At 64.9% G+C, this 57,671-nt stretch carries 51 protein-coding genes, 1 tRNA gene and 1 riboswitch (2 of these 53 cut by a window edge); of the genes, 27 read left to right on the top strand and 25 right to left on the bottom strand.

Annotation, left to right across the window (positions count from 1 at the left end; translation table 11 throughout):
* From cyoC to murJ, 9 genes are all read right to left on the bottom strand, one after another.
* A protein-coding gene (cyoC, locus tag J7360_RS15675) for a cytochrome o ubiquinol oxidase subunit III (protein ID WP_172955790.1) crosses the window boundary here: on the bottom strand, positions 1-95 show its beginning. Its footprint begins 538 nt before the window's first position; only the first 95 of its 633 coding nucleotides appear in the window; it begins with the start codon at positions 93-95; the stop codon falls past the left edge of the window.
* Complete coding sequence (gene cyoB, locus J7360_RS15680; RefSeq protein ID WP_003484298.1) at positions 92-2,092, bottom strand: cytochrome o ubiquinol oxidase subunit I; 2,001 nt, start codon at positions 2,090-2,092, stop codon at positions 92-94. The genes cyoC and cyoB overlap by 4 nt, the downstream gene beginning before the upstream one ends.
* Positions 2,092-3,027, bottom strand: coding sequence for a ubiquinol oxidase subunit II (gene cyoA / locus J7360_RS15685; RefSeq protein WP_209034218.1), 936 nt, complete (start codon positions 3,025-3,027; stop codon positions 2,092-2,094). The genes cyoB and cyoA overlap by 1 nt, the downstream gene beginning before the upstream one ends.
* Before the next feature lie 361 nt (positions 3,028-3,388).
* Positions 3,389-3,464 (bottom strand) — tRNA-Thr (locus J7360_RS15690).
* Between the two features lie 75 nt (positions 3,465-3,539).
* Entirely contained in the window at positions 3,540-4,490 is a 951-nt protein-coding gene (gene ispH, locus J7360_RS15695) for a 4-hydroxy-3-methylbut-2-enyl diphosphate reductase (protein ID WP_007967513.1), read from the bottom strand.
* 66 nt (positions 4,491-4,556) lie between these two features.
* Entirely contained in the window at positions 4,557-5,075 is a 519-nt protein-coding gene (gene lspA, locus J7360_RS15700) for a signal peptidase II (RefSeq protein ID WP_089094972.1), read from the bottom strand.
* 313 nt (positions 5,076-5,388) lie between these two features.
* The gene (gene ileS, locus J7360_RS15705; RefSeq protein ID WP_057658376.1) at positions 5,389-8,220 is read right to left on the bottom strand and encodes an isoleucine--tRNA ligase; all 2,832 of its coding nucleotides are present in this window, start codon (positions 8,218-8,220) and stop codon (positions 5,389-5,391) included.
* Positions 8,221-8,226: 6 nt separating this feature from the next.
* Positions 8,227-9,249 carry a bifunctional riboflavin kinase/FAD synthetase gene (locus J7360_RS15710; RefSeq protein ID WP_057658378.1) on the bottom strand — a complete coding sequence of 341 codons (1,023 nt, stop codon included), beginning with the start codon at positions 9,247-9,249 and terminating at the stop codon, positions 8,227-8,229.
* A 189-nt stretch (positions 9,250-9,438) separates the two neighbouring features.
* Positions 9,439-11,031: a murein biosynthesis integral membrane protein MurJ gene (gene murJ, locus J7360_RS15715; protein ID WP_057658379.1), complete on the bottom strand. Its 1,593-nt coding sequence runs from the start codon at positions 11,029-11,031 to the stop codon at positions 9,439-9,441.
* Between the two features lie 116 nt (positions 11,032-11,147).
* Here murJ and rpsT point away from each other — a divergent pair, with 116 nt between their 5' ends.
* Complete coding sequence (rpsT, locus tag J7360_RS15720) at positions 11,148-11,417, top strand: 30S ribosomal protein S20 (protein WP_003484323.1); 270 nt, start codon at positions 11,148-11,150, stop codon at positions 11,415-11,417.
* Positions 11,418-11,508: 91 nt separating this feature from the next.
* Here rpsT and obgE read toward each other — a convergent pair whose 3' ends face one another.
* The 3 genes from obgE to rplU all read right to left on the bottom strand — a co-directional run bounded on the left by obgE (position 11,509) and on the right by rplU (position 13,403).
* Positions 11,509-12,576, bottom strand: coding sequence for a GTPase ObgE (obgE, locus tag J7360_RS15725; protein ID WP_003484324.1), 1,068 nt, complete (start codon positions 12,574-12,576; stop codon positions 11,509-11,511).
* 233 nt (positions 12,577-12,809) lie between these two features.
* Positions 12,810-13,070, bottom strand: coding sequence for a 50S ribosomal protein L27 (rpmA, locus tag J7360_RS15730; protein WP_003484326.1), 261 nt, complete (start codon positions 13,068-13,070; stop codon positions 12,810-12,812).
* 12 nt (positions 13,071-13,082) lie between these two features.
* On the bottom strand, positions 13,083-13,403 hold the full coding sequence (rplU, locus tag J7360_RS15735) for a 50S ribosomal protein L21 (RefSeq protein WP_003484328.1): 321 nt from the start codon (positions 13,401-13,403) through the stop codon (positions 13,083-13,085).
* 292 nt (positions 13,404-13,695) lie between these two features.
* Here rplU and uvrA point away from each other — a divergent pair, with 292 nt between their 5' ends.
* Both uvrA and J7360_RS15745 read left to right on the top strand, forming a co-directional pair.
* The gene (uvrA, locus tag J7360_RS15740; RefSeq protein ID WP_007967520.1) at positions 13,696-16,662 is read left to right on the top strand and encodes an excinuclease ABC subunit UvrA; all 2,967 of its coding nucleotides are present in this window, start codon (positions 13,696-13,698) and stop codon (positions 16,660-16,662) included.
* Positions 16,662-17,066: a thioesterase family protein gene (locus J7360_RS15745; RefSeq protein ID WP_007967522.1), complete on the top strand. Its 405-nt coding sequence runs from the start codon at positions 16,662-16,664 to the stop codon at positions 17,064-17,066. The genes uvrA and J7360_RS15745 overlap by 1 nt, the downstream gene beginning before the upstream one ends.
* Before the next feature lie 116 nt (positions 17,067-17,182).
* On the opposite strand, the gene J7360_RS15750 is transcribed toward J7360_RS15745, so the two are convergent.
* Positions 17,183-17,653 carry a copper chaperone PCu(A)C gene (locus tag J7360_RS15750; protein ID WP_057658381.1) on the bottom strand — a complete coding sequence of 157 codons (471 nt, stop codon included), beginning with the start codon at positions 17,651-17,653 and terminating at the stop codon, positions 17,183-17,185.
* 23 nt (positions 17,654-17,676) lie between these two features.
* On the opposite strand from J7360_RS15750, the gene J7360_RS15755 reads away from it, so the two are divergent.
* From J7360_RS15755 to J7360_RS15770, 4 genes are all read left to right on the top strand, one after another.
* Positions 17,677-18,447: an enoyl-CoA hydratase/isomerase family protein gene (locus tag J7360_RS15755; RefSeq protein ID WP_057658383.1), complete on the top strand. Its 771-nt coding sequence runs from the start codon at positions 17,677-17,679 to the stop codon at positions 18,445-18,447.
* Positions 18,448-18,517: 70 nt separating this feature from the next.
* Positions 18,518-19,423 (top strand): acyl-CoA thioesterase II, encoded by a 906-nt coding sequence (gene tesB / locus J7360_RS15760; protein WP_057658385.1) that lies wholly within the window; start codon positions 18,518-18,520, stop codon positions 19,421-19,423.
* Between the two features lie 232 nt (positions 19,424-19,655).
* Positions 19,656-20,168: a DUF2007 domain-containing protein gene (locus J7360_RS15765; RefSeq protein ID WP_057658387.1), complete on the top strand. Its 513-nt coding sequence runs from the start codon at positions 19,656-19,658 to the stop codon at positions 20,166-20,168.
* 220 nt (positions 20,169-20,388) lie between these two features.
* Positions 20,389-20,874 carry a hypothetical protein gene (locus tag J7360_RS15770; protein WP_022559859.1) on the top strand — a complete coding sequence of 162 codons (486 nt, stop codon included), beginning with the start codon at positions 20,389-20,391 and terminating at the stop codon, positions 20,872-20,874.
* A 167-nt stretch (positions 20,875-21,041) separates the two neighbouring features.
* Here the strand turns inward: J7360_RS15770 and J7360_RS15775 are convergent, their stop codons facing one another.
* Positions 21,042-21,641 (bottom strand): EF-hand domain-containing protein, encoded by a 600-nt coding sequence (locus tag J7360_RS15775; protein ID WP_007967529.1) that lies wholly within the window; start codon positions 21,639-21,641, stop codon positions 21,042-21,044.
* Between the two features lie 40 nt (positions 21,642-21,681).
* On the opposite strand from J7360_RS15775, the gene J7360_RS15780 reads away from it, so the two are divergent.
* Both J7360_RS15780 and J7360_RS15785 read left to right on the top strand, forming a co-directional pair.
* A complete protein-coding gene (locus tag J7360_RS15780) occupies positions 21,682-22,596 on the top strand; it encodes an arginyltransferase (RefSeq protein WP_007967532.1) in 915 nt (304 codons plus the stop codon).
* Complete coding sequence (locus tag J7360_RS15785) at positions 22,550-23,878, top strand: endonuclease/exonuclease/phosphatase family protein (RefSeq protein ID WP_057658389.1); 1,329 nt, start codon at positions 22,550-22,552, stop codon at positions 23,876-23,878. Before J7360_RS15780 ends, J7360_RS15785 begins: the two co-directional genes overlap by 47 nt.
* A 275-nt stretch (positions 23,879-24,153) precedes the next feature.
* Here the strand turns inward: J7360_RS15785 and purT are convergent, their stop codons facing one another.
* The gene (gene purT, locus J7360_RS15790; RefSeq protein ID WP_057658392.1) at positions 24,154-25,356 is read right to left on the bottom strand and encodes a formate-dependent phosphoribosylglycinamide formyltransferase; all 1,203 of its coding nucleotides are present in this window, start codon (positions 25,354-25,356) and stop codon (positions 24,154-24,156) included.
* A gap of 124 nt (positions 25,357-25,480) precedes the next feature.
* Between purT and J7360_RS15795 the strand changes: the two genes are divergently transcribed.
* The 4 genes from J7360_RS15795 to J7360_RS15810 all read left to right on the top strand — a co-directional run bounded on the left by J7360_RS15795 (position 25,481) and on the right by J7360_RS15810 (position 27,891).
* Complete coding sequence (locus tag J7360_RS15795; protein ID WP_209034199.1) at positions 25,481-26,350, top strand: SPFH domain-containing protein; 870 nt, start codon at positions 25,481-25,483, stop codon at positions 26,348-26,350.
* A 152-nt stretch (positions 26,351-26,502) separates the two neighbouring features.
* The gene (locus J7360_RS15800) at positions 26,503-26,787 is read left to right on the top strand and encodes a hypothetical protein (RefSeq protein WP_057658397.1); all 285 of its coding nucleotides are present in this window, start codon (positions 26,503-26,505) and stop codon (positions 26,785-26,787) included.
* On the top strand, positions 26,784-26,966 hold the full coding sequence (locus J7360_RS15805) for a hypothetical protein (protein WP_003484354.1): 183 nt from the start codon (positions 26,784-26,786) through the stop codon (positions 26,964-26,966). Before J7360_RS15800 ends, J7360_RS15805 begins: the two co-directional genes overlap by 4 nt.
* 127 nt (positions 26,967-27,093) lie before the next feature.
* A complete protein-coding gene (locus tag J7360_RS15810; protein WP_057658399.1) occupies positions 27,094-27,891 on the top strand; it encodes a M15 family metallopeptidase in 798 nt (265 codons plus the stop codon).
* Between the two features lie 75 nt (positions 27,892-27,966).
* Here J7360_RS15810 and J7360_RS15815 read toward each other — a convergent pair whose 3' ends face one another.
* The 5 genes from J7360_RS15815 to J7360_RS15835 all read right to left on the bottom strand — a co-directional run bounded on the left by J7360_RS15815 (position 27,967) and on the right by J7360_RS15835 (position 32,445).
* The gene (locus J7360_RS15815) at positions 27,967-28,641 is read right to left on the bottom strand and encodes a DNA-3-methyladenine glycosylase (protein WP_057658401.1); all 675 of its coding nucleotides are present in this window, start codon (positions 28,639-28,641) and stop codon (positions 27,967-27,969) included.
* A gap of 2 nt (positions 28,642-28,643) precedes the next feature.
* A complete protein-coding gene (locus tag J7360_RS15820) occupies positions 28,644-29,015 on the bottom strand; it encodes a DUF423 domain-containing protein (protein ID WP_003484359.1) in 372 nt (123 codons plus the stop codon).
* Positions 29,016-29,111: 96 nt separating this feature from the next.
* Entirely contained in the window at positions 29,112-30,278 is a 1,167-nt protein-coding gene (locus J7360_RS15825) for an SRPBCC family protein (RefSeq protein WP_007967544.1), read from the bottom strand.
* 329 nt (positions 30,279-30,607) lie between these two features.
* A complete protein-coding gene (locus J7360_RS15830; protein ID WP_005915638.1) occupies positions 30,608-31,249 on the bottom strand; it encodes a response regulator transcription factor in 642 nt (213 codons plus the stop codon).
* Entirely contained in the window at positions 31,249-32,445 is a 1,197-nt protein-coding gene (locus J7360_RS15835) for a sensor histidine kinase (RefSeq protein WP_007967548.1), read from the bottom strand. The genes J7360_RS15830 and J7360_RS15835 overlap by 1 nt, the downstream gene beginning before the upstream one ends.
* 235 nt (positions 32,446-32,680) lie before the next feature.
* Here J7360_RS15835 and J7360_RS15840 point away from each other — a divergent pair, with 235 nt between their 5' ends.
* The 5 genes from J7360_RS15840 (at position 32,681) to J7360_RS15860 (ending at position 35,692) form a co-directional block, all read left to right on the top strand.
* The gene (locus J7360_RS15840; protein WP_022559866.1) at positions 32,681-33,280 is read left to right on the top strand and encodes a GNAT family N-acetyltransferase; all 600 of its coding nucleotides are present in this window, start codon (positions 32,681-32,683) and stop codon (positions 33,278-33,280) included.
* A 3-nt stretch (positions 33,281-33,283) separates the two neighbouring features.
* Positions 33,284-34,027, top strand: coding sequence for a septum site-determining protein MinC (gene minC / locus J7360_RS15845; protein ID WP_057658403.1), 744 nt, complete (start codon positions 33,284-33,286; stop codon positions 34,025-34,027).
* Positions 34,028-34,062: 35 nt separating this feature from the next.
* Positions 34,063-34,872, top strand: a complete 810-nt coding sequence (gene minD / locus J7360_RS15850; RefSeq protein WP_005930297.1) for a septum site-determining protein MinD — start codon at positions 34,063-34,065, stop codon at positions 34,870-34,872.
* Between the two features lie 2 nt (positions 34,873-34,874).
* The gene (gene minE, locus J7360_RS15855; RefSeq protein WP_003484370.1) at positions 34,875-35,132 is read left to right on the top strand and encodes a cell division topological specificity factor MinE; all 258 of its coding nucleotides are present in this window, start codon (positions 34,875-34,877) and stop codon (positions 35,130-35,132) included.
* Positions 35,133-35,200: 68 nt separating this feature from the next.
* Entirely contained in the window at positions 35,201-35,692 is a 492-nt protein-coding gene (locus J7360_RS15860; protein WP_007967551.1) for a hypothetical protein, read from the top strand.
* A 172-nt stretch (positions 35,693-35,864) separates the two neighbouring features.
* On the opposite strand, the gene J7360_RS15865 is transcribed toward J7360_RS15860, so the two are convergent.
* Together J7360_RS15865 and J7360_RS15870 are read right to left on the bottom strand one after the other, a co-directional pair.
* Positions 35,865-37,181 (bottom strand): HAMP domain-containing sensor histidine kinase, encoded by a 1,317-nt coding sequence (locus tag J7360_RS15865; RefSeq protein ID WP_209034201.1) that lies wholly within the window; start codon positions 37,179-37,181, stop codon positions 35,865-35,867.
* Entirely contained in the window at positions 37,147-37,863 is a 717-nt protein-coding gene (locus J7360_RS15870; RefSeq protein WP_209034203.1) for a response regulator transcription factor, read from the bottom strand. Before J7360_RS15870 ends, J7360_RS15865 begins: the two co-directional genes overlap by 35 nt.
* A 216-nt stretch (positions 37,864-38,079) precedes the next feature.
* On the opposite strand from J7360_RS15870, the gene J7360_RS15875 reads away from it, so the two are divergent.
* From J7360_RS15875 to J7360_RS15890, 4 genes are all read left to right on the top strand, one after another.
* Positions 38,080-39,813, top strand: a complete 1,734-nt coding sequence (locus tag J7360_RS15875) for a glycosyltransferase family 39 protein (RefSeq protein ID WP_209034205.1) — start codon at positions 38,080-38,082, stop codon at positions 39,811-39,813.
* A 99-nt stretch (positions 39,814-39,912) separates the two neighbouring features.
* Complete coding sequence (locus J7360_RS15880; protein WP_209034207.1) at positions 39,913-40,677, top strand: phosphatase PAP2 family protein; 765 nt, start codon at positions 39,913-39,915, stop codon at positions 40,675-40,677.
* Positions 40,674-42,341: a phosphoethanolamine--lipid A transferase gene (locus J7360_RS15885; protein WP_057658406.1), complete on the top strand. Its 1,668-nt coding sequence runs from the start codon at positions 40,674-40,676 to the stop codon at positions 42,339-42,341. The genes J7360_RS15880 and J7360_RS15885 overlap by 4 nt, the downstream gene beginning before the upstream one ends.
* Positions 42,342-42,451: 110 nt before the next feature.
* A complete protein-coding gene (locus J7360_RS15890; RefSeq protein ID WP_209034209.1) occupies positions 42,452-44,470 on the top strand; it encodes a M2 family metallopeptidase in 2,019 nt (672 codons plus the stop codon).
* A gap of 77 nt (positions 44,471-44,547) precedes the next feature.
* On the opposite strand, the gene J7360_RS15895 is transcribed toward J7360_RS15890, so the two are convergent.
* Both J7360_RS15895 and J7360_RS15900 read right to left on the bottom strand, forming a co-directional pair.
* The gene (locus tag J7360_RS15895) at positions 44,548-44,952 is read right to left on the bottom strand and encodes a hypothetical protein (RefSeq protein ID WP_003484384.1); all 405 of its coding nucleotides are present in this window, start codon (positions 44,950-44,952) and stop codon (positions 44,548-44,550) included.
* Between the two features lie 16 nt (positions 44,953-44,968).
* The gene (locus J7360_RS15900) at positions 44,969-46,222 is read right to left on the bottom strand and encodes a multidrug effflux MFS transporter (protein ID WP_099206606.1); all 1,254 of its coding nucleotides are present in this window, start codon (positions 46,220-46,222) and stop codon (positions 44,969-44,971) included.
* A gap of 265 nt (positions 46,223-46,487) precedes the next feature.
* A riboswitch (glycine riboswitch) is annotated at positions 46,488-46,602 on the top strand.
* Between the two features lie 91 nt (positions 46,603-46,693).
* On the opposite strand from J7360_RS15900, the gene gcvP reads away from it, so the two are divergent.
* From gcvP to J7360_RS15925, 5 genes are all read left to right on the top strand, one after another.
* A complete protein-coding gene (gene gcvP, locus J7360_RS15905; protein ID WP_176214954.1) occupies positions 46,694-49,567 on the top strand; it encodes an aminomethyl-transferring glycine dehydrogenase in 2,874 nt (957 codons plus the stop codon).
* 179 nt (positions 49,568-49,746) lie between these two features.
* Positions 49,747-51,381, top strand: coding sequence for a carboxylesterase family protein (locus J7360_RS15910; protein ID WP_057658413.1), 1,635 nt, complete (start codon positions 49,747-49,749; stop codon positions 51,379-51,381).
* A gap of 55 nt (positions 51,382-51,436) precedes the next feature.
* Positions 51,437-52,291: an aldo/keto reductase gene (locus J7360_RS15915; RefSeq protein ID WP_057658484.1), complete on the top strand. Its 855-nt coding sequence runs from the start codon at positions 51,437-51,439 to the stop codon at positions 52,289-52,291.
* 203 nt (positions 52,292-52,494) lie between these two features.
* Positions 52,495-54,603, top strand: coding sequence for a catalase (locus J7360_RS15920; RefSeq protein WP_057658415.1), 2,109 nt, complete (start codon positions 52,495-52,497; stop codon positions 54,601-54,603).
* An 807-nt stretch (positions 54,604-55,410) separates the two neighbouring features.
* Positions 55,411-56,649, top strand: coding sequence for a hypothetical protein (locus J7360_RS15925; RefSeq protein WP_057658486.1), 1,239 nt, complete (start codon positions 55,411-55,413; stop codon positions 56,647-56,649).
* A 334-nt stretch (positions 56,650-56,983) separates the two neighbouring features.
* Here J7360_RS15925 and xopP read toward each other — a convergent pair whose 3' ends face one another.
* A protein-coding gene (gene xopP / locus J7360_RS15930) for a type III secretion system effector XopP (RefSeq protein WP_057658417.1) crosses the window boundary here: on the bottom strand, positions 56,984-57,671 show its end. It continues 1,457 nt past the right edge of the window; the window shows 688 of its 2,145 coding nt (coding positions 1,458-2,145); its start codon lies off the right edge, out of view — the gene reads right to left on this strand; its stop codon occupies positions 56,984-56,986.

Below are 57,671 nucleotides of genomic sequence, written 5' to 3' on the forward strand. Positions count from 1 at the left end.
ACGGTGTTGCCGCCGCCGTCGTGATGCTCGTGGTCGTGATCGTGGCCGCCCGCGTGGGCGGCGTGGTCAAGCGAGGTCGAAGAAGCCATGGTCATACCACCTTCGCGGCCTGCGCCGCCTGTTGCTGTTCGAGCAGGGCGAAACGTGCGTTTTCGATGCGCTCCACTTCGTCGGCTGGCACCCAGTAATCGATGTCGTCATCGAAGGTGCGTGCGATGAAGCTGCCGATCATGCCCACCAGGCCAATGATGGCCAGCCACCAGATGTGCCAGATCAGACCGAAGCCCAGCAGCACGCTGAAGGCACCGATGTAGACGCCGGCGCCGGTGTTACGCGGCATGTGGATCGCTTCGTACTTGGACGGACGCACCCAGCCCTTGCCGTTCTGCTTGTCGGCCCAGAACTGATCGCGGTCGTCGATGTGCGGCAGCACGGCAAAGTTGTAGAACGGCGGCGGCGAGGAGGTTGCCCATTCCAGCGTACGGCCATCCCACGGGTCGCCCGTGTAGTCCATGTGCTCCTTGCGCTTCCAAACGCTGTAACCGATCTGCACCAGGTTCAGGAAGATGCCCATGCCGATGATCGCAGCACCCACGGCGGCAACGTACAGCCACGGCGCCCACTCAGGGTGGTTGTAGGTGTTCATGCGACGGGTCATGCCCATGAAGCCGAGCACGTACAGCGGCATGAAGGCCACGAAGAAGCCGATGATCCAGCACCAGAACGAGGCCTTGCCGATCTTTTCGTTGAGCTTGAAGCCGAATGCCTTCGGGAACCAGTAGGTCAGGCCCGCCAGGTAACCGAACACCACGCCGCCGATGATCACGTTATGGAAGTGCGCGATCAGGAACAGGCTGTTGTGCAGTACGAAGTCCACCGCCGGAATCGCCAGCATCACGCCGGTCATGCCACCGATGGTGAAGGTGATGATGAAGCCGATCGTCCACAGCACCGGCGAGGTCATGTGCACGCGACCGCGGAACATGGTGAACAGCCAGTTGAAGATCTTCACGCCGGTCGGGATCGAGATGATCATCGTCGTGATGCCGAAGAAGGCATTGACGTTGGCACCCGAGCCCATGGTGAAGAAGTGGTGCAACCACACCACGAACGACAGCACGCCGATGCACGAGGTGGCGTACACCATCGAGGTGTAGCCGAACAGGCGCTTGCGGCTATAGGTCGCGATCAACTCGGAGAAGATGCCGAACGCCGGCAGGATCAGGATGTAGACCTCCGGGTGACCCCAGATCCAGATCAGGTTGACGTACATCATGGCGTTGCCGCCACCGTCGTTGGTGAAGAAGTGCGTGCCCAGGTAACGGTCGGCACCCAGCAGCGCCAGCGCCACGGTCAGGATCGGGAACGCGGCAATGATCAGGATGTTGGTGATCAGCGCGGTCCAGGTGAAGATCGGCATGCGCATCAGGGTCATGCCCGGCGCGCGCATGCGCATGATCGTCACGAAGAAGTTGATGCCGGTCAGCAATGTGCCTAAACCGGACACCTGCAACGCCCAGATGTAGTAATCGACACCGACCCCCGGGCTGTATTCCAGACCCGACAACGGCGGGTACGCCAGCCAACCGGTCTGCGCGAATTCACCCACGCCCAGCGAGATGTTGATCAACGCCGCACCGGCCACGAACAGCCAGAAGCTCAGCGAGTTCAGGAACGGAAACGCCACGTCGCGCGCGCCGATCTGCAGCGGCACGATCAGGTTCAACAGGCCGGTCATGAACGGCATGGCCATGAAGAAGATCATGATCACGCCGTGCGCGGTAAAGATCTGGTCGTAGTGGTGCGGAGGCAGCACGCCTTCGCCACCGCCACCGGCCAGCGCCTGCTGGGTGCGCATCATCGCCGCGTCGGCAAAGCCGCGCAGCAGCATGACCAGCGCCACGATGATGTACATCACGCCGATGCGCTTGTGATCCACCGAGGTGAACCACTCTTTCCAGAGATAGCCCCACAGCTTGTACTTGGTGATGGCGCCCGCGATGAGCAGGCCGAGCAGACCGGCACCACCCAGCGCGACCATGATGATCGGCTCGTGGTACGGAACTGCCTCGATGGTGAGTTTGCCTAGCATCACTTGTCTCCAGAAGTGCACATGGCGACCGGCTCCGTAGCCGATGCCTGATGGTCGCCGTGGCCTTTGCTGTGGCCCGGACCATTCATGTGTTTGTCGACCAGCGAGCGGAACATGCCGTCCTGCACCGACGAGTAGTAGGTGACCGGATACTGTTCCTTGTCGTTGCGATTGGCTGCCAGCACCTGGTACTCGGCAGCGTTCAACGCGGTCGGTGATGCCTTGACCTTGGCCACCCAGGCGTCAAAGCCGGCCTGATCGACGGCATGCGCCTTGAAGCTCATCTTCGAAAAGCCATGACCGCTGTAGTTGGTCGACAGGCCGAAGTATTCGCCCGGCTCGTTGGCCACCAGGTGCAGCTTGGTTTCCATGCCCGCCATGGCGTAGATCATGGTGCCCAGGTGCGGGATGAAGAACGAGTTCATCACCGTGTCGGAGGTGATCTTGAAGTTCAGCGGCGTGTGCACCGGGAACGCGATCTCGTTGACGGTGGCAATGTTCTGGTCGGGATAGATGAACATCCACTTCCAGTCCAGCGATACCGCTTCGATGGTGATCGGCTTGACTTCCGAATCCAGTGGCCGGTACGGGTCCAGCGCGTGCGAGGAGCGCCAGGTCAGCACCGCCAGCACCAGGATAATCACGCACGGGATCGACCACACCACCACTTCGATGGCGGTGGAGTGCGACCAGTCCGGCTCGTAGCGCGCCTTGGTGTTGGAGGCGCGATATTTCCACGCGAACGCAATCGTCATCACGATCACCGGGATGACCACGATCAGCATCAGCACCACCGAGGTGATCAGCAGCTGCTTTTCGTCGTGGCCGATCTGGCCTTTCGGATTGAGGATGGCCGAGTTGCAGCCTGCCAGCAGCAGGAAGGGCAACATCAGACCTGGACGAAGTAAACGCCCGAGCTGTTTCAGCGGAATCATCGGTCGATCCAAGTGCGAAGGAACGCCAGCCTCGTTCGTCGTATCCGTCCTGGGATGTTCCCGACGCAGCCGTCTCCCTAGAGGAGAGGAACTGCGCAGACCGAAGACACGGGTTAGCGCAGTAATTTTAGTCTTTGCTGCACCTGCACGAAACCCATTGGCAATGATCTGACGCAATAAAAGCGCGCCAATTTGTGCGACATGTTGTCGCAGCGCAGCGCGAGGCCAGAATTGCGCCGTTGCGTTCGCAAATGGGGCAGGTTTGCACGCGTGCAATGCATGCGAGAACCACGTGAAACGCGGAGTTTTCGACGCTTCAAAACGCAACTGGGCCGGCATGAGCCGACCCAGTCTTGGAGCGTGGTGCCGGAAATAGGAATCGAACCTACGACCTACGCATTACGAATGCGCCGCTCTACCAACTGAGCTATTCCGGCGAGCCGTGAATTGTAGGAGCGCAGCGCCCCCCGGGTCAATCGCTGCAAGCGCCGCAGCCGGAATGACACGCCGCCCTAGCTGACCAGACGCAAGCGCAGCTCCTTGGGCAGCGCAAACACCATCGATTCCGGCTCGCCTTCAAGTTCGGAGACGCCGGCCGCGCCCAGTTCGCGCAAGCGCTCCAGCACGCCATCGACCAGCACCTGCGGCGCAGAGGCGCCGGCGGTCAGGCCGATATGCTGCTTGCCGACAATCCAGGCCGGGTCGATCTCGCTGGCGTTATCGATCAGGTAGGACTCCACCCCGTCGCGCCGGGCCAGCTCGCTCAACCGGTTGGAATTGGAGCTGTTGGGCGAACCGACCACCAGCACCAGATCGCACTGGCGCGCCAGATCGCGCACCGCGTCCTGGCGGTTCTGGGTGGCGTAGCAGATGTCGTCGTGGCGCGGGCCCTGCATCGCCGGGTAGCGCGCACGCAAGGCCTCGATGATGCCCATGGTGTCGTCCACCGACAGGGTGGTCTGGGTGGTATAGGCAAGGTTATCGGGTTGGCGGACATCGAGCGTGGCGACCTGCTCGATGTCTTCGACCAGATAGATCGTGCCCACCCCGCGCTCGCGGCTCCACTGCCCCATCGTGCCTTCCACTTCCGGGTGCCCGGCATGGCCGATCAGCACAACGTCGCGCCCTGCCCGGCAATGCCGCGCCACCTCGAAATGCACCTTGGTCACCAGTGGGCAGGTGGCGTCGAACACCTTCAGTCCACGCCGCTCGGCTTCCTGACGCACCGCCTGCGAGACGCCGTGCGCGCTGAAGATCACCGTGGCGTCGTCGGGCACCTCGTCGAGTTCTTCGACGAAGATCGCGCCGCGCTGCTTGAGGTCGTCGACCACGAAGCGGTTGTGCACGACCTCGTGCCGCACATAGATCGGCGCGCCCAGCGTCTCGATCGCACGCTTGACGATCTCGATCGCACGGTCGACGCCGGCACAAAAACCACGGGGATTGGCGAGCAGGACATCCATGGCGGGCATTCTACGGGAATGGGGAACGAGGGGTCGGACCGGGCAGCAGTCGCGAGCAGGCAGGCTTCAGCGCAGATTCCCGGTTCCCGCCTGCTGCTTGCCGGATTTGTCGAACAAGCCGAACACGGCAATTCCGATCGCACCGCCCACGATCGCCGAGTCGGCGATATTGAAGGACGGCCAGGTGTGGCTGCCGATGTACCACTGGATGAAATCCACCACGTGACCGTGCATCAGCCGGTCGATCACGTTGCCGATCGCCCCGCCGATCACCAGCGCATATGGCAGCGCGCTGCGCCACTGCCCGCGCGCGGTGCGCGAGAGCCAGAACGCCAGCAGGCCGCTGATGCCCACCGCCAACGCAGTGAAGAACCACAGCTGCCAGCCACCGGCATCGCTCAGAAAGCTGAAGGCCGCGCCGGTGTTATAGGTGCGGTACCAGTTCCAGAAGCCGTCGATCACCGGCACCGGGGTGTACTCGGGCAGGCTGGACAGCACCCAGGCCTTGCTCCACTGATCCAGGCAGACCACCAGCGCAGAGAGCAGCAGCCAGATCAGGGCCGAGGGGTTGGGGCGTTGACTCATGTCGAAAGATCGCAGTTGGTGGCCGCTGCTCCGATGCCGGAGAAGACGCCTGGGTGGGAGGTAGTGACTGGAGTGGCAGAAAACGACAGATGCTGGATTGCAGGCGGACAAGGATGGCACGGGCGGCTCGACCAGCCGCGCCGCCCTGCCCCAATGCGTGCCCCAAGCTTCAGCAAGCCAGGCGCATGGCGGCAGCGGACGCGTCGCTGCAGAGCAACCAGGGGCTACCCCGGCAGCTGACGCGGGCTGCGCCAGCGCCAGACGCCGGCAGTCCGTGGCCAGATCCCTGCCACGTCCCGCCGGCGAGGCGGCGTCAGAACCAGCGACGCTGCTCGCCCGGACCTTCGATATTGCTGACGCAACGGCTGCACAGGTCCGGGTGACGCGGGTCGCTGCCCACGCTGGCCTGATGGTGCCAGCAGCGCACGCACTTGGCCTTGGTCGTGGGCTGCGCACTGACGAAGATGTCGTCGGTGCTGGCCGCGGTCACGGTGACATCGCCACTGATGAACAGGAAGCGCAGTTCCTCGGCCAGCGGTTGCCAGCGCGCGGCGGTCTGCGCATCGGCGGCCACGGTGATTTCCGCTTCCAGCGCCGCACCGATCGCGCCATTGGCACGCATCGGCTCCAGCACCTTGGCCACCTGCTCGCGCAGGACCAGCAACTTGTCGAAATCCGCACCGGTCAACGCAGCGTCGGCCGGCAACGGCGCAAGGCCGTCGTACCAGGTGGCGAACAGCACGTTGTCGACATGCTTGCCCGGCAGGTAGCCCCACAGTTCCTCGGCAGTGAAGCTCAACACCGGCGCGATCCAGCGCACGAACGCCTCGGCCACGTGGTACATCGCGCTCTGCGCCGAACGGCGGCCGCGTGCGTCTTCGGCCATCGTGTACAGGCGGTCCTTGGTGACATCCAGGTACAGCGACCCCAGGTCCACGCTGCAGAAGTTCAGCAGTGCCTGCACGATCTCGGCGAAGTCGTAGCGCGCGTAGGCGGCCACGATCTTTTCCTGCAGCTCGTGCGCGCGATGCACGATCCAGCGGTCCAGCAGCACCATCTCGTCCAGCGCCACCAGATGCTGCAGCGGATCGAAGCCATGCAGGTTACCGAGCAGGAAGCGCGCGGTATTGCGCAGGCGGCGGTAGGCATCGGCGTTGCGCTTGAGGATCTCCTGCGACAGCGACATCTCGTTGCTGTAGTCGGCCGAGGCGATCCACAGGCGCAGGATGTCCGCGCCCAGTGTCTTCATGATGTCCTGCGGCTCGATGCCGTTGCCCAGCGACTTGGACATCTTGCGGCCGTGCTCGTCCACGGTAAAACCGTGGGTCAGGCACTGCTTGTACGGCGCCACCTTGTCCATCGCCACGCCGCTCAGCAGCGACGACTGGAACCAGCCGCGGTGCTGGTCGGAACCTTCCAGATACAGGTCGGCCGGCTTGGGCAGCCCACGATCCGGAAGCACCGCCTCGTGCGTCACGCCGGAGTCGAACCACACATCCAGGATGTCGGTGATCTTCTCGTAAGCTGCCGCCTCTTCGCCCAGCAATTCGGCCGCATCCAGCGTGTACCAGACATCCACGCCGCCCTGCTCCACGCGGTCGGCGACCTGGCGCAGCAACTCGGTGCTGCGCGGATGCGGCTCGCCGGTTTCGCGATGCACGAACAAGGCGATCGGCACGCCCCAGGTACGCTGCCGCGAGATGGTCCAGTCCGGGCGCCCGTCGACCATGCCGGCGATACGCGCCTGGCCCCAGGACGGATACCAATGCACGTCTTCGATGGCGTTGAGCGCATCGGCGCGCAGGTTGGCCTGCTCCATCGAGATGAACCACTGCGGCGTGGCGCGGAACGCAATTGGCGTCTTGTGCCGCCAGCAATGCGGATAGCTGTGCTCCATCTTGCTGGCCGCCAGCAGCACGCCGGTCTCGCGAAGCGCGTCGATGATGACGTCGTTGGCCTTCCAGATATGCAGCCCGGCCAGCACGGTGTCGCCCAGCGGCGGGGTCGACGGCAGATATACGCCGCGCCCGTCCACCGGATTGATCTGCGCGGCGCCGTAGCGCTCCAGCAGCCCGTATTGCCTGGAGACCTGATAGTCCTCCTGGCCGTGGCCGGGTGCCGTATGCACCGCGCCGGTACCATCCTCGGCCGACACGTGGTCGCCCAGCAGCAGCGGGATCTCGCGTTCGGCATAGAACGGGTGATTCAGCAGCATGTGCTCCAGCGCCGCGCCCTTGGCGTGCCCGTGCACCACGACCTCGCCCACGCCGTACCGCGCCAGCGCCTTGGCAGCCAACGCTTCGGCGATCACCAGCCAGCGCGGCTGGCCGCGATCGGCCGAACCTTCGACCAGCACATAGTCCAGCTCCGCGCCCAGGCTCACCGCCAGCGACGCCGGCAGCGTCCACGGCGTGGTGGTCCAGATCGGCACCGCCACGCCCACGCCGGCGGGCAGCGAGGCGCCGAACGCGGCAGCCACCGCAGCCGGGTCGCGCGCCGGATAGGCGATATCCACGGTCGGCGACACCTTGTCGGCGTATTCGATCTCGGCCTCGGCCAGCGCCGAACCGCAATCGAAGCACCAGTGCACCGGCTTGACGCCGCGGGTCAGGTGGCCGTTATCGACCACCTTGGCCAACGCGCGGATTTCGTTGGCTTCGAAGCGGAAATCCAGCGTCTTGTACGGGTTGTCCCAATCGCCGATCACGCCCAGGCGCTTGAAATCGCGCCGCTGCAGATCGATCTGCTCGGTGGCGTATTCGCGGCACTTCTGCCGAAATTCGGCCGCATCGAGCTTGACGCCGACCTTGCCGTATTTTTTTTCGATCGCGATCTCGATCGGCAGGCCATGGCAATCCCAGCCCGGGATATACGGTGCATCGAAGCCGGCCAGATATTTCGACTTGACGATGATGTCCTTGAGGATCTTGTTGACCGCATGGCCGAGGTGGATCTGGCCGTTCGCATACGGCGGGCCGTCATGCAGCACGAACAGCGGCCGCCCCGCGGCATTGGCGCGCAGTTGCGCGTAGAAGCCCTCGCGCTCCCAGCGCTCCAGCATCGCCGGCTCGCGCTTGGGCAGGTCGCCACGCATCGGAAATTCCGTCGCAGGCAGATGAAGAGTGGCTTTGTAATCTTGGGTCACAGGAACCTACCGTTGCGCTGGATTGCTTGAGAAGTCCGCACATGGATGTGCGGGCTCTTGCGAGGGACTCGCCGTCGTCGAGGGTTGTTGCTCAGAACGCATATGCGCCGCCAGTACCTCACGTGCCTGCTCGGCATCGCGGTGCATCTGCACGGTCAGCGCCTCCAGGCCATCGAACTTTTCTTCGTCGCGCAGCTTGGCGACGAATTCGACGGCAATGTGCCGGCCATACAGATCGCACTGGAAATCGAACAAGTGCGCTTCCAGCAGCGGCTCCACGCCCGCTACCGTGGGACGCGTGCCGAAGCTGGAGACCGACGGCCACGGCCGCTCGGCCACGCCATGTACCCAGGTCGCATAGATCCCCGACAACGCCGGCGTGCGCGGAAAGCGCAGGTTGGCGGTGGGATAGCCCAAGGTACGACCAAGCTGCTTGCCGCGCACGACCCGGCCACCGATGGCGTACGGGCGACCGAGCAAGTCGCCGGCGTGGGCGAATTCGCCGGCGCCGAGCAGTTCGCGAATTCGCGTTGCCGAAATCCGCTCCCCATGCAAATGCACCGGCGCAATCTCGCCCGCCACAAAGCCGTGCTGCTCGCCAAGCGTACGCAGCAGGCCGATGTCGCCGGCGCGTCGATGGCCGAAACGGAATTCCGGGCCAATCCAGACTTCGCGCGCGCAAAGCCGGCCAACCAGCGCCAGCCGCACGAAATCTTCCGCACACATCTTGGACAAGCGACCGTCGAAACGGATCATGCCCACGCTGTCGGCACCGAAGCCGTACAAGCCTTCGATCTTGGCGCGTGCCAGGGTCAGACGCGGCGGCAGCGCGGCGGGTGCGAAGAACTCGCGCGGCAGCGGCTCGAAGCTCACCGCCACTGCCGGCACACCGAGTGCGCGAGCACGCGCCACGGCGTGTTGCACCAGCGTTCGATGCCCCAGATGCAGGCCATCGAAGGCGCCGATGCAGACCACGCTTCCGCGCGGGAACAGCGTCCCGCCCTCGACGTCTCTAAACAGCCTGCTCATTCCTCGATCCAAACAGATGCCGGCCCGCCGGCCGGCCCTCGTTGATACATAACCTGCAAGTATAGCCGTGCCTGTCAAGCCGCATGGGCGTACCTGGGGCGGGCAGCGCGTCACCGCCTGCGGTTGCGCAGGGATGGGCGTTCCCTGGACAGTGCAGGCGACCTGCAGCGCGCTGATTCGGTCGTCGCCTCAGCCTTCGCGCAGATGCCGCGGCCGCAGCCCCAGCGCCAACTGCGCGACCAGATATGTCGCCCCGCCACTGCCCACCAGTACCGCCAGCCAGCCGATGCGGTTCCATTTGTCCATCTGCGTAAACGACGGCAGCCACCACAGCAAGCTCAACAGCACTGCCACCATCGCCGCACATGCCAGCAGCAGACGCAGCGCATAGCCGCCCCAGCCCGGCCGGCGCTGGTACACACCGGACTTGCCCAGCCAGTACCACAGCAATCCCAGATTGAGATAACTCGACAGTGCACTGGCGATACCCAATGCCAGATGCAGGCCCGGCTGCTTGCCCAGCGCCTGCATCACACCCTGCGCCTTGAGTTCCGGCGGCACCATGATCTGGTACACGACCGCCAGCAGCGCGAAGTTGAACACCATGTTGGCGATCAGCGCCGCCACGCCTGCACGCACGGGTGTGCGGGTGTCCTGGCGCGCGTAGAAGGCCGGCAACAGCACCTTCAGCATGGCGTAGGCCGGCAAACCGAAGCTCAGGCCGTAGACCGACATTGCGGTCATGCGGGTATCGAACGCAGTGAACTGGCGGTACTGGAACAACGTCGCCACCAGCGGTTCGGCCAGCAGCAGCAAGCCCAGCATGGCCGGCATCGCGATCAGCAGGGTGGTGCGGAAGCCCCAGTCCAGCGCGCCGGAGAAAGCTGTGCGATCGGTTTTGACATGATGGCGGGCCAGCGCCGGCAGGATCACCGTGCCCAGCGCCACGCCGAACACACCCAGCGGCAGCTCCAGAAAGCGATCGGCCAGCGACAGCCACGATTGCGACCCATCGGCCAGGCGCGCGGCGATCACCGTATCCAGCATCAGGTTGATCTGAGCAATCGACGAGCCGAACAAGGTCGGGATCATCAAGGTCAGCACTTTGCGCACATCCGGGTGATTCCAGCCCCAACGCGGCAGCGTCAGCAGGCCGATGCCCTTCAGCGCCGGCAGCTGGAACAGCAACTGCAGCGCACCGGCCACCAGCACCGCCCAGCCCAGCGCCAGGATCGGGACGTCCAACCGCGGCGCCAACCACAGCGCGCCGGCAATCATGCACAGATTGAGGATCACCGGCGTCAGCGCCGGGATGGCAAAGCGCTGGAAGCTGTTGAGCGCGCCACCGGCCAGCGCCGTCAACGAGACGAACAGCAGGAATGGAAAGGTCAGCCGCAACAGATCGACCAACAACCCGTATTTTTCCGGATCGGTGGCCGCGCCATCGGAAAATACCGAGGCCAGTTGCGGGGTGAAGATCAACCCCAGTGCGGTGATCAGCAGCAACATCCCGCCCAAGGTGCCGGACACGCGCGCCATCAGCTCGCGCAGATCGGCATGCGGGCGGGTCTCCTTGACCTCGGTGAACACTGGCACGAAGGCGGTGGCGAACGAGCCCTCGGCGAACAGCCGGCGCAGGAAATTGGGAATGCGGAAGGCCACCCAGAACGCGTCGGTCACCGCATTGGCGCCGAAGGTGGTGGAAATCGCCTGGTCGCGGATCAGGCCCAGCACCCGCGAGATCATGGTCATACTGCTGAATGAGAGCAGGCCTCTCAACATGCCGGGCTTGCTCACGCTGCATCCCTCTTGACAACTGACTTGACGTACATATCCGGGTCCATCATACTTTCGCGCTTGCTTTTTCCACCATACCGATTTTTCAGGAACCCACCACCGTGGCCAATATCAAGTCCGCCAAGAAGCGCGCCAAGCAGACCATTGTGCGCAACGAGCGCAACACCGGTCAGCGCTCGATGCTGCGCACCGCCGTCAAGAAGGTGATCAAGGCCCTTGACGCCAACGATGCTGCAGGCGCCGAAGCTGCTTTTGCCGTTGCTCAGCCCATCCTCGACCGTTTCAGCGCCCGCGGCCTGATCCACAAGAACAAGGCTGCACGCCACAAGAGCCGCCTGACCGCGCGCATCAAGGCCATCAAGGCCGCGTAAGCGACCAGTTGGCGCATTGCCGGAAGCCTGGCTTCCGGCAGTACAGAAAAACCCGGCCAAGGCCGGGTTTTTTGTGTGTCTGCGCCTGCACTCAGCCCGCATTGCGCGCTTCGAGTTCGTCTTCGCGCTGACGATCGAAGAACGCCATCACGTCTTTCATGATCGGGAAGGTGCCATCGCGCCCGAGAGCGGAAACCAGGTACCACGGCGCCGTCCAGCCCAACTCGGCCACGATGGTTTCTGCAGCGGCACGCGCCTCGTCTTCGAACATCAGGTCGGCCTTGTTGAGCACCAGCCAGCGCGGCTTCTTCAGCAACTCGGGATCGTGGCGTTCCAGCTCGCGCTCGATGGTGCGCACCTGATCGGCCGGCGATACGCCGTCCACGCCGCCCTCGCCATATACGCCCAGAGCAGGCGAAATATCCACCAGATGCAGCAGCAGGCGGGTGCGTTGCAAATGGCGCAGGAACTGCGTGCCCAGACCGGCGCCGTCGGCCGCGCCTTCGATCAGGCCCGGCACGTCGGCGATGACGAAACTGCGGTACGCCTCGACACTGACCACGCCCAGATTCGGGTACAGGGTCGTGAACGGGTAGTCGGCCACCTTCGGGGTTGCCGCGGACACTGCGCGGATCAGGGTGCTCTTGCCGGCATTGGGGAAACCCAGCAGGCCGACATCGGCCAGCAGCTTCAGTTCCAGCTTGAGCAGACGCTCTTCGCCCTCCTCACCGGTGGTGGCCTGGCGCGGCGCGCGGTTGACCGAGCTCTTGAAATGCATGTTGCCCAGGCCGCCCTTGCCGCCCTTGGCCACCAGCAAGCGGTCGCCGTGCTGGGTCAGGTCGCCGATCACTTCATCGGTCTGCACATTGATCACCACGGTACCGACCGGCACCACGATGATGCGGTCTTCGCCGCCCTTGCCGTAGGCCTGACGGCCCATGCCGTTCTCGCCGCGCTGCGCCTTGAAGGTGCGCTCATGGCGGAAATCGACCAGTGTGTTGACGTTCTCGTCGGCCACGATCCAGACGCTACCGCCCGCACCGCCATCGCCGCCATCGGGCCCGCCCAGCGGAATGAACTTCTCGCGGCGAAAGCCGACACAGCCGTTGCCGCCATTACCGGCGGTGACCAGGATTTCTGCTTCGTCGACTAATTTCATGGGATTCGGGGTTCGTGATTTGGGATTGGTGACAACGCGGCAACGCAACCTTGGCGAGCCCGTCAGCAGGGAAGGATGAGAACGCCAGGACGCCAAGGGATCCGCTCTTGCGAATCCCCAATCCCGAATCCCGACTCCCGGCCCTCAAACGAAAAACCCCGCCGAAGCGGGGCTTTCCGTCTCGTTCGCAGCGCCTTGCGGCACATGCGAACTGGCCTGCATGGAGCGGGCGATTACGCCTCGGCAACCACGCTGACGGTGCGACGCTTCTTCGGCCCCTTGGTGGAGAACTCCACCTTGCCGTCCACCAGGGCGAACAGGGTGTGGTCACGGCCGAGGCCGACGCCAGCACCCGGATGGAACTGGGTGCCGCGCTGCCGCACGATGATGTTGCCGGCGTCGATGGCCTGGCCACCGAAGATCTTCACGCCGAGGTACTTCGGGTTGGAATCGCGACCGTTGCGCGAGGAACCTACGCCCTTTTTATGTGCCATGACTGGTTCTCCTTACTTCTTGTCGCCACCGGCAATGCCGGTGATCTCGATTTCGGTGTAGTGCTGACGGTGTCCCTGACGCTTCATGTGGTGCTTGCGGCGACGGAACTTGATGATGCGCACCTTGTCGGCGCGGCCGTGGGCCACGACCTTGGCGGTGACCGAGGCGCCTTTCAGCGCATCGCCCAGCTTGATGCCATCGCTATCGCCCAGCATCAGGATGGTGTCGAACTTGATCTCGTTGCCAGCTTCGACTTCGAGCTTTTCCACGCGGAGCGTTTCGCCCTGCGCGACGCGGTATTGCTTACCGCCGGTTACCAGAACTGCGTACATGACCAGGTGTTCCTCTGTAGTTATTATGGTCGCCTGACTTGCCCATGGGGCAGACAGGAGCGGAATTGTACTGGCCTAGCCGGTTTCGGGTCAAGTCGCAAGCCGTCTGGCCGCGAATGGCCCGCGATGGGCTGGTAGAACGCATCATCCGGCCGCCACAACGGCCCCGGCAGACTGGCATTTGGGGCAATTGCCCTCACCTAGGTCGGCGGGTAGGCTGATCGACTGCCACTCATTCCTGCTGAGCACGCTCGCACCACTGCCGGTTCGCCGGCCCGACATCGGATCCCCCATGGCGATGGATTTCATCCGCATCCGCGGCGCGCGGACGCACAACCTTAAGAACATCGACCTCGACCTGCCCCGCGACAAACTGATCGTGATCACCGGCCTGTCCGGCTCGGGCAAGTCGTCGTTGGCGTTCGACACCATCTATGCAGAAGGCCAGCGCCGCTACGTCGAGTCGCTGTCGGCGTATGCGCGCCAGTTCCTCAGCGTGATGGAAAAGCCGGACCTGGACCACATCGAAGGCTTGTCGCCGGCGATTTCCATCGAACAGAAATCCACCTCGCACAACCCGCGCTCCACCGTCGGCACGATCACCGAGATCTACGACTACCTGCGCCTGCTCTATGCACGCGTAGGCCAGCCGCGCTGCCCGGACCATGGCTTCCCGCTGGAAGCGCAGACCGTCAGCCAGATGGTCGACCACATGCTCACCCAGGACCAGGAGCAGCGCTACATGCTGCTGGCCCCGGTGATCCGCGAGCGCAAGGGCGAGCATGCACAGGTGTTCGAGCAACTGCGCGCGCAGGGCTTCGTGCGCGTGCGCGTGGACGGCGAGCTGTATGAAATCGATGCGGTGCCGGCATTGGCACTGCGCCAGAAACACACCATCGAAGCGGTGATCGACCGCTTCCGTCCACGCGAAGACATCAAGCAGCGTCTTGCGGAGAGTTTCGAAACCGCGCTCAAGCTCGGCGAAGGCATGGTGGCGGTGCAATCGCTGGACGACCCGGCCGCAGCGCCGCACCTGTTCTCGTCCAAGTACAGCTGCCCGGTGTGCGACTACTCGCTGCCGGAGCTGGAACCGCGCCTGTTTTCGTTCAACGCACCGGTGGGTGCCTGCCCGAGCTGCGATGGCCTGGGCGTGGCCGAATTCTTCGACCCCGATCGCGTGGTCGTGCATCCCGAACTATCGCTGTCGGCCGGCGCGGTGCGCGGCTGGGACCGACGCAATGCCTATTATTTCCAGCTGATTGCTTCGCTGGCCAAGCACTACAAGTTCGACGTGGATGCGGTGTGGAATACGCTGCCGGCCAAGGTGCGCCAGGCGGTGCTGTTCGGCAGTGGCGATGAGGTGATCAGCTTCACCTACTTCACCGATGCGGGCGGGCGCACCACGCGCAAGCACCGCTTCGAAGGCATCCTGCCGAACCTGGAACGTCGCTACCGCGAGACCGAATCGCCGGCGGTGCGCGAAGAACTGACCAAGTACGTCAGCCAGCAGCCCTGCCCCGCCTGCAACGGCACGCGCTTGAATCGCGCTGCGCGCAACGTGTTCGTGGCCGATCGCCCACTACCGGAATTGGTGGTGCTGCCGGTCAACGAGGCGTTGAGCTTTTTCCGTGGCCTGTCGCTGCCGGGTTGGCGCGGCGAGATCGCGGCCAAGATCGTCAAGGAAATCGGCGAGCGACTGGGCTTCCTGGTCGATGTGGGTCTGGATTACCTCACCCTGGAGCGCAAGGCCGACACCTTGTCCGGCGGCGAGGCGCAGCGCATTCGCCTGGCCAGCCAGATCGGCGCCGGCCTGGTCGGGGTGATGTACGTGCTGGACGAGCCCTCGATCGGCCTGCACCAACGCGATAACGAACGCCTGCTCGGCACGCTGACGCGGTTGCGCGATCTGGGCAACACCGTGATCGTGGTCGAGCATGACGAAGATGCGATCCGCCTGGCCGACCATGTGCTGGACATCGGCCCCGGTGCGGGCGTGCATGGCGGCGAAATCTGCGCGCAGGGCACGCTGGACGACATCCTGAAATCGCCACGCTCGTTGACCGGCCAATACCTGTCCGGCAAGCGCCGCATCGAGATTCCAAGGCAGCGCCACAAGCCCAACCCGAAGATGATGCTGCATCTGCGCGGGGCGACCGGCAACAACCTGAAGAATGTCGACCTGGATATTCCCGCCGGTCTGCTGACCTGCATCACCGGTGTGTCCGGCTCGGGCAAGTCGACGTTGATCAACGATACGTTGTTCACCCTGGCGGCCAACGAGATCAACGGCGCCTCGCACACGGTGGCGCCGCATCGCGAGGTCGAGAACCTGGACCTGTTCGACAAGGTGGTGGATATCGACCAGTCGCCGATCGGGCGCACGCCGCGCTCCAATCCGGCGACCTACACCGGCATGTTCACGCCCTTGCGCGAGCTGTTCGCGCAGGTGCCCGAGGCGCGTGCACGCGGCTATTCGCCGGGCCGCTTCAGCTTCAACGTGCGTGGCGGCCGCTGCGAGGCCTGCCAGGGCGACGGCATGATCAAGGTGGAGATGCACTTCCTGCCCGACGTGTACGTGCCCTGCGACGTCTGCCACGGCAAGCGCTACAACCGCGAAACGCTGGAGATCCGCTACAAGGGTTTCAACATCAGCGACGTGCTGCAGATGACCGTGGAAGATGCGCTGCGCCTGTTCGAGCCGGTGCCGTCGATCGCGCGCAAGCTGGAAACGCTGGTCGATGTGGGATTGAGCTACATCAAGCTGGGCCAGAGCGCGACCACGCTCTCCGGCGGCGAAGCGCAGCGCGTCAAGCTGTCCAAGGAGCTGTCGCGGCGCGATACCGGGCGCACCCTGTACATCCTGGACGAGCCGACCACCGGGCTGCACTTCCACGATATCGAAGCGTTGCTCGGCGTGCTGCACAAGCTGCGCGACGAAGGCAACACGGTGGTGGTGATCGAACACAATCTTGACGTGATCAAGACCGCCGACTGGATCGTGGATCTGGGCCCGGAAGGTGGGCATCGTGGCGGCACCATCCTGGTCTCTGGTACGCCGGAGGAAGTGGCCGCGCACAAGCCGTCCTACACCGGGCAGTTCCTGGCCAAGATGCTGCCGTCGGTGAAGGCGCGCGAGACGCGTCCGGCGGCAATGGCCAACAAGCCCGATGCGCGTCCGCCGCGCAAGGTCAAACCGGAGAAGGTGGCCAAGGCCGCCAAATCCGCCACCAAGAAGACTGCGAAGAAGAAGGCAAGCTGATGAGCGAACACAAGGTTCTAGCACGCATCCCGATCAGCGTGCGCTGGCGCGATATGGACAGCATGGGCCATGTCAACAACGCCAAGTACATTTCCTATCTGGAAGAAGCGCGCGTGCGCTGGATGCTGGGCGTGCAAGGCGTGGCGATGACCGACCGCATCGCGCCGGTGGTTGCCGCCACCAATGTCAACTACAAGCAGCCGTTGATCTGGCCCAACGACATCACCGTCGAGTTGTTCGTCGAACGCCTGGGCACCAGCAGCGTGACCATCGGCCACCGCATCTTCGACCAGAAGGACGACAGCAAGCTGTACTCCGATGGCAACGTGGTGGTGGTGTGGATCGATACGCAGACCGGCAAGAGCGCTGCGCTACCGGATGCGGTGCGCGCGGCCAGTAGCTGAATTCCCATCGGCTCAGTGGCTGATGTTGCAGCAACGCGAAAGATCGGCGGCGGCTCCATGTGGAGCCGCCGCTTTCATTGCAATGCTGGCGCAAGTGCGCAACAGCCATCAAACACTCAAGAGCCGGGCGCGCGCTTGCGTGCTTCCAAGGTGGCCTTGATTTGGCGACCGTCCTGCAGGGTAAAGCTCACCGGCACCTGCGCGCCTTCCTGCAACGGCGCACTGGCGTCCATCAGCATCAGGTGCAGGCCGCCCGGCGCCAGCGGCACAGATTTGCCGGCCGGCAATGCCAGTTCGGGCACCGCACGCATGCGGCTGACGCCATTGACCTGTGTGGTTTCGTGCAAGGAGACATCGGCAAATACGCTGCTGTTGGCAGCAGTGATGGTCAGCGGCTGCGCACAGCCGTTATGAAATTGCCCGAACCCGGCGGCCATGCCCATGCCACCGGGCGGCGGGATGCGGATCCAGCCATTCTTGAATTCGGGCAGGCATTGCGCCGACACGCCCGCACTTGCCGCCAGCCCAAACGCCGCGAGCAACGCGCCGGCACACCTAACCCGCCTGCTTCGACTGCCGTCTATCATGACCTGACCTCCAGGAGCCCCGAATGAGCATCCAGATCTTAGACCATGGCCGTCTTCGCGAAATCCGTCTGGCGCGTCCGCCGGTCAACGCGCTGGACAGCGCGTTGTGCCAGGCGTTGAGCGTTGCGGTGCAGCAGGCGGGCGAGGAGGTCGACGGCATCGTGCTGTCGGGCAGCGAGCGGATTTTTTCCGGCGGCATGGATGTGCCGCATCTGCTGGCCCATGGCACCGACCGCGCTGCGCTGCTGGCCAGTTGGACCGCGTTCTTCGATGCGGCGCAGGCGCTGGCCAACAGCCGCGTGCCGGTGGTAGCGGCCATCGGCGGGCATGCGCCGGCCGGCGGCTGCGTGCTGGCGCTGTGCTGCGACTACCGGGTGATGGCGCGCAGTGCCGATACCGCAAGACCCTATACGATTGGCCTCAACGAAGTGCAGGTTGGCCTTGCTGCGCCGGAGGGTATCCAACGCCTGTTGCGCCGCGTGGTGGGTGCGCACCGCGCCGAACGCCTGCTGATCTCCGGGCAACTGCTGCCGGCCGAACAGGCGGTCGCGGTCGGGCTGGTGGACGAACTGGTCGATGGCGAGCTGGTCACCGCGCGTGCGGTGGCGTGGCTGCAGGAGCTGCAGCAGCTTCCCCGCCAACCGATGTTGACCACGCGCGCGATTGCGCGTGCCGACCTGCGCGCGGCATTGGCGCCGGAGTTGATCCAGCTGGAGCGCTTCATCGATGGCTGGTACGCGCCGGACGCGCAGACCGCGCTGCATGGCCTGGTGGCGCGCCTGCAGAAAGCCTGAGCCCTGCCGTCGCGGCGCCCCTTGGGCGGGCCGGTATACTCGCTGTCCGTCGCATGCCCAGGCCAGCCTCTTGTCCGCCACCGCCGAACCCGTCGTCTCCGAACTGATCAGCCTGCTGTCGCTGGAGCGCCTGGAAGACAACCTGTTCCGTGGCCAGAGCCGCGACATCGGCACCAAATACGTGTTCGGTGGGCAGGTGCTGGGCCAGGCGTTGGCGGCAGCGCAGGCGACGGTGGAAAACGGCCGCCAGGCGCATTCGCTGCATGCGTATTTCCTGCGTGCCGGCAATATCGACCACCCCATCGTCTACGACGTCGATCGCACCCGCGATGGCGGCAGTTTCTCGGTACGCCGGGTCACGGCGATCCAGCACGGCAAGGTGATCTTTTTTTGCGCGGCCTCGTTTCAGGAGCGCGAAGAAGGCGCCGAGCATCAGTCGGCGATGCCGGTGGTGCCACCACCGGAAGACATCGAACCGGCCGCCCCGCTGGCACCGGAAGTGTTGGCCAAGCTGCCGGCCAAGGTGCAGCGTTGGCTGTCGCGCGGTGGCCCGTTCGAGTTTCGCCATGTTTTTCCGCGCGACGAACTCAAGCCGCCCAAGCGCCCGCCGTTCCAGCAGATGTGGCTGCGCTTGAACGATCCCATCGGCGACGATGTAGGCCTGCATCAAGCGCTGCTCGCGTACGCGTCGGATTTTCAGTTGCTGGGCACCTCGACATTTCCGCACGGCATCAGCTATTACACGCCGAACGTGCAGATGGCCTCGCTCGATCATGCCCTGTGGTTCCATCGTCCATTCCGTACCGACGACTGGCTGCTGTACTCGCTCGACAGCCCCACCGCGCAGGGCGCGCGCGGTCTGGCTCGCGGGCAGTTTTTCACCCGCGACGGCATGCTGGTGGCCAGCACCACGCAGGAAGGCCTGATCCGGGTGGTGCCCGACGGCAGCGCGATTGCCGTGCCGGCCAAGGAGTAGACCTCACATCGCAACGGCACTGCACCCTGCTTGATGGCCAGTGCGCACCCTGGCTGGGTGAAGGCAGCCGAACACCGCTTCGCGCGCACTGCAGACACCGCAAGCTGGCATGCTTGCCTGCCACGGTCATGCGCATGCGATCCCCTGACCGCATCACCCGCACCTTGATGTTTCATCTTGAACTGGCGCCTCAAGGGTGCCATCTGTTCCGGACCCAACGGCGTTTTCCACCATGCGCAAGATCTTCAGCAGTCAACGTATCGAAACCGCCGAAGGCGTGGCCAATCTCTTGCGCGATGCGGGAATCGAGATCCGCATCAGCAACGGTCGCTCTTATCAAAGCAAGCGCGGCGGCCAGTTCAGCTACCTGGAGCAGAGCAATGCCCAGGCGCAGCCCACCGTCTGGATCGTGCATGCCAACGACCAGCCGCGCGCACGCGAGCTGCTGCGCGACGCCCGTCTGCTGGATACCACCCGCCGCGACCTGCCGAACGTGGAATACACCTTCCGCGAAGGCGAAAACGGCTCCAGCTCCAGTGCGCGCAGCTGGGCCTGGCGTATCCGCCTGGTGTTGCTGCTGGTGATCGGCGCCGTGGCGATGGTGGTGGTGATGCGCCATCGCAACGCGCCGACGCAACTGGCACCAGCGGCCCAGCCGGCATCGCAACAGGCGCCGGCGCCAGATGCCGCACGACCGGCAGCAGAAGACGACGAATTGCGCGTGCGGATCCAGCCGACCCGCTGACCGCAGCGACCCGGCGCGGCCACCCGCTGGTACGACAGTCCTGCTCGTCGGCGCGGTCACATCCGTGCCGGCCTGCGTCGCATGGCATGCGAAGGCAGGCGCCTAGCGAGCAACGTCGCACGATCCGAAGCGATGGGTTCGTATCCGACTGTCGCAGTCATCGGGCAACGCCTGCGCTGCTATAAGCGGCCAGGATCCAACCAGACCCCGGAGTCATGACGTGAAGGCAAGTCTGTTCACCAGTCTGCTGATGATGGTCAGCATGAGCGCGCATGCGGACGGACTCACCAAGTCCGCCGATGGCAAGACGCTATCGGTGAGCTTCGGAGCACCGACCTTCAAGCAGGTGCTCCACTACCGCAAGCTCTACGACAAGAAGCCGTTCCCCGATGCGGAAATCTATTATTTCAGCAACGGCATGTACAAAATCATTTCCCAGGGCGAAAACCATTACGGCGTCTATGTGCTGCAGGGAACATTCGACGACCAGAGCTACACCATCCGGTTCATCTCCCTGCCCTCGGAAGACTGGGGCAACAAGACCGCGTTCCACCAGCTGACCTTCGTGCGCGGCGACCAGCAGAATGTCTTTATCCAGAACGCCATCGTCGACACCGGCGAAGCGATCGCGCAGCAGAACGGCACCTACACGCTGGAGAAGAACACCGTCTCCAATCCGGTTCCCACGTCCTGGAAGCACGACTGAGCGTTGTCGCCGCGCTCAGCGTCTGCCCCAAACGCAAGCGCCCTCCCGCCAGGCGGAAGGGCGCGGTCGATCGGCGCCTTGTTACGTACTGCAAACAGCTGGGTGAACTCACCGCTCACCCGAGCGGCACTCGCCAATGCGCAACGAGCGCCGCAGTCGGCGATGCCTCAGCGGTTGGTCGCAGGTGCGGTTGCCGGTGCCGGCTTGCCATCGTCGCCGTGCCTGCCCATCCCACCCGGCCCGTGCCCGCCACGCCACTTGGACGCAGCATCGAACTCGGCCTTGCTCAGCTTGCCGTCCTTGTCGGTGTCGGCCTTAGCGAACCACGCATCGCGATGCTGCTGCATGCGCAACTCTCGGTCGGCACGGTCGACGAAGCCGTCCTTATTGAGATCCATCTGGTCGAAGCGTGCAGCGAACTTGGGGTCGGCCTTGGCTTCTTCGCGGCTGATACGGCCATCCTTGTTGGTATCGAGCTTGGCCATCCACTCGCCACGTCCGCCGCGCCCATCGCGACCCGGGCCACGATGATGCGGGCGCTCGTCGCGCGACAGCTTGCCGTCCTTGTTGGTGTCCAGCGTATCGAACTGCGCGGCCAGCGTCGGATCGGCAGCCGCTTCGCTGCGGTCGATCACGCCATCGCCGTTCTTGTCGAGTTTGGCAGGCCGCGGCGCATCGCCGGGAGCCGGCACGGTGGCGGCGAACGCGGTGCCGGTGGACAGCGCGGCCAGCACGGCCAGGGCGAGAAAGGGTTTGCGTGACGTCATGAGACACTCCTGGAAGATAGGAACCACACGCGGCACCTGCATGGGCCGCATCGCGTGGGTGGTGCGTGCGGATCGTCCGTGCGCTGCCACCAACACCCCCATCAACGACCCATCGATGCGCGCGTTGACGTCCAGGGCGGACGTATTCATCCGGCGGACAGTCGCCGCTGATGCGACGCGCAGGCGCTATCCTTCGGCCATGGCCATCCATGCCGACACCCACGACGACCTGCGCCTGTTCCAGACCGGCGAGCATGCCTGTGGCTATTGGTCCGACCGGCAGGCGCGCGATCTGGTGCTGGATCCGCACGATCCGCGCCTGGGGGCGATCTATCCGCAAGCGCTGGCATGGGGCTTTCGTCGCTCCGGCGATCTGGTCTACCGGCCGCACTGCGAACGGTGCCGTGCCTGTGTGCCGGTACGCATCGCGGTGGATGCGTTTCACCCGGACCGCAGCCAACGCCGTTGCCTGGCGCGTAACCGGGATCTGGTGGTGCGCGTGGTGGCCGCCGAGCGCACCGACGAACAACTCGCGCTCTATCGCCAATACCTCAAGCACCGGCATCCCGGCGGCGGCATGGACGAACATGGCGCCACCGAATTCGACCAGTTCCTGATCGGCGGCTGGTCCCACGGGCGCTTTCTGGAGATCCGTGAACCGGCGATTGCGCATTTGCCTGGCCGGCTGCTGGCTGTCGCAGTGACCGATGTCACCGAGCATGCGCTGTCGGCGGTGTACACGTTCTACGCGCCGGAGGCGGCAGCGCGCAGCCTGGGCACGTTTGCGATCCTGCAGCAGATCCAGTGGGCGCAACGCGAGCGACGCGCGCATCTGTATCTGGGGTACTGGATCGATGGCCACGCGAAGATGAACTACAAGCGCCGCTTCAGCGCACTGGAAGCCTACGATGGTCGCCACTGGCGCGGCTTGCCCGCCCACGCATCGGTCGACTGACCCGCCGGATTGCGACATCGGCGTGTCGCATCCCGCATGCGAGAATCTTGCAATGATCAAACCTCTCCTGCTGCTCGCGCTGACCGCCTTGTGCGCGGCCTGCGCCCACCCCGCGCCCTCGCCCAAGATGCAGACCGACACCCTCGCCGCCCGGCCGGCCGCGGCACAGCTGCGCATCGCCACCTACAACACCTCGCTGTATTCGGACGAGGCCGGCGGCCTGATTCGCGAGCTGCAGGGCGATAGCGCGCATGCGCGCAAGATCGCTGCGGTACTGCAGCGCGTGCGCCCGGATCTGGTGCTGCTCAACGAATTCGACTTCAACCCGGAACATCGCGCTGCCGACCTGTTCCAGCAACGTTATCTGCAGGTGGCCCAGCCGGGCGGCGGCGAGGCGTTGCGGTATCCGTACCGCTATCTGGCACCGGTCAATACCGGCGTGCCGAGCGGCCTGGATCTGGACAACAACGGCAGCGCCGGCGGCGAAGGACGCGCGCGTGGCAACGACGCGTGGGGCTATGGGCTGCATCCCGGCCAGTACGGCATGCTGGTGTTGTCGCGTTATCCGATCGATGCGCAGGCAGTGCGGAGCTTCCAGCTGCTGAAGTGGAGCGCGCTACCTGGCGCACTGCGGCCGATCGATCCGGCCAGCAAGACGTCCTACTACAGCGATGCCATCTGGGCGCAACTGCGGCTGTCGTCCAAATCGCATTGGGATGTGCCGGTGCGCACGCCGGTGGGTGTCGTGCATGCGCTGGTGTCGCACCCCACCCCGCCGGTGTTCGACGGTGCCGAGAAACGCAACGCCGCGCGCAACCACGACGAACTGCAGCTGTGGCGCGCGTACCTGGACAACGCACCCGACAGCCAACGCTGGCTGTGCGACGACAAGGGCGGTTGCGGCGGCCTGGCTGCCGATGCGCGCTTCGTCATCCTGGGCGATCTGAACAACGACCCGGTCGATGGTGCCGGCCGCCATGAGGCGATCCGCGCGTTGATCCATCACCCGCGCGTGCTGCAGTACCCCACACCGCACAGCGATGGCGGCCCGGAAAAAACCGCCGAATACGCCGCGCTGGGCATCGCCCACAGCGGCGACCCGCATCAGGTCACCGGTGACTTCGGCCCGCAGGCCGGCACCATGCGCCTGGACTACGTGCTGCCGTCGCGCCAGTTCACCCTGATCGGCAGCGGCATTTTCTGGCCAGCCAGCAACGCGCCGGAAGCGGCGATCGCCGATGGCAGCGACCATCATGCGGTGTGGATCGACCTGGCTGAGTAGCTGAGATTGGGGAGTCGGGATTAGGGATTCGGAATGGCGAATTCCTGATAACGCCTGCGTTCTCGGCGCTTGGTGACTAGCGAGACGCAGAAGTGAGCGGCTGGCTGTGCCGAGATGCGCAGCCCGGCTTGTAGTGAATCGATCGCGTTGCATTGCCTCGCGTGGCCGATCGGCTGGCGGCATGGCTCATCAGTGAGAATGCGCACCAAAGCCTGCCGCGCTTGGCGCGTTGAAGCAATGCAGCGTTGCGCTGCACTGCTTCGGGCTTGACGCGCTCAGGCCTGCAGCTGGATCGTCAACGCGGCAGCGGCTACGCGCGCCTTCTCACGCGCAGCATCGACGCTGTCCGCACGCGCCAGGGTGACGCCGACGCGGCGATGGCCGTACACGCGGGGCTTGCCGAACAAGCGCAGTGCGGTGTCCGGGTCGCGCAGTGCCTCGGCCACGTTGTCGAACGCCGGCACGCCATTGCCGTGCGCCAGCAACGCGCACGATGCCGAGGGGCCGGCCTGACGGATCACGCCGCCGTCCTGCGCGCCCACCGGCAGGCCGAGAATGGCGCGGGCATGCAGCGCGAATTCGCTCAGTTCCTGCGAGACCAGTGTGACCAGGCCGGTGTCGTGCGGGCGCGGCGAGACTTCGCTGAACCACACCTCGTCGCCCTTGACGAACAACTCCACGCCGAACAGGCCCCAGCCGCCGAGCTCGTCGGTGATGGCCTTGGCGATCTGCTGGGAGCGGCGCAACGCAGCGGCCGACATCGGCTGCGGCTGCCAGCTTTCGCGGTAGTCGCCGTCCTGCTGCCAATGCCCGATGGGATCGCAGAACGAAGTGCCGCCGGCATGCCGCACGGTGAGCAAGGTAATTTCGTAATCGAAATCGATGAAGCCTTCGACGATGCAGCGACCGGCACCGGCACGTCCGCCGGTCTGCGCGTACTCCCATGCCGCATCGATATCGGCGTCGCTGCGCAGGGTGCTCTGGCCCTTGCCCGAGGACGACATCACCGGCTTGACCACGCACGGCAAGCCCACCGCGGCAATTGCATCGCGATACTCCTCGACGGTATCGACAAAGCGATACGGCGAAGTAGGCAGGCCCAGCGTTTCGGCTGCCAGGCGGCGAATGCCTTCGCGGTCCATGGTCAGGCGCGCGGCACGCGCCGTCGGGATGACCTTCTGGCCTTGCTCGCGTTCCAGCGCCACCAGGGTTTCGGTATGGATCGCTTCGATCTCCGGCACGATCAGATGCGGCCGCTCGCTGGCGATCAGCGCACGCAGCGCGGCGGGGTCGAGCATGTCCAGCACATGCGAGCGGTGCGCCACCTGCATCGCCGGTGCATTGGCATAGCGGTCGGCCGCGATCACCTCCACACCGAAACGCTGCAGCTCGATCGCCACTTCCTTGCCCAGTTCGCCCGAGCCCAACAACAACACGCGGGTGGCGGAAGGCGATAACGGCGTGCCGAGAGTGGTCATGAGCGCGGTCCAGAGCGAGAGGGGCCGCCATTCTAACGGTTGCCCACTGCCACGCCGACGAACGGCTATTGTTTAACTGATATCACATTGATATCTTTTCACCATTCCACAAGGACTCGCGCTCATGAAAGAGAAGCCGATCGGTTCGTTGCCCGGCATTCCCGTCGTCCTCGTCGCAGGCGCCGGCCTCCTCGCTGCCGCCTGGTACGTTCTGACGATGATGGCCAGCACCAGCGTCACGCCAGGGGCGTTCATCGCCGCGGTGCCGATCGCGGCGGCGTGCATTTTCATGTTGGCCGGCCTGTATACGTTGGAGCCCAACCAGGCAGCGGTGCTGAGCCTGTTCGGCAAGTACGTCGGTACCGTCAAGGACGCTGGCCTGCGCTGGAATGTGCCGTTCTATGCCAAGCGTCGCGTCAGCCAGCGCGTGCGCAATTTCGAAAGCGGACGACTCAAGGTCAACGAGCTGGATGGCAGCCCGATCGAAATCGCTGCGGTGATCGTATGGCAGGTGCTGGATGCCTCCGAAGCGGTCTACAACGTCGACGACTACGAAAGCTTCGTGCATATCCAGTCCGAAGCGGCGCTGCGCGCGATGGCGACCAGCTATCCGTACGACCAGCACGACGACGGCCAGATCTCGCTGCGCAGCCATCCGGCCGAAATCAGCGAGCAGCTCAAGCGGCATCTGGACGAGCGCCTGACCCAGGCCGGCGTGGATGTGATCGAGGCGCGCATCAGCCACCTCGCCTATGTGCCGGAAATCGCCCAGGCGATGCTGCAGCGCCAGCAGGCCAATGCCGTCATCGCCGCACGCTCGCGCATCGTTGCCGGCGCAGTGGGAATGGTCGAAATGGCGCTGTCGGAGTTGCAGAAGAATGGCGTGGTGCAGCTGGACGAAGAGCGCAAGGCGCATATGGTCAGCAACCTGCTTACCGTGTTGTGCTCGGATCGCGGCACCCAACCGGTAGTCAACGCCGGCTCGTTGTACTGAGGGCAGCCAACAGGAGGCCTGCTCTCACCGCCGGAAGGGCGCAGCCACTGTTCGGAATCGGCCACTCGTACACTGCGCCTGTGGGCGCGCCCTCCACGCCCCCCCTGGCGACCGCTCGCTTACGTTGCGTCAGCCACTTTGAGATCGATCCGATGAATGTCATGGTGCCCCTGGTGGTTGCGCTTTCCGGCTTGTCCGCGCTGGCCATCGCCGCGTCCATCGGCGCCGACGATGACGACCGCGCACGCGGGCTGGGCCTGCGCTGGGCGTTGATCAGCCTGGTGATTCTGGTCGGCGCCGCATGCCTGTACTGGGCTGGCGACAACCGCGCCGGCATCTATGCAGTGGTGATCGGCATGCTCGTCGGCGTCAACGCGTTGATCGTGTCGATGGTGCTGCACCTGCGCCGTCACGGCGGCCGCAGAGACGGCAAATGAGCGAAAAAAAAGCCTACCCGCTGCGTATCAACGCCGATGTGTTGGCCGCCGTGCAGCGCTGGGCCGACGACGAATTGCGCAGCCTCAATGCGCAGATCGAATACGTGCTGCGCGATGCGTTACGCAAGGCTGGCCGGCTACCGAAGCCGCAGGGCGAAAAAGAAAAATCCGAAAATTGATCATGCGCCGCCGATCATCCAGACGCGACTGCGCACCGGTGTAGCGGTTCCCCGGTCCGGATCGGCGCGGGGTCACAGCGCCTGGCTGGACTGGCAGCGCTCACCTGGCAACGGCTAAGCTGCGTAGATGCGTCATCTTCAACGTGTACTCCTCAATACCAGCGCGATCGAGCTGTGGCCGGCCGATCTGCTGCGCGCGCGCGGCAATGCGGATGCACGTGTGCTGGCACAGGCCGACTGGCTATTGCGACGCAAATGCGATGGGCGCTATCTGGCTGCACATCTTCCGCAGGGTCTGATGCCGCTGATCCCGCGGCTGGCACGCGAGCCTGGCCTGGACGAAGCATTGGACCGTCTGCAGACCGCAACCGGCCGCATCGGCCAGGTACACGACGCCACGCTGCCAATCGACGGATTGCAGCGCCGACTGAGCCAGCTCGGGCTCGCCGCCGACGACTACGTGCAACGGACCGGCCTGCAGTTGATGGCCGAACCGGCCGCACTGCAGTTTGCCGGACGCGATCGCTTCGGCCGCCCGCTGTGGCTCAGTGCCAGCGCTGCACGCGCATGGCGACAGATGCGCGCGGCTGCGCTGCGCGCAGACATCGTGCTCGATGCGATTTCCGGCTACCGCAGCCACGACTACCAACTGGGCATCTTCGAGCGCAAGTTCGCGCGCGGGCTTACCCTGGAACAGATCCTGACGGTCAACGCAGCGCCGGGTTTCAGCGAACACCACAGCGGCGACGCACTGGATCTGGGCACACCGGGCGAGCCGCCGGCCGAAGAGTCCTTCGAAGCCACGCCCGCATTCGCCTGGTTGTGCAGCCACGCGCACGCGTTCGGCTACCGCCTGAGTTATCCACGCAACAACCCGCATGGCATCGTCTACGAACCGTGGCATTGGTGTTGGTCGGCGCGATGAGCCGGCCGAACGTCATGCGCCACGCAACCCGGCTGGACCCAACCGCCCGTCGCGTCTGCCCCGCATGCGAGCGCCCTACTCCTGCGAACGCGGTGTCGGCACCTTGGTTGCCACGCTGAAGTCGGCAATCTTCCACAGATAGAACGCGGCATAGGTGCGGTACGGGCCCCAGCGTTCGCCGCGTGCGGCCAGTTCCCCGGGGGTGGGCATCTGCTCCTGCCTGTCCACGCGCTGCGCCCCTTTGCGCACGCCCAGGTCGTCGATGGGCAGCAGATCCGGGCGGCCCAGGCGGAACATCAGCATCATTTCCACCGTCCAGCGGCCGATGCCGCGCACCGGCACCAGTGCCTGCACGATGGCTTCCTCGTCCATGAAGGCAAGCCTGCGCAGCGAGGGAATCTCGCCTTCGCTTTCGCGGCGTGCCAGATCGCGCAGGGCCAGCGCCTTGTTACCCGAAACGCCGCAGGCACGCAGCGCCGCATCGTCGATACGACCGAGGGTGTCCGCATGCAGCCGCTGCGCGCCGATCGCCACTTCCACCCGCGCCACGATGGTCGAAGCCGCCTTGCCGCTGAGTTGCTGAAACAGGATGGCGCGTGCCAGCGCGTCCACCGGGTCGAAGGGTTTGTGCCACCCCGGTTGCGGGGCGATCGGGCCGATGCGCTTCATCCACGCACCCAGTGCGCGATCGCGCCGGGACACGTGCGCGAACGCAGCCTCCACATCGAATCCGCGGGCATGGCGCGGCATGCTCAGCGCCTCAACGCACCAATGGCCAGCACCACCCAGCCCAGCATCAGGCCAACTCCGCCGACCGGCGCCAGGGTGGTCGGCCACTGCAGCAACGCCCCCCCGACCAGGCTGCCGGCAAACAGCAAGGTGCCGAGCAACAGCAGGTACAAGCCCGCCCGGCCCAGTGCGCGCGTTTCGGTGGCGCCCAGCACGGTGAGGACCGCGCCATGGCCGAACGCATACAACGACGCCACCTGCAGCCGCGACTGCATCACCGCATCGGCAACGCCGTGCGAGGCATAGGCCGATAGACCGACGGCAATGGCCGCCAGCAGGCCGCCGCAGAAGGCCAGCAGCGAGGGGTGTTTCTTACGACGATCGAGCAAAGACATGCAGGCAACTTCCGTGACAGCGCCGCAGCGCAAAAAAAAACGCGCCGCAAGACTGCGGCGCGTTTTCGTCTGGATCAGCTCATCGTGGTGAGACGATTACTTGATGGCCCAGTAGACGTCGTACGTGCCGTCCTGGGTGAACGACTTGTCCACGCCACCCTTCCAGGATTCGTACGGACGATCGGTCACGTCCATGCCGCTGGTGGCGGCCCAGGCACGCAGCGAGTTACGCACTGCATCCAGGCCGGCCATATGGCCTGCGTAGGTCGCAAATGCCGAACGGTGCGCCGGAACCCGCTGGTACTTCACCGGTGCCTCGGACGGAATGTTGAGCTTCAGCTCTTCGCCCGTTGCAGCCACCGGGGTTGCATCGGCGGGTGCCGCAGCAGCCGCGTCGTCCTTCTTGGCGTCGGCCTTGGCATCGGTCTTCGGAGCACCACCAGCGCGCTTGCGCACCGGCTGCACCACGTCGAAGGCGTACTTGTCGGAAGCGAAGTCGGTGGTCACGATGCGCACCGGGCCAACCGCCTCAAGGCCGTTGGAATCCATCACGCGCTTGATCCACTCCTGGTTGTCCTTGATCGACTTCTTGATCGTCTCGTTGTCACGATCGATGTTGCCCGCGGTGACGACCAACAGGTCCTCGGCCGGCACATCGACGATCTTGAGGTCGCTCAACACCGGCTTGCCGTCAAGCTCGGCGCGGTAGTCGAAGTTCGGCACGGTGGCCAGTGCGGTCGCCAGACGCGACAGACCCAGCTTCAGGTCGTCGCCCACATGGCGGCTGACGTACAGGCCGGCATAACGACCAAACAGGTTCCAGCCGTACTTGACGCTGTAATCCTGGGTGATCTTGACGTTCTTGTTGTTCTTGCCGGTCGGCACCAGGGTGAAATTGGTGACCTTGTCGTAGCCCTTGGTGGGATCTTCGATTGCGATCTCAACACGCTCGTTCTTGACGCTGTTGGTGATCTCCCAGCTGCCGTTGCCGATATAGCCCTCGGTGGAGCTGTATTCGACGCGTGCACCCTTGCCTTCTTCCGGGCCGGCCAGCTTCAGCTGGATCTTCGGGTCACGCAGCACAAGCGGGTTCCAATCCTTGAAACGACGGAAGCTGTTCACGGTGTCGTAAACAATCGTCATCCTGCGGTTGGTCTCAACACTCTCGGACATCTGCCGCTCCGAGGGCAACACCAAGCCCACCACGACAAACAAGCCAGCCACGATCCCCAAGGCGATCAGGAACTCGATAATACGGGTCATTCAGGAGGTCTCCGGGGCCGATCCCACGGCCGGGTTGAGTGAAGCGAAGCCACCATCCTAGCAGGCTTCGAGAAAGATGTTCAGTTGTGCGACGGGTAGCGCGGTCTTGCGGTGTCATTCACCGCGTAACGCGGCGCCTGGGGGATGCGCAATCCCAACCTGCACAAGGGCTTGGGCGATTGCGCGCCGCTATCATGCACATCACGCGCTGCGTGCGTGTGATGTTGCCGCTGCCAGGCGGCATGGGCCGCCCGTCTCGCGGTCCGACCGACGCTGCAGCGGCCTGAATGCGAGTCCGGCGCCTGCTGCAGGCGGGCGCGGCGCCGAGCTCACACCAGCTGCAGCTCGAACGCTTTCAGCACCGCGCGGGTGCGGTCGCGTACGCCGAGCTTGGAGAGGATGTTGGAAACGTGATTCTTGATGGTGCCTTCGGCCACGCCCAGCGAGTTGGCGATTTCCTTGTTGGAGAACCCGCTCGCCATCAGCCGCAGGATCTCGGTCTCGCGGTCGGTGAGCGGATCGGGACGGTCCAGGCTGACGAACTCGTTGCGCATGTGCTCCAAGCCCGACAGCAGGCGCTGGGTCACCGCCGGCTGCACCAGCGAGCCGCCGTCGGCGACGGTGCGGATGGCGCCGACCAGCTGTTCCAGCGAAACGTCCTTGAGCAGATAGCCCTTGGCGCCGGCCTTGAGCCCGGCCAGCACCAGTTGGTCGTCGTCGAAGGTGGTCAGGATGATCGTCGGCGGCAGGGCGCCGTTGCGCGAGAGCATCTGCAGCGCTTCCAGTCCGGACATCACCGGCATGCGCATGTCCATCAGCACCACGTCCGGCTGGATCTGCGGAATCTGCTCCACCGCCTGCTTGCCGTCGGAGGCCTCGGCCACCACCTCGATGCCGTCGTCCAGCGCCAACAGCGAGCGGATCCCCTGGCGCACCAGGGTTTGATCGTCGACCAGGCACACACGGATCATCACAACACTCCTTGGGTCACGGCCGCAGGCATCAGTGCCGGCGCGCCTGGAACGGCGATGCGCAGGCCAAAGCCCTCACCCCGCCGGGTTTGAATTTCGAGCTGCCCACCATACTGGTTCAGCCGCTCGCGCATGCCGCGCAGCCCGTTGCCGGGCGCGACCGCATCGGCGCCGTGGCCGTCGTCGCGGGCGTCGATCAGCACCGTATCGGCATCGCGGCGCACCTGGATCCACAGGTTGCGCGCGCCGGCATGGCGCACCGCATTGGTGATGATTTCCTGGGTACAGCGCAGCAGCACGTGGGCGCGCTCGGGGTCGTCCAGGGTCAGCGGCTGGGCGATATCCAGGTGGATATCCAGCGACGGCACCTGGGTCACCAGCGGGCGCAGCGCCGCTTCCAGGTCGATCGCGCCGCTGTCGCGCAGATGGCTGACCGCCTCGCGCACATCGGTGAGCAACAGTTTGGCCAGCGTGTGCGCCTGGCGCACATGCTCCTGGGCCTGGCCCTCGGTGATGTGGCCGGCCACTTCCAGGTTGAGACTGAGCGCGGTGAGGTGGTGGCCGAGCAGGTCGTGCAGCTCGCGCGAGATGCGGGTGCGCTCGTTGATGCGCGCGCTCTCGGCCAGCAGTGCGCGGGTGGCGCGCAGTTCGGCGTTGAGCCGGCGCTGCTCTTCGCGCGCATCGGTCTGCTGGCGGGCCACCAGGCTGGTGACGAAGATGAACATCGAAAATCCGCCATACAACAGCGACTGCATCAGCGCCGCGAACAGGGTGAAGTCCGGGCGCAGGTAGTAGAACACCGGCAGCACCGCCAGCTGGCTCAGCACCAGCCACAGCACGCCCACGCGCAGCGGCAGCAGCCACGGGATCACCCCTGCCGCCACCATCATCAGGATGCTGCCGAGTCCGGTTCCGCTCAGATAGCTCACCGCCAGCGCGCAGATGGTGAGCAGCAACAGGATCAACCGGTCGTACCAGTGCGCGTGACCGCCGCTGTTCAAGCCGCGGGTCAACCAGAAGTAGCTGGCGCCGAAGCCGATGAAGAATGCCGACATCATCACCGCCTCGGCCACGCTGCGGTGGTCGCCCTCTTCGGCCGGCGGCCAGTAGGTGTACACCAAGGGCATGACGATCATCGCCCAGGTGAACAGGCCGGCGAAGCGCAGGACGCGCGTATGACTGAGGTATCCCAACATGTCCGCATCTTAGGCGTAAGCGAGCGCGCTGCCCTCTTGCCGGAAGTCATGCATGCTGCGCGCGCACGGGTCGCGGATGTCGGGCCCGCACAGCGCCTGTGCTGGCGCGCCGTTGCACGCCGGCACCTGCCGCGCGCCGGCCGATCGCATGCGCTGGGTCGCCGCTTCAGGCCACGCATGTAATAATCCAACGCAGATCCGATTTCGGGTCGACGCGTTACCTCACGGAGTCCCAATGTCGATCGTCATCCGCGACGTGCGCGAGCACGAGCTCGATTCCGTCCTGGCCCTGAACAACAATGCCGGACTGGCGATCCTGCCGCTGGATTCAACCAAGCTGCAACGTTTCTATGAGCAGGCCGAGTATTTCCGCGTCGCCGAGCGCGACGGTAACCTGGCCGGGTTTCTGGTCGGTTTCGGAAGCGGCAGTGCGCACGACAGCAGCAATTTCGCCTGGTTCCGGGACCGTTACCCGGAATTCTTCTATATCGACCGCATCGTGGTCGCCAGCCGCCGCCGCGGCGGCGGCGTCGGGCGGGCGTTCTATGCCGATGTGCAGAGCTATACCGAGCTGCGCTACCCGCAGCTGGCGTGCGAGGTGTTCCTGGACCATGGCGCCGATGCGGCCTTGCTGTTCCATGGCAGTTTCGGCTTCCGCGAGGTTGGCCAGAACACCATGCCCGATGTGGAGGTGCGCGCCAGCATGCTGATGAAGGACATGTGCAGCTATCGGTGGGTCAAAGAGACCTATGGCGGCAAGTTGCCCGACCACTTGCCGTGGGTGGGACGGCCGCGTCATGCCGCCACCACCGCTAGCCCATCGACGGGGAGCTGAGTTGTGGCAAGTGTGAATGTGGATTTTGAACAGGCCGGCGAGCTGAAGATCGGCCAAGTGGGGATTGCCAACCTGCGCGTGCGCACCCTGGATGTGCCGCGGCTGGTGCAGGAAATGCGCGAACGCGTGACCCGCGCGCCCAAGTTGTTCGGCCGTGCGGCGGTGATCCTGGATTTCGGCGGGCTGTCGCAGGTGCCGGACCTGTCCACGGCCAAGGCCCTGCTGGACGGCTTGCGCGATGCCGGCGTGCTGCCGGTGGCGCTGGCCTACGGCACCAGCGAGATCGACCTGCTGTCCAAGCAGTTGGGCGTGCCGCTGCTGGCCAAATTTCGCGCGCAGTACGAGCCGACCGCGGTCAGCCCGCCGCCACCGCCGCCGCCCGTACGTGCCGAACCGGCACCGCCGGCCGCGCGACCGGCTCCGGGCCGGATGCAGCGCACCGCGGTGCGTTCCGGTCAGCAGCTGTACGCGGAGAACTGCGACCTGACCGTACTCAGTACGGTCGGTGCCGGGGCCGAGGTCATCGCCGACGGCAGCATCCATATCTACGGTACCCTGCGTGGCCGCGCTCTGGCCGGCGCGCAGGGCAACCCCGACGCGCGCATCTTCTGCCGCGACTTCCACGCCGAACTGGTTGCCATCGCTGGCCACTACAAGGTGCTGGACGATGTTCCCATGGACCTGCGTGGCAAGGCCGTCCAGGTCTGGCTGGAGCAGGATCAGATCAAGATCGCTGCGCTTGATTGACGCGGCCCAACCACAGAAATATTCGGAGAAATCCTTTGGCTGAAATCATCGTAGTCACCTCCGGCAAGGGCGGCGTCGGCAAGACCACCACCAGCGCAAGCCTGGCTTGCGGGCTGGCCAAGCGCGGCAAGAAGGTGGCGGTCATCGACTTCGACGTCGGCTTGCGCAACCTGGACCTGATCATGGGCTGCGAGCGGCGTGTGGTGTACGACTTCGTCAATGTCGTGCACGGCGAAGCCACGCTCAAGCAGTCGCTGATCAAGGACAAGCGGTTCGAGAACCTGTACGTGCTGGCCGCCTCGCAGACCCGCGACAAGGATGCGCTGACTCAGGAAGGCGTGGAAAAGGTGCTCAAGGACCTGGCCGCCGACGGCTTCGACTACATCGTCTGCGATTCGCCGGCCGGTATCGAAAAAGGCGCGTTCCTGGCGATGTACTTCGCCGACCGCGCGGTGGTGGTGGTCAATCCGGAAGTGTCTTCGGTGCGCGACTCGGACCGCATCATCGGCCTGCTCGATTCCAAGACCCGCAAGGCCGAAGAAGGCAAGGCCGTGCCGGCGTTCCTGCTGCTGACCCGCTACAGCCCGGGCCGCGTGGAAGGCGGCGAGATGCTCAGCATCACCGACGTGGAAGAAGTCCTGGGCCTGAAGGCGATCGGCGTGATTCCCGAATCCGGCGACGTGCTCAACGCCTCCAACAAGGGCGAGCCGGTGATCCTGGATGCCGAATCCCCGGCTGGCCAGGCGTACGACGACGCAGTCGCCCGCATCATGGGCGAGGAGCGCCCGATGCGATTCACATCCGTGGAGAAGAAAGGCTTCTTCAGCAAGCTGTTCGGAGGGTAAGCATGGGCCTGCTCGATTTTCTCAAGAGCAAGAAGAACACCGCCGAGACGGCCAAGAACCGCCTGCAGATCATCATTGCGCAGGAGCGCAACCACCGCGGCGGGCCGGATTACCTGCCGCTGATGCAGCGCGAGTTGCTGGAAGTGATCAAGAAGTACGTCAACATCGATGCCGATGCGGTCCGTGTGGATCTGGTCAAGGATGGCGAACACGACGTGCTGGATATTTCGGTCGCCCTGCCGGAAGACGGCGACAAGTAAGCGCAAACGACGGCACCGCGTTCGCAGGGTGCCGTTGTCGCATGTGACCCGACCGCGAGCCATTGCGTGTGACGACCGCCACTTCCGCAACACCCAGCGCTGCCGATGTCCTGTGCGTGGCCGATATCGGCCTGGACGCACCCGCCGCCCTGCTCGCGCGCTATGGCCTGCGCCTGCATCGCGTGGGGGCCGGTGCAGCGATTCCCGGCAGTTTCTGGGGCGAACCGGAAGCCGGCATCATCGGCTGCGATGTGTATGTGCGCGACGACACGCCGGTGCATTCGCTGCTGCATGAAGCCGGGCATCTGATCGTGCTGCCTGCGGAAAAACGCGCTGCGGTGCATACCGACGCCACCGATTCGGTGGAGGAAGAAGACGCCACCTGTTACCTGCAGATCCTGCTGGCCGAGCAATTGCCTGGTGTAGGCAGCGCGCGCCTGATGGCGGACATGGACAGCTGGGGCTATACGTATCGGCTGGGCTCCACGCGCGCCTGGTTCGAGCAGGACGCGGAGAACGCGCGCAGCTGGCTGGACGCACGCGGCCTGTTGCCTGCCTGAGCTTGCGCGGCGCGTTCAGGCGGCGGCCCACCCGCAGCGAGCAGCGTCTGCAGCGAACAGGCATCGGGCCGCTGTGGCGCCTTCGCAGGACCCGCGGCGGACGCGTGGCACCTGCAGTATCGAATAGCGGACGCACCGCCTGGCGTGAGTGCAGTCGGTTAAGTGATCGCCCTCAGGATCCCGTTGCCGTGGCGCCGGAGAGATCCAGCGTAGCCACCGTGCCCTGCCCGGCATTGGAATCCAGCTGCAGATGCCAGCCCAGGTGTTCGCACAAGCGTCCGATCAGTTCCAGCCCGATGCCGCTCCCCTGGCGGACGTTGCCGCGCGCCAGGCGCGTGTAGATGGCGCTGATCTCTTCGGGCGTCATGCCATGGCCAGGGTCGGCAATGCAGACCACGCCGGGCGCCGACAGCGAAATGCGAATGATGCCGCGGTCGCTGTTTTGGATGGCGTTGCGCAGCAGGTTGCCGATGGCCGTCTGCACGATGGCGACCGGGGCGACCACGCTGCACGGCGGCAGCGGGGCCACGACCAGTTGCAGATCCTTGTCGGCGCACAGGTGCGTGTGGTCGGCCACGATGTCCGGCAGCAACTGATCCAGCCGCAACGCATCGCTGCTGCGCACCAGCCGGCCAGGATCTTTGGCCAGCACCAGCAGCAAGGTGATCAACTGCTCGACCGAGGCGCTGGTCTGCGCGATGCGCTGCAGCTGGTGGCGCACCGCCGGCGGCGTGCCGGGCTGGTCCAGCGCCAGCTCCACCGCATTGCCGATCACCGCGATGGGCGTGCGTAATTCGTGGCTGGCGCTGTCGATGAAAGCCCGCTCACGGTCGACGAACTGGCTATTGCGCTCGAGATAATCGTTGAGCGCATCGGCAATCACGTACAGCTCGGCGCTGCCCTGTGGCCCGACCGCAATCTGCTGCGCGCGCCGCTCTGGACGCAACGCGCCGATGTCGCGCGCAAGTTCCACCAGCGGGCGCACCAGCCGGGCCATCGCATAGGCGCCCATCAGCAAGGTGATGCCGATCAGCGCGATGCCAGCGGCCAGCATCCAGCGGGTCAGAAATTTTTCCAGCGCTTCGAAATCGGTAATGTCCAGCACCAGGGCCAGGCGGCCGGCATGCGCGGTGTCGCGCACCATCACGGCACTCTGGCGGCCAGCGATCTCCAGACCGTCGTGCAAGCCGGGATGCAGGGTGCGCAAGACCGGCGGCGTGCGCGCGACGTCGTCGACCCGGTACAGCCGCAAGGTGTCCGAGTCCTGCCAACGGTAATCCGGATCCTGCAGGCTGCGCTCGAGGATGCTGTCCAGTTCGGAATTTAGCAGCGAGCGCCACACGCCGTGTTCGGCGCGTTCGTGCAGGTACTGCGCGGTGCCGAACACCGCCAGCGTCATCAACAGCGTGTAGCCGAACAACCATACCAGCACGCGGCGACCCAACGGGCGCTGTTTAGACATCGCTACAGTCGCCAGCGCCAGGCGCATCGGCCGCATCCAGCTGCGCCAGCCGGTAGCCGAGCCGCGGCAAGGTATGGATCAGTTTTTGCGCGAACGGGCCGTCCACACTGCGGCGCAACTCGTAGATATGCGAGCGCAGCATGTCGCCGTCGGGCGGGTCGTCGCCCCACAACGATTGCTCCAGGCGTTGCCGCGTCACCGCGGCCGGGCTGGCCTGCATGAGCACTTCCAGCAACTTGCGGCAGGCCGGATACAGGTGCAGCACCTGGCCGGCGCGCGTCGCTTCCAGCGTGGCCAGATCCAGGCGCAGGTCGGCCACTTGCAGCAGTTTGCCGCGGCGACGGCCGTGCGCACGCGCCAGCAAGGCTTCGATGCGCACCTCCAGCTCGGGCAACGCGAAGGGTTTGGTCAGGTAGTCGTCGGCGCCGGCGCGGAAACCGGCGATCTTGTCCGGCAGTTCGTCGCGTGCGGTGAGCATGATCACCGGCAGCTCGGAATGGTGCTGCTCACGCAGCCGGCGCAGCACTTCCGGTCCATCCATGCGCGGCATCATCCAGTCCAGGATCAGTGCGTCGTAATGCTGGGTGGTCGCAAGATGCAGGCCGGTGACGCCATCGGGCGCAGCGTCCAGGGTATGCCCGCGCGCTTCGAAATAGTCGAACAGGTTGGCAACCATATTGCGGTTGTCTTCAATGACCAGCAGCCGCATGAGCGGGGTTCCAGGACGGCCCGGCAGGCACAGTGTGCGCATCCTAACCGAGGCCGGCCAAACGCAACCGGTATCGCCGGTACGGCCTTCCAATCGGTTGCGCTCCAGCACCCGCGCACGACGATGCCTGCGCTGCGATGCGCGACCACGCGGGCTCGGCTCCGACAAAATTCCGACCCACTTGCCAGATAGTGTCTGCCCGCATTTACTCAGGGCGTGCGCGTGTCGCCTGCCATCGCTGCCTCCTCATCCCGCCAGCGCGCGCTGCTGGTGGCGTTGCTGTTGATCGTTGTCAGCCTGCTGGCCGGGCTGGGCATGCGCCAACCCAATCCGCCGGACGAGCCGCGCTTCGTGCTGGCCGCGCGCACCATGGTCGAGACCGGTCAGTGGCTGCTGCCGCACCGTGGCAGCGAGTTGTACGCAGAAAAACCACCGGTCTTCATGTGGCTGCAGGCGGCAACCTACGAACTGATAGCGCACTGGCCGGTGGCCTTCCTGCTGCCGTCGCTGCTGGCTGCGCTGGCCACGTTGTGGCTGACCTGGGATATCGCGCGCCGGCTGTGGACTCGGCGCGTGGCGGCCTATCCGGTGCTGGCCTTGTTCACGGTGCTGCAGTTCGGCCTGATGGCCAAGCGTGCGCAGATCGATATGGTGCTGGTGGCGCTGACCACACTGTCGTTGTGGGGAATGCTGCGGCACCTGCTGCGCGGGCCGGACTGGCGCGCCTGGACGCTGGGCCTGTTTGCTGCCGGCGTCGGCACGGTGACCAAGGGCGTCGGTTTTCTGCCGCTGCTGCTGTTGCTGCCGTGGATGGCGCTGCGGCGTACGCATTGGAGCGTGTTGCCGGCGCGCGCGCTGGCAGGACGCAGCTGGGGACTGGTGCTGCCGGCTTTCTTGGCCGGTACCGCGGTGTGGCTGGGGCCGCTGGGCATCGCGCTGTGGCACAGCGACGACCCGCAGCTGCATGCCTACGCGCACGAGCTGTTGTTCAAGCAGACCGGCACGCGTTATGCGCACGCTTGGCATCACGTCAAACCGTTCTGGTACTACCTGCAGGTGATCGCCACCTTGTGGCTGCCCGGCTGCCTGTTGTTGCCGTGGCTGCTGCCGGCCTGGTGGAGGCGATTGCGCCGCGGCGACCCACGCTATGTGCTGCTGCTGGCCTGGAGCATGCTGGTGCTGCTGTTCTTCAGCGCCAGCCCGGGCAAGCGCGAGGTCTATATCTTTCCGATGCTGCCGGCGCTGTGCGTTGCCGCGGCGCCCTTGCTGGCCGGGTTGTTGCGCCGGCGCGGCGTGCGAATGCTGCTGACCGGATATGTGCTGCTGCTTGCCATCGCCGGGCTGGTGCTGGGCGGCGGCATTACGCTGCATCTGCACTGGGCCGAAAACACTGCAGTGAAGCGCGGCATGGAGCTTGCCTCGCTGCAGTCGGTGGGTTTCTGGTTGATCGGCCTGGGCGTGGTCGGCCTGGCCGCGATTGCATGGTCGCGCGGTAAACGCGCGGGCGCCGCGCTGGTGGTCATGACTGCAACGCTGTGGACGGTGTCCGGACTGGGGTTGATGCCGGCGCTGGATCCCTACAGTTCGTCCGCACGTTTGATGCAGCGCGTGGGCCAGCGCATCGGCCCGGACGCAGAGCTGGGCATGCTGGCCTGGCGCGAGCAGAACCTACTGCAGGCCGATCGCCCGGTCACCGATTTCGGCTTCAAGGCGAGCTGGCAGGACCAATGGGCCAAGGCCGGCCCGTGGCTTGCGCAAGCGCCGCACACCCGCTGGCTGTTCGTGCTCAAGCAGGCGGTGCCGGCGTGTATCGATCCGGCGCAACGCATCGATATCGGCGAGTCCAATCGCAATCAATGGCAATTGCTGCCGGGCACGGCATGGCATGCCGGTTGCATCGCCACCGCGTCCGACGCCGAACAAACCGGTAGCGAAGGCGATGCAGACTGAACGCTTGGTGGCGGATTAACGGCCGAGCAACCCCGGTCCGACAGCTTTCCGACATCCGGGTTTCGAAGATGTCGGGCATTGACACAGGCCGCCATCTCGATGACAACGCTTCCCATCCGTGCGCCGACCGTGGCGCATACCGCCAGCGGCATGGAGACGCACTTCCTTGTGCGCCATCTGTGGCTGCCCCTGGCTTGCGTCCTGTTGGCGAGCGCGCTGCTGATGGGCGCCGGTGGCGACCAATGGGTTGCCGATGCGTTGTATCGGCTGGAAGGCGGGCACTGGCTACTCAAGGACCACTGGTTCACCAGTGGCGTGATCCACCGCGTGGGTAAATGGTTGAGCACGGCAGCCGGAGTCGGCGTGCTGGTGCTGGCCATTGTTGCGTGGTGCAGGCCACGCCTGAAGGTGCTGCGCTGGCCGCTGACCTACCTGGCCGCCTCCGTCGCACTGTCGACTTCGCTGGTGTCGCTGCTCAAGTCGTGGACGGCGATGGATTGCCCGTGGGATCTGAGCCGCTATGGCGGTACGCAAGCGATGATCGGGCTATTCGAATCGCGCCACGGTATTGCCGCGTCCGGTTGCTTTCCCGCCGGCCATGCCAGCGCTGGCTATGCGTGGGTGGCGCTGTATTTTTGTGCGCTGGCGCTCCGTCCTGCATGGCGGTTTGCAGGTTTGTTCATAGGCTTGGCAGCAGGTCTCATTTTCGGTGTTGCGCAACAACTGCGCGGCGCGCATTTTCTCTCGCACGACCTGTGGTCGCTGGCGCTGTGCTGGGTGAGCGCACTTGCCCTGTACTGCGTGATGCTGCAAAGGCCGCGTCGCGCGCTTGGATTGATGTTGCTCTCGGGGGATGCAGCATGAGTACCTGGTTGCCGGAACCGCGCAAGCGTAGTGGCCTGCGCGCGCTCACATGGAGTACGCGGCCGACGGTGTCGACCGAAGCGCTGGTGCTGCTGTCGAGCCTGTTTTTCGCGTTGGTGTGCAATCAGTTGTTCTGGCGCACAGCCATGGCCACGCATCCGGGCAGCATCGGGTTTGCGATCTCGTTGATGGCGTTGCTGGTGGCCGTGCATGCGCTACTCCTGGGCATTTTGGTCTGGCGCTGGAATGCAAAGCCGCTGCTGACGCTGCTGCTGTTCACCACAGCCCTGGCCGCGCACTACATGGACAGCTACAACGTCTATCTGGATGCGGACATGCTGCGCAACGTGCTGCATACCGATCACAAGGAATCGCGCGAGTTGCTCACGCCGGGTCTGATCCTGCCACTGGTGTGCTATTTCCTGATTCCGACCACATTGCTGTGGCGCACACGTTTGCGCGCACGCAGCGTGGGCAAGACGGTGCTGGTGCGATTGGGGTTCCTGCTGGTGGTGGCGGTGGTCGGCGCTGCTGGCGCCATGCTCTCGTCGCAGGATATTTCGGCATTGATGCGCAATCATCGCGAAGTGCGTTATTTGGCCACGCCGATCAATTACATCGTGGCGTTGCGGCAAAACCTCAAATCCGAATCGCCGATCAAGCGCGCGCCCAAACAGCCGATCGAACACGACGCCACGGCAACACCGCGCGCGCCGGGTAGCCGCCCGCGCCTGTTGCTGGTGGTGCTGGGCGAAACCGCACGCGCGCAGAACTGGGGTCTCAACGGCTATGCCAGGCAGACTACGCCGGAGCTGGCACAGGCAGGGGTGATCAATTTCCCCGACATGCATTCGTGCGGGACCAGCACCGAGGTCTCGGTGCCCTGCATGTTCTCCCCTTACGGCCGTCGCGATTACAACGAAGACATGATCCGTGGCCATCAGTCGTTCCTGCATGTACTGGAGCACGCTGGCATCTCGACGTTGTGGCGCGACAATCAGTCCGGCTGCAAGGGCGTGTGCGACGGGTTGGAGATCCAGAAGCTGGACGATGCCACCACACCGGGCCTGTGCGCCGATGGCCGCTGCATGGACGAGATCCTGCTGAGCGATCTGGCTGCGCAGGTGCGCGCAAAGCCTGGCGACCGCGTGGTGGTGGTGCATCAGCTGGGCAGCCATGGCCCGAGCTACTTCGAGCGGTACCCGGCGCAATTCGAACGCTTCAAACCGGTGTGCAAGACCGCGGACCTGGGCAGCTGCGGCCGCCAGGACATCGTCAACGCCTACGACAATTCGATCCTGTACACCGACCATTTCCTCAATCAGGCCATCCATGCGCTGCGCGGCCTGGCGGACTACGACACGGCGATGATCTATCTCTCCGATCATGGCGAATCGCTCGGTGAAAAAGGCCTGTACCTGCACGGCGTCCCGTATGCCATCGCGCCCAAGGAGCAGACCCATGTGCCGATGGTGATGTGGTTCTCGCCCGAGTTTGCGCGCGACCGGGGACTGGATGAAGCCTGCCTGCGCCACCGTGCAGGGCAATACACCGATCAGGATGCGCTGTTCCCGTCTGTGCTTGGGTTGATGCAGGTCAAGACCAGCGTCTATGCGCCCGAGCGCGACCTGTTCGCCAAGTGCACCGGCACCACGCTGCGCTGATCGCCAACGCCTGCCTCTGCCCGCCCCATCGCATGCGTGGCGGGCGCTGCCCCTTGCCCTGAAACCCGGCGCGCTCTAGCCTTCGCCGGACTTCACTGCAAGGACCACCCGTGAATCCTCGTTTGCTGTTGCTGGCGTTGGCCGTGGCTGCCGGCACCTTGAGCTTGTCGGCCTGCCACCGGGATGCGGCACCACCGGACAAACCTGTCGCGACCAAGACCGCGCCGGCCGAAAGCGCCGACCAGTTCGTTGCGCGCATCAGCGCCGAATACAAGGCGGCCTATCCGGAAACCACCGCTGCGCAGTGGCTGTCGTCGACCTATATCAACGGCGATTCGCAGTTGCTGGCGGCCAAGGCCAACGAACGCTCGCTGGCGCAGCTGGATCGGTGGATCGAACAATCCAAGCAGTACGCCGGCACACCGATGTCGGCCGACAGTGCGCGTGCGCTGCAGTTGCTCAAGTTGATGAGTGCCCTGCCCGCACCGCGCGACCCGGCCAAGCTGGCCGAACTCACCCGCATCGCCGCCAAGATGGAAGGCGATTACGGCGCCGGCAGCTACTGCGTGGGCGAAGGCGAGCAGCGCCGCTGCCGCCAGCTCGGCGAGTTGGAGCAAGTGCTGGCCAGCAGCCGCGACTACAACGAGCAACTCGACGCCTGGCAGGGCTGGCACAGCACTGCGCAACCCATGCGCAAGGACTACCAACGCTTCGTCGAGCTGGCCAATGAGGGCGCACGCGGGCTGGGTTTCGCCGACGTCGGGCTGCTATGGCGCAGCGGCTACGACATGCCGCCGGCGCAACTGGCCAGCGAAACCGACCGCCTATGGGAACAGGTCAAACCGTTGTATGCGCAGTTGCAGTGCTATGCGCGCGGCAAACTCGACACGCAATACGGCAAAGACAAGGGCGAGGTCGCCGGCGGCCTGTTGCCGGCCCATCTGATGGGCAATATGTGGCAGCAGGACTGGAGCAATCTATGGGATCTGCTGCAGCCCTACCCGGGGGCCGGCGATCTGGACATCACCTCCGCGCTGGAAAAGCAGTATCAGGGCAACCTCACCGCAGTGCTGGCACGCAACGCCGGTGGCGATGGTGGCGCGGCCGCACGCTTCAACGCCGAACGCGAAGCGCAGCTGCGCACCGCCAAGCAGATGACCGAACGCGCGCAGGATTTCTACACATCGCTGGGCATGCCCAAGCTGCCGGACACCTATTGGCAGCGCTCGCAGTTCATCAAGCCGCTGGACCGCGACGTGGTGTGCCACGCCAGCGCCTGGGACATGAACATGGGCGGCGAGGCGAACCAGAACATCGGCGCGGATGTGCGCACCAAGATGTGCATCAAACCGACCGAAGAAGACTTCACCACCATCTACCACGAGCTGGGCCACATCTATTACGACCTGGCCTACAACCCGTTACCGCCGCTGTTCCAGAATGGCGCCAACGATGGCTTCCACGAAGCGATCGGCGACACCATCGTGCTGGCGATGACGCCCAAATACCTGCAATCGATCGGCATGGTGGGCGAGCAACAGACCGGCCGCGAGTCGTTGATCAATTCGCAGATGCGCATGGCGCTGAGCAAGGTGGCGTTCCTGCCGTTCGGTTTGATGATCGACCGCTGGCGCTGGGGCGTGTTCGACGGCTCCATCACGCCCGAGCATTACAACCAGGCCTGGTGGGAACTCAAAGCCAAGTACCAGGGCGTGGCGCCGGTCAGCGCGCGCGGCGAAGAATTCTTCGACCCTGGCGCCAAGTACCACGTGCCGGGCAACACGCCGTACACGCGCTATTTTCTGGCGCATATCCTGCAATTCCAGTTCTACAAAGGCCTGTGCCAGGCCGCCGGCCATCAGGGGCCGCTGTACGAATGCAGCTTCTACGGCAACAAGGACGCCGGGCAGAAGTTCTGGTCGATGCTGCAGCGTGGTTCCAGCCAACCCTGGCAGACCACGCTCAAGGAACTCACCGGCAACGACAAACTCGATGCCGGCCCGATGCTGGAATACTTCGCGCCGATGAGCGACTGGCTGAAGCAGCAGAATCAGGGGCAGATGTGCGGGTGGCAGGCAACGGCTGCCACTCCGGCTACAACGAAGACTGCGCCTGCTGCAGCTCGTTGACACGCATTGCCCGTGTCATTGCCGGATCGCGGCAATGACAAGACGCCTTGTCGCTGAACGCGCTTCTGCGACCCGGCTCAATTGAGCTTGGTGCCGCCCTGCAACCGCTCGCTCAACCTGGTCTTGAACTGCTCGAACTCCATGCCGTCGGCACGGGCTTCGGCGTGCGCGGCGTCCTTGAGGGCGTCCGAGTAGGTCAGCCGCACCGGGGTGCCCTGGCGTTCGTGCAACTCGGCCGCGCGCATGATCAGCGCCAGCACCTGGGCGGCGCTGGTGCTTTCGCCGGCGATGCGGCCGTCCATGCCCAGCACCCATTCGCCGTCGCGACGGACGATGCCGGCCAACAGGGTGCGTTGCTGGTCGCGGAGTTCGGCATGCGGTTCGATCGGGGACACCGGCGCTGGATTGGCGGCGGCCTGGTTGCGCTGGCGCTCGGCGGCGCGCTTGCGGGCATCGCGGCGCAACTTGGAATCGGTGGACATGCAGGCTCCTGTGAGGTCAGAGATGGTCGGCCGGCTCCAGAGGCACTGCCTCGGTGGCCTGGCGGTGCCGTAGACGGCGGCCGCTGCGGCGCTCCCAGCGCCAGAATAGCCAGCCCAGCAAGAAAAAACCGGTCATGCCGATCGCCAGATGCCGCGGATGTTCGCTCAGCAGCGGCGACAGCACCCCGGCCACCACCGTATTGGTCATCAACTGGGTGAAGGCCTGCAGCGAAGACGCCAGGCCGCGCTGCTGCGGGTACATGTCCAGCACCGCCAGCGCCAGGATCGGGAAGATCAGCGCCATGCCCACGCCGGCCAGGAAGATCGGCAGCACCGCCCATGGCAGCGCAATCTGCGCCACCGCAACGGTATAGGCCAGATTGACCAGCGCCGCCGCCCCGCAGCAAATGAAGCCGATGCGGATCTGCCGCACCGGCTGCATGCGCCCGGCCATGCGCCCGGACAGGAACGAGCCCAGCGTCATGCCACCGATGGTGGGAATGAACAGCCAGGCGAAATCGCCTTCGCCCAGCTTCAGGTGCTGCATGATCAGCACCGGCGCCGAGGCGATGTACAGGAAGATGCCGGCGAAGTTGAACGACCCGGCCGCGGCCAGGCGCTGGAAGCGCGGGTTGAAGCCGATACGCACGTAATCCTGCAACAGGCACCTGAACTGCAGCGGCGTACGCGCCTCCACCGGATGGGTCTCCGGCAGCCAGGTCAGGGTTGCGATGAGCAGCACCAGGCCGAACACCACCAGAAACCAGAAGATCAACGGCCAGCCGCCGCCACTGAGCAGGATCCAGCCGCCGATGATCGGCGCGATGGCGGGTGCGATCCCGAAGATCATCGATACCTGGCTCATCAGCCGCTGCGCGTCCGGGCCATGGAACAGGTCGCGGATCACCGCCCGCCCGACGATCATGCCCACGCCGGCCGACAGGCCCTGCAGCGCGCGGAATGCCAGCAGCGTGGGCAAGTCTTGCGACAGTGCACATCCGATCGAGCCGGCGATAAACAAGGCCAGCCCGCCCAGGATCACCCGCTTGCGGCCCCAGGCATCGGACAATGGCCCGTGCGCGATGCTCATCAGGCCATACGCCAGCAGATAGACGCTGATGGTCTGCTGGATCGCCACCTGGTCCACCGCAAGGCTGCGGCTAAGCTGCGAGAACGCCGGGAAGATGGTGTCGATCGAAAACGGGCCGAACATCGCCAGCCCGGCCAGCAGCAGCGCCATGCGACGGGTGGAAGGCGTGGTGGGGGGCATTCAGGGGTCCGCGGCGGTAGTGCATGGGGTGCGCGCCGGCGTCCGCTTGTTGCGGCACCGGCATGCGCACACGGCCGCCGATGATAGGCGCTTGCGCCGGCAAGGTTAAGCAAACCCAAGTGCAGCCGGCAGGCAGACGGGTGCGCGCGGGCGCGCCGGGCAACCGGCAGCCACGCTATAATCGGCCCGCAACACGGTGGGAGAAGCGGCACTGCCGCTGCCGAAGGCGCAACAGCCCGTAATCGCTCAGGCCCGATACCATCCGCAGTACAACTCTGGAGAGACCGGCCGATGCCGGCGCCGAAGGGGCACGAAACGCAGGCAGGCCACGCGCCAGGCCGCGTTTTTAAACTCTCAGGCAAAAGGACAGAGGGGCGCGAGGAAGACCGCTGCTGCGGCAGGTCGTGGTGCGCGCATGCGTGTCATAACCGGCCGTGGTGCGGGTCGACCATTCGTCTGCCCCTACCCCGGATGCCCGCCATGTCCCAGACCCCGTCTTCCCTGCGCGACCTCGAACACCACAGCGCGTTCGTCGAGCGCCATATCGGCCCCAACGACGCGGAAATCGCCCAGATGCTGGACGTGGTCGGCCATGCCTGCCTGGATGCGCTGACCGATGCCATCGTGCCGGGCAACATCAAGTCGCCGGCGCCGCTGGCGCTGCCCGAGGCGATCACCGAAGAAGAAGCGCTGGCCAAGATCCGCGCCATCGCCGACAAGAACACCGTGTTCCGCAACTTCATCGGCCAGGGCTATTACGGCACCCACACGCCGAAGGTCATCCTGCGCAACATCCTGGAAAACCCCGCCTGGTACACCGCCTACACGCCATACCAGGCCGAGATTTCGCAAGGCCGCATGGAAGCACTGATCAACTTCCAGACCCTGTGCGCCGACCTCACCGGCATGCAGATCGCCAACGCCTCGCTGCTGGACGAAGCCACCGCCGCGGCCGAGGCGATGACCCTGGCCAAGCGTTCGGCCAGGTCCAAGTCCACCACGTTCTTCGTGCACGACGCAGTGCATCCGCAGACGCTGGAACTGCTGCGCACGCGCGCCGAGCCGCTGGACATCGTGCTGCGTGTCGGCACGCCGGAAGAAGCGCTGCAGGCCGAGTGCTTCGGCGTGCTGCTGCAGTACCCGGACAGCTTCGGTCATATCGGCGATCACGCTGCACTGGCCGACGCCGTGCACGCGCAAGGCGGCCTGGTCGCGGTGGCCACCGATCTGCTGGCGCTGACCCTGATCGCCGCTCCGGGCGAATGGGGCGCGGACATCGTGGTCGGCAACTCGCAGCGCTTCGGCGTGCCGTTCGGCTTTGGCGGCCCGCATGCAGCGTTCATGGCGTGCCGCGATGCCTACAAGCGCTCGATGCCCGGCCGTTTGATCGGCGTGTCGATCGATGCCGCCGGCAACCCGGCGTATCGCTTGACCCTGCAGACCCGCGAGCAACATATCCGCCGCGAAAAGGCCACCTCCAACATCTGCACCGCGCAGGTGCTGCTGGCGGTGATGGCGTCGATGTATGCGGTCTACCACGGCCCCGACGGCCTGACCCGCATCGCGCGCCGCACCCATCGCCTGGCGGCGATCCTGGCGGCCGCACTGCGCAGCGCCAGTGTCACCGTTGGCGAGCGCTTCTTCGACACCTTGCACGTCAAGGCGATCGATGCCGATGCCATCCACGCCGGTGCGCGTGCGGCTGGCATCAACCTGCGCGCCATCGACAGCGAGGCGGTGGGCATCAGCCTGGACGAAACCACCACGCGCGCCGACGTGGTTGCGCTGGCGCAGCTGTTCGGTGCCACGGCCGATGTGGACGCGCTGGACGCGGCCACGGCCGATGCGCTGCCGCAAGGCCTGCTGCGCACCACTCCGTTCCTCACCCACCCGGTCTTCAACACCCACCACAGCGAGCACGAACTGCTGCGCTACATGCGCTCGCTGGCCGACAAGGACCTGGCGATGGATCGCACCATGATCCCGCTGGGCAGCTGCACCATGAAGCTCAACGCCACCGCCGAGATGATCCCGGTGACCTGGCCGGAATTCGGCGCCATCCATCCGCTCGCTCCGGCCGAGCAGTCCGCCGGCTACGCGCAGTTGATCGGCGAACTCGAAGCGATGCTGGTCGAATGCACCGGCTACGATGCGGTGAGCCTGCAACCCAATTCCGGCGCGCAAGGCGAATACGCCGGCCTGCTGGCGATCCGCGCCTATCACCGTTCGCGCGGGCAAGCGCATCGCGATATCTGCCTGATTCCCGAATCGGCGCATGGCACCAACCCGGCTTCGGCGCAGATGTGCGGCATGACCGTGGTGGTGACCAAGTGCGATGCCAACGGCAATGTGGACGTGGATGACATTCGCGCCAAGGCGGAAAAATATTCCGACCGCCTGGCGGCGCTGATGATCACCTACCCGTCCACCCACGGCGTGTTCGAAGAAGACGTGGTGGCCATCTGCGAAGCAGTGCATGCGCATGGCGGCCAGGTCTACACCGACGGCGCCAACATGAATGCCCTGGTCGGCGTCGCCAAGCCCGGCAAGTGGGGCTCGGACGTGTCGCACCTCAACCTGCACAAGACCTTCTGCATTCCGCACGGCGGTGGCGGCCCGGGCGTGGGCCCGTGCGCGGTGAAGTCGCATCTGGCGCCCTTCTTGCCGCGCACGCTGGGCGGCGAAGGCGACGTGGGCATGGTCAGCGCAGCCAGCTATGGCTCTGCCTCGATCCTGCCGATCAGCTGGATGTACGTGACCATGATGGGCAGCGCCGGTCTGCGCAAGGCAACGCAAGTGGCATTGCTCAACGCCAACTACATTGCCAAGCGCCTGGCACCGCACTACAAGACGCTCTACACCGGCCGCAACGGGCTGGTGGCGCACGAGTGCATCCTCGACGTGCGCCCGCTGGAGAAGACCAGCGGCATCGGCGCCGAAGACATCGCCAAGCGGCTGATCGACTTCGGCTTCCATGCACCGACGTTGAGCTTCCCGGTCGCCGGCACTCTGATGGTGGAACCGACCGAAAGCGAATCGCAGCACGAACTGGACCGCTTCATCGACGCGATGATCCAGATCCGCGAAGAGATCCGCGCCATCGAAGACGGCCGCCTGGACCGCGAAGACAACCCGCTCAAGCACGCGCCGCATACCGCAACGCAGGTGTCGGCCAGCGAGTGGACGCATGCCTACCCGCGCGAGCTGGCCGCGTTCCCGCTGCCCAGCCTCAAGCAGCAGAAGTACTGGCCGCCGGTGGCACGCGTGGACAACGTCTACGGCGACAAGAACGTGATGTGCGCCTGCATCCCGGTGGATGCGTACAAGAAAGACGCCGAGGCCTGATCGCCGCCCCCGCGACGGTCAACGAAACCCAGCCGGTAACACGGCTGGGTTTTTTGTTGCGCCAGGTGTGGATGCCAATGCGCGATACACATCCCAGCGCACTAGCCGGCCGTTTTCCTGGCCTACACGTGCCATCGGGATGATGACGGACGCTTTCATCCCACAGCAGACCCTGGCGCATGCGTGAACTGAACTCCCTTGGTGCTTTTCTGGTGGCAGCCTGCCTGCTGGTTGGCTGCGCACCGCGCCGTCCCGGCGAGGTGCCGGCGCTGGTGCACGCGCCTGATGCGCGTGCCGAGGTGGTGCAGACAACGGCCGGCCCGGTGCGCGGTGTGGCCGGTGCACAGGGTCGGGCATTCCTGGGGGTGCCGTTCGCAGCACCGCCGGTGGGCGCGCTGCGCTTTCGTGCACCGCAACTGCCGACCGCATGGACCCAGGTTCGCGATGCCACCCAGGCCGGCCCGGCTTGTCTGCCACGCTATCGCGTCGGGCAGAAGCACGTGTCCGAAGATTGCCTCACGCTCAATGTCTACGCACCGCCCGGCCCCGCACCGGCGCATCCACGCGCGGTGATGGTGTGGATCTATGGCGGCGCGCTGGAACTGGGCAGCAATGTCGACTACGACCTGAGCGCGTTGGCTGCGCGCGAGGATGTGATTGTGGTGGCAGCCAACTATCGGCTGGGCGTATTCGGTTTCTACGCGCATCCAGGCCTGCGTGGCGAAGGCGAAGGCGCCTATGCATTGCTCGACCAGCAGGCGGCCTTGCGCTGGGTGCAAGGCAATATCGCCGCGTTCGGCGGCGATGCGCACAACGTCACCGTGTTCGGCGAATCGGCCGGTGCGTGGAGCATCTGTTATCAGCTCGCTTCGCCCGGCGCGGCGGGGCTGTTTCAACGCGCCATCCTGCAAAGCGGCAGCTGCCTGGCGAGCGATTCCAGCGTGCCGCAGCGCGAGGCAGAAAATGGCGGCGTGCGTATGGCACAAAGCCTGGGCTGCGCGCACGCGCGCGATGTGGCCGCATGCCTGCGCGCACTGCCGGCCGACACGCTGGCCGATGCAGCACCACAACGCCGCGGCCTGACCGGCAGCGATGCGTGGGCGCCGATGTCCGGTGGCCAGGCCTTGCCGCTGCCACCGGCCGCTGCAATCGCCAGCGGCCGGCATGCGCAGGTGCCGGTACTGATGGGCACCAATCGCGACGAAGGGCGCCTGTTTGCGCAACTGCTGTCCTATATCGGCAAGCTCAACCTGCGCAGCGGCTATGAAGCGCGCGTGCAACGCATGCATGCCTCGCCTGTCCCGGTCCTGAGGCAATACGCAGCCGTTGCCGCACAATCGCGCTGGGAGGCGTTCGCCGACATCGTGACCGATGGTGGCTTCGCCTGCCCCACACGCCGGCTGGGACGGGCCTTGCGCACGCATGCGCCGGTGTATGCCTACGAGTTCGACGACCCGCACGCGCCGTACGGTCTGTTACGCCTGCCGTTTTCGCCTGCATTGGGCGCTTTCCATGCCTCTGAACTGGTATATCTGTTTCAGCGCCCGTGGGTGCTCAGTGGCACGCCGCAGTTCAGTCCGGCGCAGCAGGCGTTCGCCAATACGATGCAGGATTACTGGGGTGCCTTCGCACGCACTGGCGACCCCAACGGCGGCGGGCGCCCGCCGTGGTCGCGTTTTGACGGCGACACGCCGCTGACGCTGTCGCCGCACGGGATCGGCGCAACGCCCGACTTCGTGCAGCGTCATCGTTGTGCGTTTTGGGATGCGCGTGCAGACACTGCGACAACATCGGGGCAGCCATCGTCGCAGTGACAAGGCCACCGATGTAATGGCCATCACCCTCATTCCAGCGCGGCAGGAACCCATCATGTCCGAATCGTCTTCCCCTTCCTGCGCGCAGGTGCGCCTGCGTAACGGGCGTCGCGTGCCCGCGTTGGGCCTGGGCTCCTGGAACCTGGGCCAGGGCCGGCATGCGCCCAAGCAGGAAATCGAAGCGCTGCAACTCGGGCAGCAATTGGGCATGCAGCTGATCGACACCCCCGAGATGTATGGCAATGGCCGCTCGGAGCAATTGATCAGCCAGGCCATCGGCCGCGCGCAACCGCCCTACGTGGTGTCCAAGGTGTTGCCCGGCAATGCCAGCGCACGGGGGATTGCGCATGCCTGCGAAGCCAGCCTGCAACGGCTGGGCGTGCGCACGCTGGACCTGTACCTGCTGCACTGGCGCGGTGGCAGCAACCTGGCCGTGGTGGTGGACGCATTCGAAGCGCTGCGTGACGCCGGCAAGATCCGCGATTGGGGCGTGTCGAACTTCGACATCGATGACATGGAGGAGCTCTGGGCAATCGATGGCGGCTCGCATTGCCTGGTCAACCAGGTGCTGTACCACGCTGGCAGCCGCGGCATCGAATTCGACCTGTTGCCGTGGTGCGCCGCGCACGAGGTAGCCGTGATGGCGTATTCGCCGCTTGGTAGCCGCGCGTTGCTGGAGCATCCGGTCTTGCACGCCATCGGCGAGCGTCGTGGCGTTGCGGCCACTGCGGTGGCGCTTGCGTGGGCCATCCGCAGCGGCAATGTCATCGCCATTCCCGAATCCGGAACGCCGGCGCATGTGCGTGCCAATGCCGCTGCCTGCACGCTGCAATTGCACGCAGACGATCTTGCCGAAATCGATCGCGCCTTCGCGCCGCCTACGCGCAAACAGCCTCTCGATCTGCTCTGACACCCAGCATGGTCGCGTCCGCTTGGTTGCGCATCTGCCCGGCAGCGCACGTGGCGTGATCGATGCGACATGCGATTGCGACATCGCGCAATGTTGGTGCGCATGTGAGTTTTCGTTCGCAAGCAGACACATGCAATTAACAGCGCCGCTCCCAGGCTTTATTGCTCAGCCCGCATCCCAAGCCAGCCTACAGTGGAGTTCCCATGGCCAAGTCCCCCAGCAAATCCGCGCAGCTCCCTGCCCTCGCACCTGCCAGCGCCACCGTCGATGTGTCGCGCGGTACTGGCGATGAGTTGCACCAGAAGGCCGGCGGCACCCACCCGCAGCTGACCACCAACCAGGGCATTCCGGTAGGTGACAACCAGAACTCGCTGCGCGCCACGCCGCGCGGCCCGACGTTGCTGGAAGATTTCATCCTGCGCGAAAAGATCACCCACTTCGATCACGAACGCATTCCCGAGCGCATCGTGCATGCGCGCGGCAGTGCCGCACACGGCTATTTCGAGCTCACCAAGTCGTTGAGCCAGTACACCACCGCCAAGATCTTCACCGAGGTTGGCGAAAAAACCCCGTTGTTCACCCGTTTTTCCACTGTCGCAGGCGGTGCCGGCTCGGTGGATACGCCGCGCGATGTGCGCGGGTTCGCGGTGAAGTTCTACACCAAGGAAGGCAGCTGGGATCTGGTCGGCAACAACATCCCGGTGTTCTTCATCCAGGATGCGATGAAGTTCCCGGACCTGATTCATGCGGTGAAGATGGAACCGGACCGTGGCTTCCCGCAGGCTGCCAGCGCGCATGACACGTTCTGGGATTTCATTTCGCTGACACCCGAATCGATGCACATGGTGATGTGGGCGATGAGCGATCGCACCATCCCGCGCTCGCTCCGCATGATCGAAGGTTTCGGCATCCACAGCTTCCGGTTCCTCAATGACAAGGGCGAAAGCACCTTCGTCAAGTTCCATTGGCGCCCCAAGCTGGGGCTGCAATCGACCATCTGGGACGAGGCGGTCAAGATCGCCGGCGCCGATCAGGATTTCCACCGCCGCGACCTGTTCGAAGCGATCCAGAATGGCGATTTCCCCGAATGGGAACTCGGCGTGCAGTTGTTTACCCAAGCGCAGGCAGAAACCTTCCCCTTCGATCATCTGGATTCGACCAAGGTCATTCCCGAAGAGCTGGTGCCGTTGCAAATCGTCGGCCGCATGGTGCTCGACCGCTGGCCGGACAACTTCTTTGCCGAAACCGAACAGGTTGCCTACTGCCCGGCCAACATCGTGCCCGGCATCGACTTCAGCAACGACCCGCTGCTGCAGGGCCGCCTGTTTTCTTATCTGGACACGCAGCTGAGTCGCCTGGGCGGGCCGAACTTCCATCAGATTCCGATCAACACGCCCAAGTGCCCGTTCGCCAACAACCAGCGCGACGGCCACATGCAGATGGGTGTGCCGAAGGGCCGCGTCGCCTATGAGCCCAGCTCGCTGCAGGCCGATGCGCCGCGCGAAGCGCTGCGTGGCTTCCCCAGCCATGCAACCCCGGCCGAAGAAGGCGCCAAGGGCCGCGTGCGTGCAGAGAGCTTTGCCGATCATTACAGCCAGGCGCGCCTATTCTTCCGCAGCCAGACCGCACCGGAACAGGCGCATATCGCCTCGGCATTGGTGTTCGAACTGTCGAAGGTGGAAACCGCCCATGTGCGCGAGGCGATCGTGGGCCACCTACGCCACATCGACCAGGAGCTGGCGCAGCGTGTGGCCGATGGCATGGGCATGACCGCCCTGCCGCCAGCACCGCCTGCTGCAGTGGCGCCGATCGACATGCCGCTCTCGCCCGCCCTGCAGGTCATCGGCAAGATGAAGGACACCCTGAAAGGGCGCACGGTGGGCATCCTGATTCACGATGGCTCGGACGCAGCGGCGATCAAAGCCGTACGCAAGGCGGCCGAAGCTGCGGGCGCGACGGTCAAGATCGTTGCGCCAAAGCTCGGCGGCGCCAAGCTCAACGACGGCAAGCAGTTGGCCGCCGACGGGCAGCTGGCGGGGACGCCCTCGGTGGTATTCGACGCGGTGGCGGTGCTGCTGTCCTCGGAAGCGGCCAAGCTGCTGACACGCGAATCGGCGGCACTGGATTTCGTGAGTTTTGCCTGGGCGCACCTGAAGGCCATCGCGTTCGACGAAGGCGCGCAGTCGTTGTTGAAGGCCGGCAACGTCGGCAAGGACGCGGGCGTCGTTCCCGCCGCCGATACCAAGGCATTCATTGCCGCAGCAAAAACCCGCCAGTGGGCACGCGAGCCGAAGGTGCGCATGCTGGCGTAACCGCTCCCAGGGAGGGTCCGATCACCCGGTTGAAAACCGAGGGGCGCCACATCGGCCGCGCTGCCGGCCCCACGCCACTCGGTTTTGCCGCTGCCGCGCGTTTGCGGGGTAGCGGCGGGTGACGCCGCCCATTCCCACGACAGGGATCGGTTGTTTCGCTTCAGCCACAGCTTCGATCGCGCAAGCAGCATGCGCATCTATGCGATGTTCGTTACCAAGCCGCGATAGCACCCTGACGCGAGCGACGTTTACATGCCGCTCGCGTTCCAGGTCATGTGGGTAGGCGTCGATGATGACGCCCGGTCGATATTCGCTTACCGGATGACGATTACGCCAAGCCGCGTTGCTCGGGATTGGCCGCATTGCAGAATGCGCCGCTAGTCACTGGAGCACGGTATGGAATCTCGTATCACCCCGACCTCTGGCGCAGCAAGCTTGCCGCGTCCTGCAGCCGATGACGCGGCGTTACCACGCAGCCCGGCGACCGCCGACGATCGGCATCACGGCACTGATGCCCGATTGGCTGGACTGACGTCCCGCCGCAGCGTGGCGCGGGCCAGCGCAGCCACCGCGCTCGATGGCGTAACGCCGGACGCCGCGTGCAGCAAAAGCAGACGTGCGCCTGCCTCGGCTCCAGTCGCAAACCGGCCGGATGGGCCTCTATTCTCGATCATTCGGCCTATCGCGTTTCTAGCAACCAGGGCCGACATTGGCGGCCATCGCCGCGCAATGAGCCTGTCCGGAAGCGCTGTTGTCTTTTCGCGCTCCAAGGCGACGTTGGGAGGCAGCGATGTCGGCATGGTCGGGATGCTCGATGGCCAGGAACATCTTGTCAAAACCGGAATCTCGCGAAGCCTGCTAGGGCAGGCAGTGGAATGTTGCGCGAAGGGGCAAGGCGCGGAGGCCAACAAGCGCTTGGGCTACATCGTCGGCTCGGCAGCCAGGCTGCTTGAAGGCACCCTGGACAAAGAGGCCACGCAACAATGGCTGACACTGGCCTTCCATGCCTTTCTCGATACCGAGGCAGGGAAGACATTGACGGAAAAGACCAAGACCGGTGCGTTGGACATCGACGATGTCTGCGAGATTCACGACAGCCTGGTTGCCGCTGATCCTCGATTACGCAATCCGCTTGGCATCCCTGCCTTATTTGACGTCATCAACGTCGCGGCCGCACAGGACTTGGTCAATGCGCTGCAGGAACACCATCTTTCGCGGCAAAATATTCCGGACTCATCACTGCTGACACTGCCCAACAACGCCTTGATCGCCTCGCGGATCATTCATGATGCAGAGCCGCTGGATACATTCCTGACCAAGGCGTTTCTGCCGCCTGACGTTTCGCTTGCGCAGGCCAAGCAAGCCGCTTTGCGTGTCAAAAGAGCCACCGCCGGCAGCGATGCGCAGGTAAATGAACTGGCCGCAGACCACGCGCTGCTTGCGCGAATCAACGATCCGGTCAATCTTCGTTCGGGCAAACAGGCATTGATCGATACGCTGCGCAACAGCGGTCTGGACGGGCTGTTCGCCTCGCTGCTGGCCAGGCTGACCCTGGGCGAAGCGTCTGATCTCGGTCCTGACAATATGCTGGTCATTCCCGGAGAAGATGCACGCCACAAGGTCATCAGTATTGATGTGACCGGCTTTCGCTACGACCGGGAGAAGGATACGCCGGCAAATTCGCAGGAGCCGCTTCGGTATGGTTGGGGAGACGTCATCCAGAACCCGACACGGGCGCTGCAGGTGCTGCTTGATGCAAGCGTGATGAGCGGTCGTTACGCCAAAGGCCTGGATGGCGTCCATGCCATGGTCATCGAGGCCATCCGCGAGGCGCTTGCCTGGCAAGCCACGCCTGAGGTGGAGATGGTCAAGCAGTGGTACGCCGCGCTCGATGTGGGTTCCGCCACGTCCTCCTTGCGCTCGTTGGGCGATCAATTGAAAGGCATGTCTGCCGCGGGTTGGATGCCGGATGCCGCGCTGGTAAGCCAGGTGCTGGCACGCAATTGCTCGTTCCTCAGCAACGTGGTTCAAAAATCCCGGAAATGACGGCTGCGACCAGCGCGTGTTACGGACTGCAAGTGCGCGATACCGGTACTGCCCACCGCGAAGGTCTTGGATAAAACACGCCTCCCTCGCCGCGCGCCAACGCCTGCGCGTGCACTGGCTCAGGCGTTTGACACCGGCTTTCTTCCTGCAAGGCGTTGGCAGGCAGAGAGACCCGAGCTCCCTGCGCGCCGAATCGCTTCTATCAGATGCTCACCGTTTTCAGGTCCCTGTCTGGCCTGCTGCAACTGGCCACTCACATTGAGTGATCCGTGCAGCGCTGAGGGCGCCCGTTTCGAGATCTTCTTCCGTGATGAGGACGGACCGAGCGCCGTGATTATTGTTGCCCACCAGAGCCGAGCGCCCAAAGCTGGCCAAGCAGCTTGGAGCCGATGGTTGCCCGGTGCACCTTGGCCTCGGTATTTCCCAGGGCGCGCATCATCTCTTCCCAGCGCGGGCCCAGGTTCACCTCCCTCTGCGTCTTCAGGTGGACGGCGGCCAAGTCCCTATAGTGGAGCGCGCGCAGCCCAGCGGGCGTTACCGGTTGTTCGGTATGTACGTGGACGAACCAGGGCGCAGGAATGTCACCATTCGACTGCGGCGCGTGCTCGATACGCACTTCGAATAGCCTGCCACGGTCGCCACGGTCGCCCTCCGAGGGACGGCGGTTCGGGGCTGTGACGCGTGCCAGTCCATGCATCGCCAACAGGCGCTCCAGATGCGGCGCACGTGGTTGCGGATCGGTCTTGAGCGCATCGGCTTCGCGCCGTTCGAACTCGTGCTCGATCCTCTGGAGAAGACGCAGACGCGTATCGAGTTGTGCGATGCGCCCGTCTCCTGCACGGAGCTTGCTTTTGAGCTGCAGCAGACGCTCACTCGATCCGAACCAGCCCTGCATGGAGGTTCTGGCAAAATCGAAGGCCGTCGCCGCGTCATGTCGGGAGTCGCCGATCAGGCGCTCCACGTCGGTGGTGTCCTTGCCGAGACGCCTGGCGAGCGCGATGAAATCTCCTCCCAGTTCTGCC

This window comes from Xanthomonas sp. D-99, from assembly GCF_017746145.1.
Classification (GTDB): Bacteria; Pseudomonadota; Gammaproteobacteria; order Xanthomonadales; family Xanthomonadaceae; genus Xanthomonas; species Xanthomonas cissicola.

Bases quoted from the DNA above. Each gene is read 5' to 3' on its own strand.
- cyoB (WP_003484298.1), bottom strand. From the start codon at position 2,092: ATGCTAGGCAAACTCACCATCGAGGCAGTTCCGTACCACGAGCCGATC.
- cyoA (WP_209034218.1), bottom strand. From the start codon at position 3,027: ATGATTCCGCTGAAACAGCTCGGGCGTTTACTTCGTCCAGGTCTGATG.
- ispH (WP_007967513.1), bottom strand. From the start codon at position 4,490: ATGGATGTCCTGCTCGCCAATCCCCGTGGTTTTTGTGCCGGCGTCGAC.
- lspA (WP_089094972.1), bottom strand. From the start codon at position 5,075: ATGAGTCAACGCCCCAACCCCTCGGCCCTGATCTGGCTGCTGCTCTCT.
- J7360_RS15710 (WP_057658378.1), bottom strand. From the start codon at position 9,249: ATGAGCAGGCTGTTTAGAGACGTCGAGGGCGGGACGCTGTTCCCGCGC.
- murJ (WP_057658379.1), bottom strand. From the start codon at position 11,031: ATGTTGAGAGGCCTGCTCTCATTCAGCAGTATGACCATGATCTCGCGG.
- obgE (WP_003484324.1), bottom strand. From the start codon at position 12,576: ATGAAATTAGTCGACGAAGCAGAAATCCTGGTCACCGCCGGTAATGGC.
- rpmA (WP_003484326.1), bottom strand. From the start codon at position 13,070: ATGGCACATAAAAAGGGCGTAGGTTCCTCGCGCAACGGTCGCGATTCC.
- rplU (WP_003484328.1), bottom strand. From the start codon at position 13,403: ATGTACGCAGTTCTGGTAACCGGCGGTAAGCAATACCGCGTCGCGCAG.
- uvrA (WP_007967520.1), top strand. From the start codon at position 13,696: ATGGCGATGGATTTCATCCGCATCCGCGGCGCGCGGACGCACAACCTT.
- J7360_RS15745 (WP_007967522.1), top strand. From the start codon at position 16,662: ATGAGCGAACACAAGGTTCTAGCACGCATCCCGATCAGCGTGCGCTGG.
- J7360_RS15750 (WP_057658381.1), bottom strand. From the start codon at position 17,653: ATGATAGACGGCAGTCGAAGCAGGCGGGTTAGGTGTGCCGGCGCGTTG.
- J7360_RS15755 (WP_057658383.1), top strand. From the start codon at position 17,677: ATGAGCATCCAGATCTTAGACCATGGCCGTCTTCGCGAAATCCGTCTG.
- J7360_RS15765 (WP_057658387.1), top strand. From the start codon at position 19,656: ATGCGCAAGATCTTCAGCAGTCAACGTATCGAAACCGCCGAAGGCGTG.
- J7360_RS15775 (WP_007967529.1), bottom strand. From the start codon at position 21,641: ATGACGTCACGCAAACCCTTTCTCGCCCTGGCCGTGCTGGCCGCGCTG.
- J7360_RS15780 (WP_007967532.1), top strand. From the start codon at position 21,682: ATGGGCCGCATCGCGTGGGTGGTGCGTGCGGATCGTCCGTGCGCTGCC.
- J7360_RS15785 (WP_057658389.1), top strand. From the start codon at position 22,550: ATGGTCGCCACTGGCGCGGCTTGCCCGCCCACGCATCGGTCGACTGAC.
- purT (WP_057658392.1), bottom strand. From the start codon at position 25,356: ATGACCACTCTCGGCACGCCGTTATCGCCTTCCGCCACCCGCGTGTTG.
- J7360_RS15795 (WP_209034199.1), top strand. From the start codon at position 25,481: ATGAAAGAGAAGCCGATCGGTTCGTTGCCCGGCATTCCCGTCGTCCTC.
- J7360_RS15800 (WP_057658397.1), top strand. From the start codon at position 26,503: ATGAATGTCATGGTGCCCCTGGTGGTTGCGCTTTCCGGCTTGTCCGCG.
- J7360_RS15805 (WP_003484354.1), top strand. From the start codon at position 26,784: ATGAGCGAAAAAAAAGCCTACCCGCTGCGTATCAACGCCGATGTGTTG.
- J7360_RS15810 (WP_057658399.1), top strand. From the start codon at position 27,094: ATGCGTCATCTTCAACGTGTACTCCTCAATACCAGCGCGATCGAGCTG.
- J7360_RS15815 (WP_057658401.1), bottom strand. From the start codon at position 28,641: ATGCCGCGCCATGCCCGCGGATTCGATGTGGAGGCTGCGTTCGCGCAC.
- J7360_RS15820 (WP_003484359.1), bottom strand. From the start codon at position 29,015: ATGTCTTTGCTCGATCGTCGTAAGAAACACCCCTCGCTGCTGGCCTTC.
- J7360_RS15825 (WP_007967544.1), bottom strand. From the start codon at position 30,278: ATGACCCGTATTATCGAGTTCCTGATCGCCTTGGGGATCGTGGCTGGC.
- J7360_RS15830 (WP_005915638.1), bottom strand. From the start codon at position 31,249: ATGATCCGTGTGTGCCTGGTCGACGATCAAACCCTGGTGCGCCAGGGG.
- J7360_RS15835 (WP_007967548.1), bottom strand. From the start codon at position 32,445: ATGTTGGGATACCTCAGTCATACGCGCGTCCTGCGCTTCGCCGGCCTG.
- J7360_RS15840 (WP_022559866.1), top strand. From the start codon at position 32,681: ATGTCGATCGTCATCCGCGACGTGCGCGAGCACGAGCTCGATTCCGTC.
- minE (WP_003484370.1), top strand. From the start codon at position 34,875: ATGGGCCTGCTCGATTTTCTCAAGAGCAAGAAGAACACCGCCGAGACG.
- J7360_RS15865 (WP_209034201.1), bottom strand. From the start codon at position 37,181: ATGCGCCTGGCGCTGGCGACTGTAGCGATGTCTAAACAGCGCCCGTTG.
- J7360_RS15870 (WP_209034203.1), bottom strand. From the start codon at position 37,863: ATGCGGCTGCTGGTCATTGAAGACAACCGCAATATGGTTGCCAACCTG.
- J7360_RS15880 (WP_209034207.1), top strand. From the start codon at position 39,913: ATGACAACGCTTCCCATCCGTGCGCCGACCGTGGCGCATACCGCCAGC.
- J7360_RS15885 (WP_057658406.1), top strand. From the start codon at position 40,674: ATGAGTACCTGGTTGCCGGAACCGCGCAAGCGTAGTGGCCTGCGCGCG.
- J7360_RS15895 (WP_003484384.1), bottom strand. From the start codon at position 44,952: ATGTCCACCGATTCCAAGTTGCGCCGCGATGCCCGCAAGCGCGCCGCC.
- J7360_RS15900 (WP_099206606.1), bottom strand. From the start codon at position 46,222: ATGCCCCCCACCACGCCTTCCACCCGTCGCATGGCGCTGCTGCTGGCC.
- gcvP (WP_176214954.1), top strand. From the start codon at position 46,694: ATGCCCGCCATGTCCCAGACCCCGTCTTCCCTGCGCGACCTCGAACAC.
- J7360_RS15910 (WP_057658413.1), top strand. From the start codon at position 49,747: ATGCGTGAACTGAACTCCCTTGGTGCTTTTCTGGTGGCAGCCTGCCTG.
- J7360_RS15915 (WP_057658484.1), top strand. From the start codon at position 51,437: ATGTCCGAATCGTCTTCCCCTTCCTGCGCGCAGGTGCGCCTGCGTAAC.
- J7360_RS15920 (WP_057658415.1), top strand. From the start codon at position 52,495: ATGGCCAAGTCCCCCAGCAAATCCGCGCAGCTCCCTGCCCTCGCACCT.
- J7360_RS15925 (WP_057658486.1), top strand. From the start codon at position 55,411: ATGCTCGATGGCCAGGAACATCTTGTCAAAACCGGAATCTCGCGAAGC.